The sequence below is a fragment of the Chryseobacterium paludis genome, assembly GCF_025403485.1.
Classification (GTDB): domain Bacteria; phylum Bacteroidota; class Bacteroidia; order Flavobacteriales; family Weeksellaceae; genus Chryseobacterium; species Chryseobacterium paludis.
On record NZ_CP099966.1, the window covers coordinates 2,249,188 to 2,306,858 of the forward strand.

At 34.3% G+C, this 57,671-nt stretch carries 52 protein-coding genes and 5 tRNA genes (2 of these 57 only partly in view); 21 read left to right on the forward strand and 36 right to left on the reverse strand.

The window, feature by feature from the left end; all coding sequences use genetic code 11:
* The 11 genes from NG806_RS10015 to NG806_RS10065 form a co-directional block, all read right to left on the reverse strand.
* Positions 1-596: the 5' portion of a decaprenyl-phosphate phosphoribosyltransferase gene (locus tag NG806_RS10015; protein ID WP_261512921.1), read on the reverse strand. Its footprint begins 292 nt before the window's first position; 596 of the gene's 888 nt are visible here — the first part of the coding sequence; the start codon lies at positions 594-596; its stop codon lies off the left edge, out of view.
* A gap of 107 nt (positions 597-703) precedes the next feature.
* Positions 704-1,393, reverse strand: coding sequence for an OmpA family protein (locus NG806_RS10020; RefSeq protein WP_214827142.1), 690 nt, complete (start codon positions 1,391-1,393; stop codon positions 704-706).
* A 26-nt stretch (positions 1,394-1,419) separates the two neighbouring features.
* Complete coding sequence (locus tag NG806_RS10025) at positions 1,420-1,911, reverse strand: lipocalin-like domain-containing protein (RefSeq protein WP_214827144.1); 492 nt, start codon at positions 1,909-1,911, stop codon at positions 1,420-1,422.
* A 123-nt stretch (positions 1,912-2,034) separates the two neighbouring features.
* Positions 2,035-3,717 (reverse strand): S8 family serine peptidase, encoded by a 1,683-nt coding sequence (locus NG806_RS10030; protein WP_261512922.1) that lies wholly within the window; start codon positions 3,715-3,717, stop codon positions 2,035-2,037.
* Between the two features lies 1 nt (position 3,718).
* A complete protein-coding gene (locus NG806_RS10035; RefSeq protein ID WP_390882587.1) occupies positions 3,719-4,342 on the reverse strand; it encodes a WbqC family protein in 624 nt (207 codons plus the stop codon).
* A 56-nt stretch (positions 4,343-4,398) separates the two neighbouring features.
* Entirely contained in the window at positions 4,399-6,054 is a 1,656-nt protein-coding gene (gene lepB, locus NG806_RS10040; RefSeq protein WP_261512925.1) for a signal peptidase I, read from the reverse strand.
* 76 nt (positions 6,055-6,130) lie between these two features.
* Entirely contained in the window at positions 6,131-6,832 is a 702-nt protein-coding gene (dapB, locus tag NG806_RS10045; protein WP_214827153.1) for a 4-hydroxy-tetrahydrodipicolinate reductase, read from the reverse strand.
* A gap of 35 nt (positions 6,833-6,867) precedes the next feature.
* On the reverse strand, positions 6,868-7,506 hold the full coding sequence (locus NG806_RS10050) for a DUF5683 domain-containing protein (RefSeq protein ID WP_214827156.1): 639 nt from the start codon (positions 7,504-7,506) through the stop codon (positions 6,868-6,870).
* Positions 7,507-8,397, reverse strand: a complete 891-nt coding sequence (locus tag NG806_RS10055) for a ParB/RepB/Spo0J family partition protein (protein ID WP_214827159.1) — start codon at positions 8,395-8,397, stop codon at positions 7,507-7,509. It abuts the gene before it with no gap.
* 87 nt (positions 8,398-8,484) lie between these two features.
* A complete protein-coding gene (locus NG806_RS10060) occupies positions 8,485-9,258 on the reverse strand; it encodes a ParA family protein (protein ID WP_214827162.1) in 774 nt (257 codons plus the stop codon).
* A gap of 165 nt (positions 9,259-9,423) precedes the next feature.
* Entirely contained in the window at positions 9,424-10,257 is an 834-nt protein-coding gene (locus NG806_RS10065) for an energy transducer TonB (RefSeq protein ID WP_214827164.1), read from the reverse strand.
* 387 nt (positions 10,258-10,644) lie between these two features.
* Between NG806_RS10065 and NG806_RS10070 the strand changes: the two genes are divergently transcribed.
* From NG806_RS10070 to NG806_RS10080, 3 genes are all read left to right on the forward strand, one after another.
* Positions 10,645-12,255: a hypothetical protein gene (locus NG806_RS10070; protein WP_214827166.1), complete on the forward strand. Its 1,611-nt coding sequence runs from the start codon at positions 10,645-10,647 to the stop codon at positions 12,253-12,255.
* Positions 12,256-12,329: 74 nt separating this feature from the next.
* The gene (locus tag NG806_RS10075) at positions 12,330-14,162 is read left to right on the forward strand and encodes a hypothetical protein (protein ID WP_261512927.1); all 1,833 of its coding nucleotides are present in this window, start codon (positions 12,330-12,332) and stop codon (positions 14,160-14,162) included.
* Between the two features lie 51 nt (positions 14,163-14,213).
* Positions 14,214-15,041 (forward strand): N-acetylmuramidase family protein, encoded by an 828-nt coding sequence (locus NG806_RS10080; protein WP_261512929.1) that lies wholly within the window; start codon positions 14,214-14,216, stop codon positions 15,039-15,041.
* A gap of 250 nt (positions 15,042-15,291) precedes the next feature.
* Here NG806_RS10080 and NG806_RS10085 read toward each other — a convergent pair whose 3' ends face one another.
* The gene (locus NG806_RS10085; RefSeq protein ID WP_261512931.1) at positions 15,292-16,578 is read right to left on the reverse strand and encodes an adenylosuccinate synthase; all 1,287 of its coding nucleotides are present in this window, start codon (positions 16,576-16,578) and stop codon (positions 15,292-15,294) included.
* 211 nt (positions 16,579-16,789) lie between these two features.
* Between NG806_RS10085 and NG806_RS10090 the strand changes: the two genes are divergently transcribed.
* The gene (locus NG806_RS10090) at positions 16,790-17,725 is read left to right on the forward strand and encodes a lysophospholipase (protein WP_261512932.1); all 936 of its coding nucleotides are present in this window, start codon (positions 16,790-16,792) and stop codon (positions 17,723-17,725) included.
* 224 nt (positions 17,726-17,949) lie between these two features.
* Here the strand turns inward: NG806_RS10090 and NG806_RS10095 are convergent, their stop codons facing one another.
* A complete protein-coding gene (locus NG806_RS10095; RefSeq protein WP_261512933.1) occupies positions 17,950-19,539 on the reverse strand; it encodes an ABC-F family ATP-binding cassette domain-containing protein in 1,590 nt (529 codons plus the stop codon).
* A 194-nt stretch (positions 19,540-19,733) separates the two neighbouring features.
* On the opposite strand from NG806_RS10095, the gene NG806_RS10100 reads away from it, so the two are divergent.
* The 5 genes from NG806_RS10100 to NG806_RS10120 all read left to right on the forward strand — a co-directional run bounded on the left by NG806_RS10100 (position 19,734) and on the right by NG806_RS10120 (position 23,993).
* A complete protein-coding gene (locus NG806_RS10100; protein ID WP_034682317.1) occupies positions 19,734-20,288 on the forward strand; it encodes a phosphoribosyltransferase in 555 nt (184 codons plus the stop codon).
* A gap of 43 nt (positions 20,289-20,331) precedes the next feature.
* Positions 20,332-20,910 (forward strand): adenylate kinase, encoded by a 579-nt coding sequence (locus tag NG806_RS10105; protein WP_214827176.1) that lies wholly within the window; start codon positions 20,332-20,334, stop codon positions 20,908-20,910.
* Positions 20,911-20,975: 65 nt separating this feature from the next.
* Complete coding sequence (gene obgE / locus NG806_RS10110; protein ID WP_214827178.1) at positions 20,976-21,959, forward strand: GTPase ObgE; 984 nt, start codon at positions 20,976-20,978, stop codon at positions 21,957-21,959.
* A 70-nt stretch (positions 21,960-22,029) separates the two neighbouring features.
* Positions 22,030-22,515, forward strand: coding sequence for a porin family protein (locus NG806_RS10115; protein WP_261512934.1), 486 nt, complete (start codon positions 22,030-22,032; stop codon positions 22,513-22,515).
* A gap of 215 nt (positions 22,516-22,730) precedes the next feature.
* Positions 22,731-23,993, forward strand: coding sequence for a DEAD/DEAH box helicase (locus NG806_RS10120; RefSeq protein ID WP_214827182.1), 1,263 nt, complete (start codon positions 22,731-22,733; stop codon positions 23,991-23,993).
* 55 nt (positions 23,994-24,048) lie between these two features.
* On the opposite strand, the gene NG806_RS10125 is transcribed toward NG806_RS10120, so the two are convergent.
* The 7 genes from NG806_RS10125 to NG806_RS10155 all read right to left on the reverse strand — a co-directional run bounded on the left by NG806_RS10125 (position 24,049) and on the right by NG806_RS10155 (position 31,130).
* Positions 24,049-24,810 carry a TatD family hydrolase gene (locus NG806_RS10125; protein ID WP_261512936.1) on the reverse strand — a complete coding sequence of 254 codons (762 nt, stop codon included), beginning with the start codon at positions 24,808-24,810 and terminating at the stop codon, positions 24,049-24,051.
* A gap of 3 nt (positions 24,811-24,813) precedes the next feature.
* Positions 24,814-25,341 (reverse strand): DUF4269 domain-containing protein, encoded by a 528-nt coding sequence (locus tag NG806_RS10130; RefSeq protein ID WP_261512938.1) that lies wholly within the window; start codon positions 25,339-25,341, stop codon positions 24,814-24,816.
* Positions 25,342-25,344: 3 nt separating this feature from the next.
* Positions 25,345-26,295: a GSCFA domain-containing protein gene (locus tag NG806_RS10135; RefSeq protein WP_214827187.1), complete on the reverse strand. Its 951-nt coding sequence runs from the start codon at positions 26,293-26,295 to the stop codon at positions 25,345-25,347.
* Between the two features lie 108 nt (positions 26,296-26,403).
* Positions 26,404-27,375 (reverse strand): polyprenyl synthetase family protein, encoded by a 972-nt coding sequence (locus tag NG806_RS10140; protein ID WP_214827189.1) that lies wholly within the window; start codon positions 27,373-27,375, stop codon positions 26,404-26,406.
* 102 nt (positions 27,376-27,477) lie between these two features.
* Complete coding sequence (locus tag NG806_RS10145) at positions 27,478-28,620, reverse strand: inorganic phosphate transporter (protein ID WP_214827190.1); 1,143 nt, start codon at positions 28,618-28,620, stop codon at positions 27,478-27,480.
* A gap of 15 nt (positions 28,621-28,635) precedes the next feature.
* Positions 28,636-29,274 (reverse strand): DUF47 domain-containing protein, encoded by a 639-nt coding sequence (locus NG806_RS10150; RefSeq protein WP_214827191.1) that lies wholly within the window; start codon positions 29,272-29,274, stop codon positions 28,636-28,638.
* Between the two features lie 152 nt (positions 29,275-29,426).
* Complete coding sequence (locus NG806_RS10155) at positions 29,427-31,130, reverse strand: DEAD/DEAH box helicase (protein ID WP_261512940.1); 1,704 nt, start codon at positions 31,128-31,130, stop codon at positions 29,427-29,429.
* A 551-nt stretch (positions 31,131-31,681) separates the two neighbouring features.
* On the opposite strand from NG806_RS10155, the gene NG806_RS10160 reads away from it, so the two are divergent.
* The 3 genes from NG806_RS10160 to NG806_RS10170 all read left to right on the forward strand — a co-directional run bounded on the left by NG806_RS10160 (position 31,682) and on the right by NG806_RS10170 (position 34,837).
* Positions 31,682-32,347 carry a DUF2461 domain-containing protein gene (locus NG806_RS10160; RefSeq protein ID WP_214827193.1) on the forward strand — a complete coding sequence of 222 codons (666 nt, stop codon included), beginning with the start codon at positions 31,682-31,684 and terminating at the stop codon, positions 32,345-32,347.
* 207 nt (positions 32,348-32,554) lie between these two features.
* Positions 32,555-33,349, forward strand: coding sequence for an FkbM family methyltransferase (locus tag NG806_RS10165; protein ID WP_214827194.1), 795 nt, complete (start codon positions 32,555-32,557; stop codon positions 33,347-33,349).
* 9 nt (positions 33,350-33,358) lie between these two features.
* The gene (locus NG806_RS10170; RefSeq protein WP_214827202.1) at positions 33,359-34,837 is read left to right on the forward strand and encodes a lipopolysaccharide biosynthesis protein; all 1,479 of its coding nucleotides are present in this window, start codon (positions 33,359-33,361) and stop codon (positions 34,835-34,837) included.
* Here NG806_RS10170 and NG806_RS10175 read toward each other — a convergent pair.
* From NG806_RS10175 to NG806_RS10190, 4 genes are all read right to left on the reverse strand, one after another.
* Positions 34,830-35,870: a hypothetical protein gene (locus tag NG806_RS10175; RefSeq protein WP_261512942.1), complete on the reverse strand. Its 1,041-nt coding sequence runs from the start codon at positions 35,868-35,870 to the stop codon at positions 34,830-34,832. The genes NG806_RS10170 and NG806_RS10175 overlap by 8 nt on opposite strands.
* A 66-nt stretch (positions 35,871-35,936) precedes the next feature.
* Complete coding sequence (locus NG806_RS10180) at positions 35,937-36,791, reverse strand: glycosyltransferase (RefSeq protein ID WP_261512944.1); 855 nt, start codon at positions 36,789-36,791, stop codon at positions 35,937-35,939.
* Between the two features lie 96 nt (positions 36,792-36,887).
* A complete protein-coding gene (aspA, locus tag NG806_RS10185) occupies positions 36,888-38,288 on the reverse strand; it encodes an aspartate ammonia-lyase (protein WP_261512946.1) in 1,401 nt (466 codons plus the stop codon).
* A gap of 69 nt (positions 38,289-38,357) precedes the next feature.
* Positions 38,358-39,383, reverse strand: coding sequence for an N-acetylmuramoyl-L-alanine amidase (locus NG806_RS10190; RefSeq protein WP_261512947.1), 1,026 nt, complete (start codon positions 39,381-39,383; stop codon positions 38,358-38,360).
* 137 nt (positions 39,384-39,520) lie between these two features.
* Between NG806_RS10190 and NG806_RS10195 the strand changes: the two genes are divergently transcribed.
* The 3 genes from NG806_RS10195 to NG806_RS10205 all read left to right on the forward strand — a co-directional run bounded on the left by NG806_RS10195 (position 39,521) and on the right by NG806_RS10205 (position 39,815).
* Positions 39,521-39,607: transfer RNA gene (locus NG806_RS10195), tRNA-Ser, on the forward strand.
* 13 nt (positions 39,608-39,620) lie between these two features.
* Positions 39,621-39,695 (forward strand) — tRNA-Pro (locus NG806_RS10200).
* Between the two features lie 46 nt (positions 39,696-39,741).
* Positions 39,742-39,815: transfer RNA gene (locus NG806_RS10205), tRNA-Arg, on the forward strand.
* 691 nt (positions 39,816-40,506) lie between these two features.
* Here the strand turns inward: NG806_RS10205 and NG806_RS10210 are convergent.
* The gene (locus tag NG806_RS10210; protein WP_214833527.1) at positions 40,507-41,070 is read right to left on the reverse strand and encodes a hypothetical protein; all 564 of its coding nucleotides are present in this window, start codon (positions 41,068-41,070) and stop codon (positions 40,507-40,509) included.
* Positions 41,071-41,213: 143 nt separating this feature from the next.
* Here NG806_RS10210 and NG806_RS10215 point away from each other — a divergent pair, with 143 nt between their 5' ends.
* The gene (locus tag NG806_RS10215; RefSeq protein ID WP_261512948.1) at positions 41,214-41,705 is read left to right on the forward strand and encodes a DUF6985 domain-containing protein; all 492 of its coding nucleotides are present in this window, start codon (positions 41,214-41,216) and stop codon (positions 41,703-41,705) included.
* A 119-nt stretch (positions 41,706-41,824) separates the two neighbouring features.
* Here NG806_RS10215 and NG806_RS10220 read toward each other — a convergent pair whose 3' ends face one another.
* Positions 41,825-42,148 carry a hypothetical protein gene (locus NG806_RS10220; RefSeq protein WP_214833531.1) on the reverse strand — a complete coding sequence of 108 codons (324 nt, stop codon included), beginning with the start codon at positions 42,146-42,148 and terminating at the stop codon, positions 41,825-41,827.
* Positions 42,148-42,363 carry a hypothetical protein gene (locus NG806_RS10225; RefSeq protein ID WP_261512950.1) on the reverse strand — a complete coding sequence of 72 codons (216 nt, stop codon included), beginning with the start codon at positions 42,361-42,363 and terminating at the stop codon, positions 42,148-42,150. The genes NG806_RS10220 and NG806_RS10225 overlap by 1 nt, the downstream gene beginning before the upstream one ends.
* 307 nt (positions 42,364-42,670) lie before the next feature.
* Between NG806_RS10225 and NG806_RS10230 the strand changes: the two genes are divergently transcribed.
* The 3 genes from NG806_RS10230 to NG806_RS10240 all read left to right on the forward strand — a co-directional run bounded on the left by NG806_RS10230 (position 42,671) and on the right by NG806_RS10240 (position 43,289).
* Positions 42,671-42,745 (forward strand) — tRNA-Pro (locus tag NG806_RS10230).
* Between the two features lie 25 nt (positions 42,746-42,770).
* Positions 42,771-42,844 (forward strand) — tRNA-Arg (locus NG806_RS10235).
* A 172-nt stretch (positions 42,845-43,016) separates the two neighbouring features.
* Positions 43,017-43,289, forward strand: coding sequence for a GIY-YIG nuclease family protein (locus tag NG806_RS10240; protein WP_261512951.1), 273 nt, complete (start codon positions 43,017-43,019; stop codon positions 43,287-43,289).
* Positions 43,290-43,349: 60 nt separating this feature from the next.
* Here the strand turns inward: NG806_RS10240 and NG806_RS10245 are convergent, their stop codons facing one another.
* Positions 43,350-44,438 carry a fatty acid desaturase family protein gene (locus NG806_RS10245; protein ID WP_261512952.1) on the reverse strand — a complete coding sequence of 363 codons (1,089 nt, stop codon included), beginning with the start codon at positions 44,436-44,438 and terminating at the stop codon, positions 43,350-43,352.
* 390 nt (positions 44,439-44,828) lie between these two features.
* Here NG806_RS10245 and NG806_RS10250 point away from each other — a divergent pair, with 390 nt between their 5' ends.
* Positions 44,829-45,443, forward strand: coding sequence for a Crp/Fnr family transcriptional regulator (locus tag NG806_RS10250; protein WP_214833540.1), 615 nt, complete (start codon positions 44,829-44,831; stop codon positions 45,441-45,443).
* Positions 45,444-45,475: 32 nt separating this feature from the next.
* Positions 45,476-46,375: a cyclase family protein gene (locus NG806_RS10255; RefSeq protein ID WP_261512953.1), complete on the forward strand. Its 900-nt coding sequence runs from the start codon at positions 45,476-45,478 to the stop codon at positions 46,373-46,375.
* A gap of 62 nt (positions 46,376-46,437) precedes the next feature.
* Here NG806_RS10255 and NG806_RS10260 read toward each other — a convergent pair whose 3' ends face one another.
* From NG806_RS10260 to NG806_RS10295, 8 genes are all read right to left on the reverse strand, one after another.
* Positions 46,438-47,274: an SH3 domain-containing protein gene (locus NG806_RS10260; protein WP_261512955.1), complete on the reverse strand. Its 837-nt coding sequence runs from the start codon at positions 47,272-47,274 to the stop codon at positions 46,438-46,440.
* A 17-nt stretch (positions 47,275-47,291) separates the two neighbouring features.
* Positions 47,292-48,119 carry a 50S ribosomal protein L11 methyltransferase gene (prmA, locus tag NG806_RS10265; protein WP_214833549.1) on the reverse strand — a complete coding sequence of 276 codons (828 nt, stop codon included), beginning with the start codon at positions 48,117-48,119 and terminating at the stop codon, positions 47,292-47,294.
* Between the two features lie 100 nt (positions 48,120-48,219).
* Positions 48,220-48,933 (reverse strand): 3-ketoacyl-ACP reductase, encoded by a 714-nt coding sequence (locus NG806_RS10270; protein ID WP_261512956.1) that lies wholly within the window; start codon positions 48,931-48,933, stop codon positions 48,220-48,222.
* 209 nt (positions 48,934-49,142) lie between these two features.
* Entirely contained in the window at positions 49,143-50,726 is a 1,584-nt protein-coding gene (locus NG806_RS10275; protein WP_261512958.1) for a calcineurin-like phosphoesterase C-terminal domain-containing protein, read from the reverse strand.
* Between the two features lie 31 nt (positions 50,727-50,757).
* Positions 50,758-52,209 carry a SusD/RagB family nutrient-binding outer membrane lipoprotein gene (locus tag NG806_RS10280; RefSeq protein WP_261512959.1) on the reverse strand — a complete coding sequence of 484 codons (1,452 nt, stop codon included), beginning with the start codon at positions 52,207-52,209 and terminating at the stop codon, positions 50,758-50,760.
* Positions 52,210-52,220: 11 nt separating this feature from the next.
* A complete protein-coding gene (locus NG806_RS10285; protein WP_214833558.1) occupies positions 52,221-55,193 on the reverse strand; it encodes a SusC/RagA family TonB-linked outer membrane protein in 2,973 nt (990 codons plus the stop codon).
* Positions 55,194-55,523: 330 nt separating this feature from the next.
* The gene (locus tag NG806_RS10290; protein ID WP_214833561.1) at positions 55,524-56,270 is read right to left on the reverse strand and encodes a glycerophosphodiester phosphodiesterase family protein; all 747 of its coding nucleotides are present in this window, start codon (positions 56,268-56,270) and stop codon (positions 55,524-55,526) included.
* A 64-nt stretch (positions 56,271-56,334) separates the two neighbouring features.
* On the reverse strand, positions 56,335-57,671 hold the final stretch of the coding sequence (locus tag NG806_RS10295) for a TonB-dependent receptor (protein WP_261512960.1). It continues 1,768 nt past the right edge of the window; the window shows 1,337 of its 3,105 coding nt (coding positions 1,769-3,105); its start codon lies off the right edge, out of view — the gene reads right to left on this strand; its stop codon occupies positions 56,335-56,337.

Genomic DNA, 57,671 nt, shown 5'->3' on the forward strand with positions numbered 1-57,671 from the left:
AAGGCTCGTCTTGTTTTACCGGAAACCTGAGCGTTGATCAGCTCACCTCTTCTTTTTCCTATAGCCAATACCAAAGCAAGAACGAATGTAAGCAATACGGCCCATTGAGAAATACTGATACCCGTGATATAACCACCTGCCAATACTCTTAAGACAAACCCTGTAGCAATAATAAAAATATCAATAATAGGAACATGTTTAAGCTTGAAGGTATATGCCAGATTCATGACAAAATAAAACCCTATAATCGTAGCAAATTTCCAGAGAACTTCTTCAAAATAAAATTGGGCAAAAAGAACAAGGAAAATATCTACAACGATTAAACCTATCAGGACCCCTATCGCCTTTGACTTCGAAATAGCTCCACTTGCCAGAGGTCTTCTTCTTTTTTCTGGATGTTGCCGATCTGCTTCGATATCATTATAATCGTTCAGGATATAAACCATACTGGCAGCGAGGGAAAAAATAATAAAAGCAAAAATACTTTTTGAAAGTAAATCAAGGTTTTTGATATTACCAGAGAAAAATAATGGTACAAAAACAAACAGGTTTTTTACCCATTGCTCTACACGCAGTAGTTTAAGATATTTCTTCATTTATGTTATTTCAATTGCAAAAATAGTAATTTCAGAATGAGCAGCATAAAAATACAAAAAAAACCGCCGTGGCGGTCTTTTAAGAAAATATTTATAAATTAAATTAATTATTGCCCTTGTTTGGCTTCATTAATCATTTTTTGGTTTGCTGTAATAGCGAATTCCACTCTTCTGTTTTGAGCTCTTCCAGCATCTGTATCATTTGTTGCAACCGGTTGACTTTCTCCTTCTCCTTTAGCCGCCATTCTATTGGAAGCAATTCCTTTAGATGACAAATAAGCTTTCACAGCGTTAGCTCTTCTTTCAGAAAGTTTCATATTATAATCATCAGCACCTTTACTGTCTGTATGACCATAGATATTAATATTGGTATCAGGATTATTAGTAAGAACCTGAGCTAATTTATCTAAGTTAGTCTGAGCAACGGAAGTAAGGTTTGAAGAATCAAATGCAAAGTTTACAATACTTTCATTCATTGTAATTTTAATACCATCTCCTACTCTTTCTACTTCAGCTCCAGGTAAAGTTTCTTTAATTTCTTTAGCCTGCTTGTCCATTTTATTACCAATAACGTTACCGGCAACACCTCCTATTATTCCTCCAAGTACAGCTCCTAATGCAGAGTTTTTACCACTTCCTACATTATTTCCTAAAATACCTCCGATAACGGCTCCTGAAGCTACCCCTACAGCAGTACCTCTTTGTTGGTGATTTGAGTTTTGAACTGCTTCACAGCTTGTTAATAACAATGCTGATGATAAAAATAGGGCTCCGATATATGTTTTATTAAATTTCATCTTTTTAATTTTTTCTTATTATTAAATTATTTCATTCCAGTTCTTTGGAAATTATATACAACTCTTACTGTACTTCCATCAAATGGAACATTTTGTTCTAGTGAAAACTGATCAGCAGATAGATTGATTACGTTTAAAGAATAACCTACTGTATTTTGCTTAGCTTTTGTGCCTGTAGCGATTTTTTTAAACATGAAAGCACTTCCGCTTGTCACTTCAAATTTGATAGGCTGAGTAATACTAGGGCAATCTCCACCTCCATTTAAGCTGTAAGATCCTGTGTAGTTATTGGGAATTAATTTCCAATGACTTCCTACAAAACATTGTGCATCTGCTCCTTCATCAAATGGCTTGATCTTAAACCCTTTATCATAGTCTATGCTTACAATCTCCCAATCTCCTTTTAGTTTTAAAAATTCAGATCTTTGGGTTTGTGCTGTTTGTGCATTTTTCACTTGGGAACAAGACACTGCAAAAAGTGAGGTTCCCAACATTCCTGCAAGTAGTAACTTTTTCATTTTGTCGTTTATTTTTTGTTACAATAAAGTTACAAAAAACCGTGCCAAAATTGAAAAATAAAAACAAAAAAGTCCGAAAAATTCGGACTTTTTATTATATATACTGTAAGACAGTGAAATAAATTATTTTTTAACAGTCTTTTTTACGGATTTCGTAGCTTTTTTTACTGCTGAAGTTTTCCCGTTATAAAAGTTAGAATATGCATATTCTGCTGCTCTTTTAAGATCTATTACTCCTCCAGCTTGTGAAAAGTCTCCAAATTGGTTCTCTGTACTTGGGTTACTGGATTTCACCAAAGCTTCGATGATCTGATTCGGCTTTAAATTTGGCATATAAGCTAATAAAACAGCTGCTGCTCCTGCTACAACAGGAGATGCCATTGAAGTCCCCTGAAGATATTCATATGTACTTGTTGGAACAGTAGAATAAATTTCTTCACCCGGAGCAAAAACATTTACCATTTTCTTGTTAAAGTTAGAGAAACTTGCTCTTAGTTCACTGTTTCTATTCGTGCTTGCACCTACAACGATTACATTGTTTACAAATGGTTTATCATCAGTAATATTTTTAAAGTTGGTTGGATAAGCAAGATGCTCAGCTACATCTTCATTTTCATTCCCTGCCGCTTTTACCAAAAGAACGCCTTTATCTTCAGCATACTTAAATGCATCCCAAACAACGTTTTTACCTGGAGATACTGGTTTTCCAAAGCTCATATTTAAAACTTTAGCCCCATTATCTACTGCATATTTGATTGCATTAGCAACATCCTTATCTCTTTCATCTCCATTAGGAACTGTTCTTACAGACATGATCTTAGCCACTTTTGAAGCTACACCATATTGAATCTCCTTTCCTTGAGGTAAACCAGCAATAATACCTGCTACGTGAGTACCATGCTCTGCATCTGGTCCCTGGTAATCATTATTTCCATAATTCTTTTGATTATAGTCATCATAATTATCACCAACGATTTCTGCTCTTGTATCATAGCTCAGATCATATTGTTTTGCTGCAGGGGCAAAATGATCGATTGCTCCTTTCATTTCCTTCTTCATTGCTGTTTCAAAATCCGCCGCTGACTTTCCTTTAAATTCAGGGCTTTGTGCAACCTGAGTTAAAATATTAAGTGCGATTGCATCTTTCTGCTCTGTTGGAGCCTTTATAGCCGAAATATTTTCAGCAGTTACTGATTTCCCACCTAAAAGTTTAATCATATTAGGAATCAAATCATTGATCATTGTGTATTGCTGAAGGCTTTGTTTTGCTTCTACACTTTTCTTAGTGAAAAGTTCTTTTGACTTCATATACATCGCAAATTCCTCTGGCATTTTAGCTTGATTTGCTTTGTTTTTAGTTGAATCATCTCCTTCAAATACCGGCTTATATTTAGCAACCATTCTCGTTACCTCCATATTGTCGATATCTACATCACCATTCTTTCCGCCGATAAAATTCCATCCGTGTACATCATCTATATAACCATTCCCGTCATCATCTTTTCCATTGTTTGGCACTTCGTTAGGATTGGACCATATATTTTTGATCAATCCCGGATGGTCAACCTGTACTCCACTATCCAGAACACCAACGACAACAGTTTTAGGCTTAAGTCCTTTAGATTCTAAATATTTATATGCATTTTCTGTATTGATACCATATACTTTTGTTGTTCCAAAATCTTTGTGATACCACGTCATTAAATCTTTATCTTCTTTCGGGTCAACGCTCTTTGCCTGTGCTTCCTGTGCAAAAGCAGAATGAAAGCCTGCTAAAAAGACAGCAGCTAATAATACCTTTTTCATGCTAGTATGATTGTTTAATATTTTTTATATAAGTCACAGATTCAGGCCCTTTGTTACAAATCAGGTCCAGAATCGATAAGTCATTCAAAAATCCTAATTTATCAGAGAATGTCTGATAGTACAAATCCATTTCATAGTCTGAAGGTAATTTTGCGGAAAATTTTTCTCTAAAATTAACTTGTTCAGGATTTTTGATATATTCTTCATTCAAAGAGTATGCCTTTTCTGTTTTTAAGATTTGCTGCAAAATCTCTAATCCTTTAAGATTAAAATCTAAAAGGTAATTTTCCTTTGATTCAAATAACCTGATCAACTTATCTTCATAAAATTCAAAATAAGGAGAACTCTGATAGGCAGTCTTGATAGATTTCCAGTGAAGCTTTCTCCAATCTTCCCTATTTGATACTTCTATTTCTTTAAATTCTCTTTTTCCAGTATGGCTGATAGGAATTATTAAAGAAAGTTTTCCATTTGCTCCATAAATATTAGTCCTGTTTCTATACGTTTGCTTCGGAAAACTTTCAAATTGTTCAAAAGTAACGTCATTCTCAGCGCCCATAAAAACTGAAAACCATGAAATTGGTGGTAAATAAAACACCGGTAATAATACATTCTTCATATTCATAATACAAAAATGAAGTATTTTTTCAAATACTTCATTTTATTTTAAATTTATTTTATTTATAAATCTTCTTCTGTTTTTTTCTTTCTGAACAGTTTAACAAAGTATTCCCATCCAAAGAATAAGACAAGGATCATTGCTGCAATCCACCAGTAAGATGTTTTATTTGCCTCTCCGGTATTGGTCGCTTTAAACATTCTTTCCCAACGGATCTTAAACGGAGCCTGGTAAGTAGAACTTGCATCTTTAAAAACTCCCTGTAAACTCATCCAGGTAAATATTGGTTTTCCTACAATGTTTTCTTCAGGAACGAAACCAAAGAATCTTGCATCCAAAGAAGCATCTCTGTTATCCCCTATCATCATATAGTAGTCTTGCTTTATTGTATAATTTGTAGCCTGCTGACCATTAATAAAAATCAGTCCATCTCTTTCTACCAAATTATTATGTTCATATTCAGAAATAATCCAACGGTATGTAGGAAGTGTTTCTTTATTAATAGCAACTACATCTCCTTTTTTAGGTATTCTAAGTGGTCCATACCAATCCTGATTCCAAGGTTTGTTGATTGGAAATATAGACTGTGTAGTATCAATACTTTTCGAATACGCCGTCCTATCAGCATTTAGTTTATGCTGAATAGTAGCAGAATCCTTTGGAAAGATACTTTCTTCCATATTTATTACACTTGGTAATGCTTTAATATCTGCTGCTGTTTTATTAGTTAATCCCTGAAACATATAAACAAACCCTTTATCTGTCTGCATTTCTCTTACAGGTAAGAAACCATAAGTATTGTATAATCCCGGAATATCTAACTGAGCTCCTGTATTTACAGTATATGCATGCTGTACTTCCTGATCTCCTAAAACAGTTTCAGGTTTACCATTTACAAAAAGCCTTCCCTGTCTCATTTCAAAAGTATCTCCTGCCGCAGCAACACATCTTTTCACATAAGGGTCTTTTCTGTCAATGGCAGTATGTACTGAATCCTGAGGATAGTTGAAAACAAGAACATCATTTCTCTGAGGCTTGTTGAATTGCATTATTCTTGCATAAGGCAATTTTACACCATCTACGTAAGATTTCGGATCATCTTTAGGATTTCCTTTTTCCCCGGTATCCATAATAGTTCCCTGTAAGAAAGGTATAGCTAATGGACGCATTGGTAATCTGTAGCCATAGCTCCATTTATTTACAAAAAGGAAGTCACCCACCAACAAGGTTCTTTCCATAGATCCTGTTGGAATCCCGAAAGGCTGAGTTACAAAAACATGGATGATCGTTGCGAAAACAACTGCAAAAGTAACAGAACCTAAGAAAGAATCTTTCTTTTTAGCTGCCTTTTCTTCATCCGTTAAGAACAACTCATTTTCATCTTCCAACTCTATTTCTTTACCATAATTCACTATTGCCATATAAATGAATGGAAGAATCACTGTAAGTAACTGGTCTTTGAAAAGAGTTTTTCCAAACTTTTTCATTAAATACAAATGAAAAACAGATATCATAATCGGACCAACAATTGGTAAATATGATAAAATAGCCCACCACTTCGGATGTTTGGTTTCTTTTAGAATAATAAAATAATTGTAAAAAGGTATAAAAGCAAATAATGGACTATACCCCAATTTCTTGAACAGTTTCCATGTTGAAATCCCCATTAATACGGATAAAATGAGAACGTATACTGTATAAGTTAAAAAATAATTCATAAATTTCGTGCCTATTCTATTAGTTTGTGTTGAGCAACTGCTTTATTAGTTTGTGATTTGGGGTATTTGTTACAGATTAGAGCCCCAAAACATCTTTCATTGTGAAATTTCCTTTCTTGTCCTTAATCCATTCTGCAGCAACTACTGCGCCTAATGCAAAACCATTTCTATTGAATGCAGTGTGTTTGATTTCAATTTCATCCACCTCACTTCTGTAGAATACGCTATGCGTTCCCGGAACTTCATCTTCACGAATAGCAAAAATCCCCAATTGATTTCCTTGAGTTTCTTCCAATTTCCATGCATCAAATTTAGGATTGTTTTTAAAAATACCCTCAGCTAAGGAAATAGCTGTTCCGCTTGGAGCATCTAATTTGTGAATGTGGTGAATTTCTTCTAATTGACAGGAGTATTCATTAACATTCTTCATTAGATCGGCCAACTTTTCATTTAAAGCAAAAAATAAATTGACCCCTAAACTAAAGTTGGAGCCATATAAAAATGCAGTTTGATTTTCTACTGCAATTTTTTCTACTTCTTCTTTTTTATCCAGCCATCCTGTGGTCCCGCAAATAACAGGAATATTATTTTCAAGACATGCTTGTATGTTGTTAAACGCTACTTCAGGTAACGAAAACTCAATCACTACATCAGGATTATTAAGATTTTCAGCAGTTGGAGTTTCTTTCAGACGGGCAACCACTTCATGTCCTCTCTTCGTAGCAATCTCATCAATGATCTTACCCATTTTTCCATATCCAACTAATGCTATTCTCATGTGACTTTTATTATTTATATAACCTTAATTATTTATTAGAACCTATAACTTAAACTCAACCCTGTTTTGGGAGGTTGTATACTGTACTGATCCTGAATAACAGTTGGTTTAAAAGTTAAATCAGGGTCATGGCGACTTTCATAAAGATGTGCATCAACTACAGCATCTACAATACTTAAAATATAGATCAATCCTGTAATTGCTATTGCATAATCTCTTTGTCTTTTTGCTCTATCCTGCACGTTCGCTAATGCTACTTTATCCAACCATGGTCGGCTATCAATAAATTCATTAGGAGTTCCGTTTAATTTGGCTATGTAATATTCTCTGTATTTTTTGTATTGCTTGTCGTTCCACATGGCAATACCTACTCCAGTTCCCACAGCACCCCAAACAATAGGAATTTTCCAATACTTTTTGTTGTAGTACTGTCCTAAACCTGGAAAGACCGCAGAATATAAACCTGCTTTTGTAGGATTTAATTTTAGTGTTTTTGCCGTAGGACCATTTGCACTTTCAAGGTCGGCAATCACTTTCGACTCTGATTTTGGTGGCTTTGCGGCAGAGATACTGTCCTTCGGATGGTGTTCTACCCGAATTGTATCATTAGGATTTACTTGTGAATAAGCCAGTGCAGATAGACACAAGAAAAAAGTGAACAATAATTTCTTCATTTATTTAATGTGAGACAGAATATATTCCAACTCATCTTCATTCTTAAAGTCGAGAACAATTTTACCTTTTTTACCGTTTCCGATTGTTTTAATCTCTACTTTTACTTCTAATATATCGGAGATTGTCTTTTGAGCTCTTTTATAATTATTTGAAAGTTCAGCTTTTACTTTTTTGGCAGCCGGTGATTTTGGATTTTTCAGTGCAGTAGCAGCCTGTTCAGCCTGACGAACATTCAGCTGTTCTTTAATAATAAGATCAAATAAAATTTGCTGCAGCTCATCATTTTCCATGCTGATAATTGCTCTACCATGTCCTGCAGAGATTTCACCACTACGAATAGCATTCTGAATATCCGGACTTAATCTCAATAATCTGATAGAGTTGGTAATGGTACTTCTATCTTTTCCTACTCTTTGGCTAAGGTTTTCCTGAGTCATTCCTATTTCATCTAAAAGCCTCTGATAGGTAAGTGCGATCTCAATAGAATCGAGATCTTCTCTCTGAATGTTCTCAACAAGAGCCATTTCTAAAAGCTCCTGATCGTTTACCAAACGGATATAGGCAGGAATAGAAGTTAAGCCAGCAATTTTACTTGCTCTAAAACGTCTTTCCCCAGATATAATTTCAAATCTTTCGCCTTCTTTCCTTAAGGTAATTGGTTGGATTACACCCAGGTTTTTAATAGACTGCGCTAATTCATTTAATGCTTTTTCGTCAAAATAAGTTCTTGGCTGAGTTGGGTTGGGATAAATATCTTCAATCGCTACTTCTACGATATTTCCAACAAACTTATCTGCCCCTTCATCAGTAGCAGAATTAACAGTTGCTTTGGATTCAGCACTTAAAATAGCTCCCAAACCACGTCCCATAGCTCTTTTTTTGTCCTTCATAGATATAATTGATAAATGATGATAACATAAATGATAAGTGATAAATCAATTATTACATTTAAGTGCTATCTATTATTTATTTAAATTTTAATTCTTTACTAAATTTTCATTTTTCAACAGAACCTCTTCTGCCAACTGAATATATTGAATTGCCCCTTTACTTTCAGCATCATAATTCAAGATACTTTCTCCGAAACTTGGTGCTTCACTTAATCTAACGTTTCTGCTGATGATCGTTTCAAAAACCATCTCAGGGAAATGTGCATTTACTTCTTCAACCACCTGATTAGACAACCTTAATCTGCTGTCATACATCGTTAGAAGTAAACCTTCAATATCAAGATCTTTGTTGTGGATCTTCTGAACATTTTTAATCGTATTTAAAAGCTTCCCTAAACCTTCCAAAGCGAAATATTCACACTGGATCGGGATGATAACAGAGTCTGCTGCAGTTAATGCATTTACAGTGATCAAACCTAAACTTGGTGCACAGTCGATGATAATATAATCATAATCATTCTTTACACTTTGTAAAGCTTTTTTAAGCATATACTCACGGTCTTCCTTGTCTACCAGTTCAATTTCCGCAGCTACTAAGTCTATATGAGACGGAACGATATCAAGATTTGGCGTTGCTGTTTTCTTGATACAATTAATGGTTTCGACACTGTGTTCTAAGAGATTGTATGTAGAATACTGAACATCTTCAACCCCTAATCCTGAAGTGGCATTAGCCTGAGGATCAGCATCGATGATTAATATTTTTTTTTCCAATACCCCTAATGCTGCCGCAAGATTTACAGCTGTTGTCGTTTTTCCAACTCCCCCTTTTTGATTAGCGATACCTATGATTTTTCCCATTATTAGAACTTTAAGCCTCAAAAATACACATTTTTCTTTGCTCTTAATCGATGATGAAAACTAAAAATGAGTTAAAATATTGTTAATAAGAGCTTTAAGCATAAAAAAAATTATCCACAAAAAATAGTATTTTGTGGATAACTGTCAAGATTTGTTTAATATCGATTATTCAAACTTCATAGATATTGGAAATTTGAAATAACTTCTTACGGCTTCGCCTTTTTTATTTTTTCCTGGAACCCATTTTCCTCTGATCGATTTTATGGTTCTCATAGCCTCACTATTGAAATCTGCATTTACACCATTAGCTTTGATACCTGAGATTGTTCCATCAATCTCTACGATAAAAGTAATGGTCGTTTTTACTACCCCTTCTGTATCAAACCCGGAACCGTCAAAGTTATTCATAACTTTATTTCTGAATGAATCTATTCCGCCAACGAAATTAGCTTCAATACTAAGTTCTGTCTCAATCTTTTTAGGATCAGTTTTTTCAACGGGAGGTTCGGTCTTTACATAAGGTACATTTCCAGTTCCAATATTTTGAGGAACAACCGGGATGTATTTTGTATTCTCAACTTCTTTACCTGGTGAAGTTTGAGTACTTGCTACGGCATTTTCTTTGTCTACTACTTCCTTTTTCTCATTGGTTACAATTGCTTTTGGCTCTGGTAATCTTTCATCATAAGTTTTAACTTTCTCAGCTCGAATTGGTTCTGGTTTAATTTGTGCTGGTGGGTCTTTCACTGGTGGGTCCTCAGGAATATCCATTGGATGATATACGGGCGCAACCGGAACTTTTGGTTCAGCAGTTTTAAACGCTGAAATAGCTAATGGTGTAATTGAAATAGCAGCCAACAAACTTACACCTACGAATAGTGCTTTTGTTAGAATTCTGTCTGATTCATTTCTTAAAACATAAGCACCATATTCCTTATTACGATGCTCGAAAAGAACTTCATTGAAGCGAAATTCCTGATTAGTGTGTAGGTGTTTCATCACTTTAAATATTTAAAACGGTTAATAAAAATGTGATTATTAGTTTTTATAGCACTTATCGATAAGTACGTTTATAATATCAAAACATTTGCCAAATTTTTGTTAAAACATTAATATTTTAAAATTTTTTATGACAATTAACAAAATTAATTATGTATAAGATAATAATACACTAAAAACAAAGAATATACGATTTATATTATTCAACAATAATCATATTTTAATTCAAAAAATTTAATAAAAATTAAAAAACAGTAAAAACCACACCAATAAACAGGAAAAATACTGAGACTTTCCATTTGAACCCGAAATACATTTGTACCATACAAAACCGGGGATGCTGAAAACCGAAAAGAGTAAGCAATAAAAAAACAAAAACTTATAATTATGCCAACTTTAACTCAAGAAGCAAAATCGAACTCATTAATGAGCATGCTTTTAAAACAAGTGTATGACACCGTAACTAATGGTGGAGATCCAGACTCTCTGGGACCAAATGACTTCATTGCATTTGACCCGGTAGGGATTACTCTTTCTGAAGATACTTTTGATTATGCTCTTAACGGGCTATTCGGAGATGCTCCTTCTCCCAAACCAATGCTTGATGGAAAAGGAAATCCAATTCTTGACGCCAATGGAAATCCAAAAATCGACATGGAAGCGTACCAAAATGCTTTATCAAACAGTAAATTCAGAAAGTATCTTCAAATGGAACAGTTCGCTGCAATGGTGGATGTTATTCCTTCACAATTACCTCCTCTTACAAGTACAGGAAATGGAAGATCAATGTCTATTATGAGTATTATGAATGATTCTCAAAAGAGAGTTTCTAAAGTATACGAGGATCTTTTACAATGGTCTGTAGTAGTAGACACAGAATTTGATGAAAAAGTAGAGAAGAAACTAAACACTTTAAGGGATAAGCTTTTCAAAATCAAAAAAGTAAAAAATACAGATTTCGATCCGAATTCACCTATCGACGATATGAATAAACCGGAGATCTTCCACACTTTCGTTTCTCCCACCTATTCTAAATATGTAGAATATCAAATGAAGTATTATGATATTGTGGATGCGAACAACGAAATAAGAACGGCCGCAGACAATGGAGATGCAGAAGCTATGGCTAAACTTTCTATTGATGGTAAAAACATGAAAAAACGTGAAGATGCTTCACTTAAAGCGTGGCAGTCTTTGGGATATAAGGAAGCGGTAGAAAAAATCCAAAATTATCTAAGTGAGGTAGAGCAAAAAAACATGCTCGTAATCAAAAAAAGAATGGAATCTGAGTTTAGAAACAGCCAGAGAACAAGAGTTTTGGATTACACCAATTATTCACCTTCTATTCCGGTTGCAGCTAATGCATTAAAAGAATCTAAAGGGTGGCCAACAGTAACTATTGTTGAGGGTGAATCTAACTACGACTACTCAAAATCAGTTCACAACTGGGGAGCTGCTGCAGGATTTAGTTTAGGAATTTTCTCAATAGGAGCAAAAGGTGGGGGAAAACATGAAAAGACTAAAATCAATACTGATTATACAAATATGAAAGTCTCTTTCAAACTTGGAAAAGTAAGAGTCGAAAGAGGATGGCTTAACCAGAATTTCATAGAGTCTAAATATTGGAAGTTACATGAACAATCTCCACAAACTTTAAGTGGTGATGTAATCAGTGATGGAAAAGGTAAAGGATTAATGCCTTCTATGATCACAGAATTGATCATTGCAAAAGATGTATGTCTGGATTTCGCAAACAACAGCACTGCATTCACTGATGTTAAAAATTCTGTAACCTCAGGAGCAGCCGTAGGTATCGGACCTTTTGTTTTCGGAGGTACTTATAGCTATGACAACCAGGATGTACAGTCTAATGCTAAATGGAACGGTAAGAAGTTAACATCTGATGGAATCTACATCATTGGTTACAAATGTCATGTTGTTCCAAAATCTCCAAATCCAAATCCTGAGATCAAGAAATGGACTGACGGAAAATCATAATATCCTTCTCAATAAAGAATAGCCGGCAGAATTTTTTTCTGTCGGTTATTTAAAAATCAATAAAAACTAATGCCATGAAATATTTTATTGCCGTCTATCAAAAGCTTAAAAACACTTACCTGTCTCAAAGCTCCATGGAGAATGACCTACCTATGATTTGTCCTTCTCTCAGGGTTTATGAGAATGAAGAGCTGGAACTTCTAAAGCCCCAAAGTTTGTTTAATGATGATCAGAAAAAAGCTCTTTCGATTATTAAAAAGCAAAATATGGCTTATGAACTGAATTCGGTTCCTATTTCTTCTCAATTCTGGGATCTGAATCCCAATAATTCTCTGTTTGATATCTATCGTGATATTCTGGATAAAAATAATTTAAAGAATCTTGAGGAAAATCTGGATAAGGTAATTGCCATCCAAAGCACTATACTTTTTGATGCTAAAAAGAGTGATACTAAGGAATTCAAAGCTTATAAAAAATACAGAACGATCCATGAGCAGGCCGTTGATAAAATTACGGCTCATCTAGAATTATTTGACAGTCTGGATACTGATGAAGAAAAGAGCAATTGGAATGATCAGTTAGTTAATTTAAACACAATGAAAGAACTGGCTTTTTCTGACTGGAAAATAAAAGGCAATAAGGATATTATTGAACAAGAGCTGGCAAGAATTAATAAAGCTTCGGATGCCGATTTATATTTAGCTATGGCTCAAAGTGCTAAAAACACTTTTGAAGCGGCAGAAAAAACGGATGTGATCAGCAATGCTTCGATTCATGATATTAATTTTATCCCTTATGATTTCATGGAAAACGAATCCGGATGGAACAGTATGAGAATCGAGAAATCTGAACTTGACAGTTTATATACTGAGGCAAAGAACACAAACGAAAATATTCCGTCAGAAATTCTATCAATAGATTATGATGAAAGTGTAATTCAAGCCGTGGAGCTGGATTATTCATTTGTTCATCTAAAAAGAAGCTGGTTTAATAAAAACTTTATGATGTCTGATCTTTTTGAATGGAATGAACCAAAAAAAATATCAGATGGCCAGACGATCTCCAATGACTTCAAACTACCCGCTTTTCCTAAAACGATGATTTTAATTAAAAATCTAAAAATAGTCTTAGACCCTTCTATCACTAATGATGCAGTTAATAACCCGAATCAATTGATCTATTTTGGTCCGCTGATCATGAAACAGCAGCTTTTTGTGAATAAAAACAATAATCAGAAATTTCTGAAAGCAATAACAAATGTTAGAACTATAAAATCTGATCAATTAAACAATTTAACCCGAAAAACAGTCAATGTTGAAAATGCCAAAATATCAGCTACAGAATTCACAGCAAAACCAATAGCCGAACCGACTGCTGAAACGATAAAAGTAAACCCTAATCTTGCCTTTAACAACAAGGTGAATATGAACATTCTCAATAGTGTCAGAAACTTAAGGCCGGTTACTACAGTTACCACACCGCAACCAATAACTCCAGTCCAACCCATAAAACCTGTGATTCCAATCAGAAATACGGGAATCTTTGTTCCAATAAAATATCCTATTCCGATTCCCTCAACAGGAGCGAATGTACAATTCAGGGTTTTCGATAAAATAAACAATGATCCTATTTATAAATGCTCTATCTCTATTAAAGGGACAAACAATAGCAGAATTTATGAAATAGAAACCAACGAAATAGGAATGATCAATCAGATCATCCCAATTGGCGAATACAGCATTGAATTAAGAATAGATGACTATGCAGTTATTAACCAAAACTTTAGTGTTGTAAATGATAATCCATTGAATCTGGAATACAGGCTTCAAAGAGAAGAAGTTAAATTCAAGTCTTTCTTTCTGATCGGAATGATCTGTGAAAGAATGCCTAAAATACCAATGAACTGATTTTTGAGATCTACTCAATAATCTTTTAACTCTATATAAAAACAACCAACCATGAAACTTTTAAAATATAATACCAAAGCACCAGAAGTTCTCACACTTTGTGAACTTCTTTATAAACAAGGATACAACGTCAAAATTTCGGATTCATTTACTCTTGAAGTGGATGCGGCCGTTAAAGATTTTCAAAGTAAAAATTCATTAGTCGTTGACGGAATTGTCGGCGTTAAAACATGGACCGTTTTGCTTGCTAAAAATTCTGCACCGATCAATTCAACAGATAAGTTTTTAAAGGAAAGTGATCTTATTAATTTCGCCAATCAATATGGGCTTGAGCTGGCCGCCGTAAAAGCAGTCAATGAGATCGAAAGCAGCGGAAAAGGATTTTTAATTAATAATAAACCTAAAATACTGTTCGAAGGTCATATCTTCTGGAATGAGCTCCGAAAAAGAGGAATAGATCCCAATTCTTATTATAACTCTTCAAGCAAAGATGTTCTTTATCCAAAATGGACTAAAATCTATTACCAGGGAGGCGTCAAAGAGTATGACAGATTAAATGAAGCCATTGGATTAGGAAATGATGCTAAATTTAAAGAAGCGGCTCTTTCTTCAGCATCTTGGGGAAGTTTTCAGATCATGGGATTCCATGCAAAAAACCTGGATTATGTTGATGTGAATGATTTCGTTTCCAAAATGGAGATCAATGAAGGAGAACATTTGAAAGCATTTGGAAAATTCTTAGAAAAAAATGGACTTTTGGTTCATTTAAGAAATAAAAGCTGGGCTAATTTTGCAAAAAGATATAATGGTGGAGGCTATAAGCAAAATAAATATGATGAAAAGCTAGCTAAGGCGTATGCAAAATATTCGAGTAATTAAATAATTAGATACGTAGTGCAATGATTTAAAAAGTTCTCTTTGCGCTATGCTTTAAGCTCCCGCGATTGAGCAGATGATGCAGATTTTTTCTTGTGATCCGTGAAATCTGTGGGAGTTTTTTTTCATAATTATTTATAGATTGCTTCGTCGCTTCGCTCCTCGCAATGACAAGGACGAAAGCATTAGACAATACAAAAAAAGAGACTATCAGATTGACAGTCTCTTTTTATATATTTAAAGTTATTCTATGTTAGAACAATTCTTTTCTGATAATGTTCTGACTTCTTTCAGGACCTACAGAAACTAAATAAACATTAATTCCTAAATACTTTTCGATAAACTCAATATACTTCTGAGCTGTATCAGGAAGTTCATCATAGCTTCTTACTTTTGTAAGATCTTCATTCCACCCTGGTAAATCCTGGTAGATCGGCTCATAGTTGTATAATTTCTCTGTTGATGAAGTGAAGTAATCAATTACTTTTCCATCTTCAGTTTTATAATGAGTTACGATTTTCAGGTTTTCAATTCCTGTAAGAACGTCAAGTTTAGTAATCACTAAGTTATTAATACCATTGATCATACAAGCATGCTTTAAAGAAACAAGATCTAGCCAACCGGTTCTTCTTGGCCTACCTGTAGTCGCCCCGAATTCACCTCCGATCTGTCTGATCTTTTCTCCTAACTCATTATCTAATTCAGAAGGGAAAGGTCCGTTTCCTACTCTTGTACAATATGCTTTAGCAACACCAATTAAATTTTGAAGTGAAGTTGGAGGAACACCAGCTCCTGTACAAACTCCTCCTGTAGATGGAGAAGATGAAGTAACATAAGGATACGTTCCGAAATCAATATCCAACATTAAAGCCTGAGCTCCTTCAAACAAAACGTTTTTACCATCTCTGATCGCTTCGTTCAATTCAACTTCTGTATCTACAATTCGGTCTTGAAGTTGCTTTCCAATCTCTAAAAACTCGTTGTAAATTTCTTCTACGTCTAAAGTCGGTTTTCCGTAGTATTTTTCAAAAAGAGAATTTTTAATTTTCAGGTTTTTCTCAATTTTTTCTCTTAAGATCTCAGGATTCAAAAGGTCGATCATTCTGATCCCAACTCTTGCAATTTTATCTTCATAACAAGGGCCGATTCCTTTTTTAGTCGTTCCAATTTGAGTTCCTCCATGTTCTTCTTCACGGTAAGTATCCAAAAGAATGTGGTAAGGCATGATCACATGCGCTCTTCTGCTGATAAAGATATGATCTGTTCTTAAGCCTTTGCTTTCGATCTGACCAACCTCTCTGATGAAAGATTTAGGATTTACTACTACCCCGTTTGCAATAATACACTTGCCTTTGCACTGAAGAACTCCAGAAGGAAGAAGGTGTAAAACAAATTTTTCTTCACCCACATAAACCGTATGACCAGCGTTGTCTCCCCCTTGGAAACGTACTACATAATCCGATTTAGCAGATAAAACATCCGTGATTTTCCCTTTACCCTCATCTCCGTACTGAAGACCTACAACTACGTAAGTTGACATATTTTACTTTTGTTTTTAGATTCATGCAAAATTACTTTTAAAAAAAATGGTGGGCAAATTATGGGGAAAATTTATTTTCATTCTTGTTTAAAATCATGGAATTAAGATGGATTTTAAGTTGTAAAATTCCAAGTTCTCAAAAGTATGTGATATCAGTTTCTTTTATTTATTATGTATATTTGAGTATACTCTGAAATAATCAAGGTAGCCTATGAGAACATTACACCAATCAGGATATTTATCTAAAAATACGAACAACCGGCCTCAACTTTTTTACAATACGTTTATTCCTGAGACGAATCAGGTAAAAGCAACTTTACAGATCATTCATGGAATGCAGGAGCATAGTGGAAGATACTCTGAAATAGCTGAATATTTTGCAAGTCAAGGATTAGCTGTATTAACTTATGATCACCTGGGACACGGAAAGTCAGTAAATGATAAAAAAGATATTGGATTTTTCCAATTGGATCAACCAGACAGAAAACTGATTGATGACGCAGAAATGATGAGCAATCATTTGATCAGCCAATATCCCGAGGTTCCTCATTTTATCCTTGGCCATTCGATGGGTTCGTTTGTTACCCGTTGCCTTCTTCAAAAAATAGGGAATCAGTTTACCGGAGCCATTATTGTAGGAACAGGAGGTTCTTTAGCAGGCCTTGGATTATTGAACACTTATTTCTCACTGGCCAATACAATAGCTCCACGTCAAAAAACATTTTTTAATTCGCTTTTTAATTTTGTTAATAACAGTCATTTTAAAAAGGATAAAAACTTCAGTGATACAAGTTGGCTGAGTTTGAACCAAGCTAATAGAGATTCTTTTACTAAGGATGAGCTTTCCGGAATCCCTTTCACTAACAATGCTTTTTATACTTTATTTAAAATGTATAAAAAAGCAACAAAAAGAAACTGGGCAGATAACATTTCTAAATCTTTACCTTTTCTATTCGTCAGTGGGCAGGATGATCCTATTGGAAATTTCAGTAAAGGAGTTATGCAGACTGTAGATAATCTTAAACACGATGGATTTACTCATGTAGACTATAAAATCTATCCTAAGATGCGCCATGAAATTATGAATGAAGAAATTAGAGAGGAGGTATTGAGTAATATTTATACGTGGATTAGAGAGCATTTATAATAACTCGTGTGGCTTCGAGAGCCTCAGCCACACGAGTTAAGTTAAGAAAATTTTTTGCATTTGTCATTCTGTAAGAATCTAAGCAGCTCATGTTTAGAATGATGATTTAGATTCCTACGGAATGACAGGATTAAAGTATAGATAATTATCGCAGATAAAATCCTTGCGCCTTAAAAACACATCTATCTTAAAAAATTGCGTCTTTGCCTTTAACCAATATTTAATTAATCCAACACAATCTCATTTTCTACACCAATCTCCTCCAGAAAAAACTCATCATGAGAAATCACCAACAATGTTCCTTGATAGTCTTTGATGGAATTGGTAAGGATCTCTACATTTTGAAGATCTACATTATTCGTCGGTTCGTCCAGAACAATAACATCCGGTGCTTTATTACTGATAGACAATCCGCACAGCAAAAGTCTTAAACGCTCTCCCCCACTCAATACTTCTCCTTTCTTATCCCAGGTTTCTTTACCAAATAAAAACCTCGACAATATGGTTTTAACCTCAGACTCCTGTAATCCATTATCATTAAACTTCTGAGCAAATTCATAAATTGTTGCTTCTTTATCAATTAAAGAGTATTCCTGATCAATATAGATCGTATTAAAATCTGTTCTGTTTACAGTTCCAATAGTAGGTTCTATATTTCCAAGCAAAAGTTTTATCAATGTTGTTTTTCCCGAACCGTTAGAACCTTTGAAAGAAATACGATCCCCGCTTCTGATCTCGAGATTAAGATCTTCCGGCCACAGGAAATTTTCGTTGTATTTAAAATTAACATCCACTGCATTAATAAGAATTTTTCCGGAATGCAGATTAGGATCATCAAAATTAACTTTCATCTGTTCTGTATTTTTTATAGAAGAACGCAATCCCCGTAGATCACCAGAAATATCATTGATCTTTTCAGCATGGATATTCTTTAATCTGGAAGTATTTTTTTCAGCATTATTACGAAGTGTATTCATCATAATTCTTGCAACACCGGATTTCTCCTGTTTTTTCTTTCCTCTGGCATCCAATTTCTGCTTCCTTTCCAATGTTTCGCGTTCTTTTTCTTTTGCCTTTTTTAAAGCCCGTTCTTTTGAATGAATGTCATTGTTCAATGCTTCTTCTTCAATTTCTTTTTGTTCAGTGTAAAAATCAAAGTTTCCGCCGTATGTGGAAATACCCTTATTACTCAATTCATAGATGGTATCAACAAGATTTAATAAAGCTCGGTCATGGCTTACAATAACAAGTGTTGAACTTGTTTTATCGATATAATCATACAATAAATTTCTTCCTTCCCGATCTAAATGATTGGTAGGTTCGTCTAATAATACAATATCCGGTTCATTAATTTGCATTCCTGCCAGAAAGACTTTGGTTTTTTGTCCACCACTTAAGCCATTCAGCTTTTGATTTAAATCCAGATTGTTCAGTTTCCAGTATTCTAATATATGTTGACACCGTTCTTCAATGTCCCAATCATCATTTAAAATTTCAAAGTAAATTTCATCAACATCTCCGCCGCTGATTTTCTCTAAAGCATCTAGCTTTTTGTCTATTTTTAAGCATTCAGCGATTGTAAGATCATTAAAATTCCCAAACATTTGTGGAACATAATATAGATCACCCTGGATATTTACCGCTCCATCCAAAGGTTGAATTTCGTTTGCAATGAGTTTAAGCAGGGTAGATTTCCCCATGCCGTTGCTTCCGGCTAATGCCGATTTTGAGTGTGATGGTACCGTTAAATTGATATGACTAAAGAGCAGGTCTCTGTTAGGAAACCTATAGGATATATTTTGTAGAAAAATCATGATTTCTTTCTAATTAAAGTTAAACATCAATAATCCTGTGATTATTACTGATCAAATATGAAAGAAATTATATCCTACATGAGCCTGTTTTTAGGTTTTGTGTATGCAAATATAATGCAAATAGTGGATTAAACAGAAAAACATTTTAATCAAAAATCAAAAATCCGTAACTTTGCCAACTACTAAAAATTTTTATGGAAAGCATTAAAGTTCACGACAAAACTTTTGTTCCTTATTTAAAGGACGCCGAAATTCAGGAAATAGTAAAAGCAACAGCGCTAAAAATTTATGAAGATTACAAAGATGAAGTTCCTGTCTTCATAGGGGTTTTGAACGGAGTTATCATGTTCTTCTCAGACCTTTTAAAGCATTACCCGGGAAACTGTGAGATTGCTTTTATTCAAATGAGTTCTTATGCAGGAACAGAATCTACAGGAATCGTTTATCAGAAAATGGAATTAACGAAAGACGTTAAAGACCGTCACATCATTCTTGTAGAAGACATCGTAGATACAGGAAACACAGTTGAAAGTCTTTTCAAATATTTCAAAGAAACACAACGTCCAAAATCTGTAAAACTGGCGTCTTTCTTATTAAAACCTGAGGTTTATAAAAAAGATTTCAAGCTGGATTATATTGGAAAAGAAATTCCAAACAAATTTGTTCTTGGTTATGGATTAGATTACGATGAATTGGGAAGAAATCTTTCGAATTTGTATCAATTAGAAGAGGGAAAAATCAACCATTAATTTCAAATCTGAAATTTAAATTTAAATATCTAATTAAATAAAAATGATAAACATTGTTCTGTTCGGGCCTCCAGGAAGTGGAAAAGGAACACAAGCTCAAAATCTCATCGAAAAATTTAATCTAAAGCAAATCTCAACAGGTGATCTTTTCAGATTCAATATGAAAAATGACACTGAATTAGGAAAATTAGCTAAATCTTACATCGATAAGGGAGAATTGGTTCCAGATCAGGTAACAATTGATATGCTGATAGACGAATTAAGAAAACCGACAGATGCGGCAGGATTTATTTTCGATGGATACCCAAGAACTGCTGTACAAACAGAGGCTTTGGAAAAAATCGTTAAAGAAGAGCTGAATGATGACATCGATGTTTGTCTTTCATTGATCGTAGAAGATACAATTTTGGTTGAGAGATTACTGAAAAGAGGAGAAACAAGTGGTAGAACCGACGACAGTAATGAAGAGATCATCCAAAACAGAATTAAAGAATACTATACGAAAACAGCTGAAGTAGCTGAATTGTACAAGCAACAAGGTAAATATGTAGAGGTAAATGGAGTTGGCGAAATCAACGAAATTTCTGAAAAGTTGTTCGCTGAAGTAGAAAAAATAAAATAATCGGGATTCGGGGGACGGGATGAGAGTTTCCTATCCCGTAACTCGCAACTCGTAACAAATAATATATGTCTAATTTTGTAGATTACGTAAAGATTCATTGTAAAAGCGGCCATGGTGGTGCAGGTTCTGCCCATCTTCGTCGTGAAAAATACATTCCTAAAGGTGGACCTGATGGTGGAGACGGAGGTCGAGGCGGTCATGTTATCATGAAAGGGAATGCTCAGGAATGGACTTTACTTCCACTTCGTTATACCCGTCATGTAAAAGCAGAACGTGGTGAAAACGGAGGAAAAAACCAGCTTACAGGAGGTTATGGAGCTGATGTTTATATTGAGGTTCCTATTGGAACCATTGCCAAGAATGAAGAAGGTGAGATCATTGGTGAAATTTTAGAAGACGGACAGGAAATCATTCTGATGGAAGGAGGAAAAGGAGGTATGGGAAATGAATTCTTTAAATCTTCTACCAACCAGACTCCAAGATTTGCACAACCGGGAATGGATGGTCAGGAAGGCTTTGTTGTTTTTGAACTTAAGATTTTAGCCGATGTGGGTCTTGTAGGTTTCCCTAACGCTGGAAAGTCTACTCTTTTGGCTTCTGTTTCTGCAGCGAAACCTAAAATTGCAAATTATGCATTTACTACTTTAACTCCTAACTTAGGGATCGTTGATTACAGAAATTACAAATCTTTTGTAATGGCTGATATTCCGGGAATTATTGAAGGTGCTGCTGAAGGAAAAGGTCTTGGTCATCGATTTTTAAGACATATTGAAAGAAATTCAATCTTATTATTCATTATTCCGGCTGACTCTGAGGATCATTTCCAAGAGTTTAAAATTCTGGAAAATGAACTGAAAGAATATAATCCTGAATTGCTGGATAAAGATTTCATTGTTTCCGTTTCAAAATCAGATCTACTTGATGATGAACTTAAAAAAGAGATCTCCGCCGAATTTCCAGAAAACAGACAACCCATATTTTTCTCTGGGGTAACCGGAGAGAATCTTATGGAATTGAAGGATGCGATCTGGAAGAAATTGCATGGATAAAACTATTTAAGTCTTTATAAAAAATTATTAATAGAGTGCATTTTGTGTACTCTATTATTATATCTATCATTTGCTAAAGAGAAATTTAGACCCAAAATCTTTCTTCTATGCAGGAGGACTTGTAGAATATCCTTTATCTCCAAAAGTTGCTTTGCAAGGGGAGTTACTTTATACCCAGATTGGAGGAAAAATGAGTAAAGAGGCCGTTCCCATTCCTGATAGCCGAGTAATTAATTTTGAAAACACTCGTTATAACCTTCGATTTTCTCAAATTCAGGTTCCTGTTTCCATAAAATACAGTATCATTCCCCAGTTTTCTGCATCTGTTGGAATGAACATCGCATTTAATTTGTCTTCAAAAGTAAAAACAACATTCCTGGGTACAGATCTGTACGATTATGAAGGAATTAAAACACTGAACCTTTACCCCTTTTTAGGTGCGGAATACAAGTTCAATAAAAAATTCTTTGTAGATGCCCAATATAATTTCAATTTTACCAAAATAAATACAGCTAACGGACTTCCCGTTAAAGCAGGTTTTCTACAGACGGTGTAGGTTATCGTTTTAAATAAATCTCAGGATAAATCAGCAATAATAGGTAAAATAATGTACTTAAATTATTTTACCTACCTTTGCATTATATTTCGCGGCATTCTCAGCCCTTTCAGTAATTAATTTTACTTAAAAATTCTGTTAATCTTTTTAGCAGATTCGCTAAAAATGATGAAGTATACTACTTCGACCGCATTATTTTTAATACGCAATATATTTTGTTATTTACAGACTTAAAAATTATCAAGCCCATTTTAGATGCGCTTCAACAGGAAGGTTATGAAAAACCAACTCCTATACAACAAAAAGCTATTCCTTCTATTTTAGAGAAAAAAGATCTGCTAGGAACAGCACAAACAGGAACAGGTAAAACAGCAGCTTTTGCTATTCCTATTTTACAAAATCTTTCAGAACGTCCAAAAAGCAATCAGATCAAAGCCCTAATTTTAACACCTACGAGAGAATTGGCAATACAGATCGAAGAAAGTTTTAGCGCTTATGGAAGAAATCTTCCTTTAAGAAAATTAGTAATTTTCGGAGGGGTTAAACAAGGTTCACAAGAAGCTGCATTAAGAAAAGGAGTTGATATCCTGGTTGCAACACCCGGAAGATTACTTGACTTTATTGCTCAGGGAATTATCAGTCTTAAAAATCTTGAGATCTTCGTTCTTGACGAAGCTGACAGAATGCTGGATATGGGTTTCGTACATGATGTAAAAAGAATTATAAAGCTTTTACCTCAAAGAAGACAAACTTTATTTTTCTCTGCTACAATGCCACCTGAAATACAGAAATTGGCAAGTTCTATCCTGAATAATCCTGTACAAGTTGAAGTAACGCCAGTTTCTTCAACAGCAGAGACCATTAAACAATCTGTTTATTTTGTTCAGAAAGACGATAAATTAGGATTACTCACACATATCTTAAATGACCATATCTCCGAATCTGTTTTGGTTTTCTCAAGAACAAAACATGGTGCGGATAAAATTGCCAGAACTCTTCAGAAAAGTAATATCTCTGCAGAGGCTATCCACGGAAATAAATCTCAAAATGCACGTCAAAATGCTTTGAGCAATTTTAAATCCGGAAAAACCAGAGTTTTAGTTGCTACAGATATTGCAGCAAGAGGAATTGATATAGACGAATTAAAATATGTTATCAACTACGAACTTTCTGATGTTGCCGAAACCTATGTTCATAGAATCGGAAGAACGGGAAGAGCAGGTGCTGAGGGAACTTCAATCTCTTTCGTAGATGGTTTAGATTTGTTGAACTTAAGAGATACCGAAAAATTAATCGGAATAAAGATCCCGGTGATTAAAGATCATCCGTTTCATACAGAGAATCTGGTAGCACAAAAAAGGGATTCCAATAACAAGCCAATGAATGGCAATGCTGGTTCCGGAAGACCAAAACCTGCTCAAAGAAAAGATGCCGGCACGAAAAAGCCAAAGAATAAGAGTTTCTTTAGAAAAAAATAATAAAAAAATCCTTCTCAGTACTGAGAAGGATTTTTTTTACTATAAAACAGGTCAGCTATTTAAACATTTTTTTTCCATTCTCCGTTGTAATTCTACTTATTTCAGGGAAGTCTTTGTTATAGATATTAACCAATTTACCAACCACAAGATCAAGATATGAACTTTCATTTCTTTTTCCCCGATGAGGAACGGGAGCTAAATACGGAGAATCTGTTTCTAAAACGATTTTATCCAATGGGATCTCATGCAAAAATTGATCAATCTTTCCATTTTTAAAGGTTACTACTCCACCGATCCCTAAAATAAAATTGAGGTCTATCGCACGTTTTGCCTGCTCTAGATTACCGGAAAAGCAATGAAAGATCCCCCGAAGTTTCGGATGTCTTTTTCTTTCCAGAACTTCAAAAGTTTCATCAAAGCTTTCTCTTGTATGAATTACGATTGGTAAATCCATTTCAATAGCCCAATCGATCTGTTGTTCGAAAGTCTTAATCTGAATATCTAAAGTCGTTTTATCCCAATATAAATCTATTCCGATTTCTCCGATAGCAGGAAAATGTCTTTGATCAAGATAATTTTTTACGATCTTCAATTCATTTTCCCAAGATTCTGGTTTTACATAACAAGGATGCAAACCCATCATTGAAAAGATCTGGCCGGGATATTCGCTTTCCAAATGGAGCATCTTTTCATGAGATTCAGAATCGATGGCTGGAAGATAAAATTCAGTTATCCCTTTATCAAAAGCTCTTTGGATTGCCTCTTTTCTATCTTCATCAAATTCTTCAGCGTATAAGTGTGTATGTGTATCAATCATTTTCTAAAATTTTAATAGATCTTCATAAGGGTTTTCCAGATTCATCAGTAAACCAAAAGCTGGTTCTGTCTTGATCCCTTTCTTTTTTAATTCTATTATCTGCTGTTTAAATGTTTCTCCTTTCTCACATAGTATGTTGTATTCAGCAATCATATGTCTGTAAGCATTTTGTTTTATTGTCGGCTTATTTTGTCCAAAAATCTCTATGGGAAATTCATCAAGCATAAAGTTTAAAACAATACTTTTTTCTCCATTTACAGTTACTTTTTCAACCTTAACATCTACTTCCAAAGGAATTAGCTTACTAAGCATTATTTCGTTCAAAAAATCTTCTTCAAATCTAAGATCTACCTCACAGATAATATCTAAATCACTGCCCTCAACATCAATTTCAATTGGAACTGTTCCCGCTAAAATCGGAGAATAATTTTTAAGCTTTTCAAAAACTTTATATTTCGTAAGAACTTCAAAAGCTCTTTGCTGTTTCTGATTCCCACTTTCCAAATAATCTATTTTTGTAAAGTCTATCATCAGCTAGAATATTTTATGTTTTACTTTCTTTTGTTGATTGTCGATCTTTTGTTTTAATTTCTCTTTAAAATCAAGATATTTAGGATCTTTCTCATCTTCTGTTTTATGTTGTAAAGCTTTATTAATTTTAAAATTCTCTTTAATAAATTCTTTAGTATTTTCTGAGAAATAAGCAGATCCAAACCTGTCAAAAATATACTGGATAGCCTGAGCATTAGGATGGATCATATCCTCTTTATAGAAACGATAATCCCGTAAATCATCCATCACAATCTCATAAATTGGCAGATAATGGCAATTTTCAATCACCGAAATAGCTTCATGAACAGCGGTGATCAATTTTGATTTGCTAAGTTGGTTTTCCACCATTCCATCTTTGGTATGCCGAACAGGAGATACCGTAAACAGGATCTGTACATTTTCTTTACAGATATCTTTGAGACTTAGAATCGTATTATAAATTGAATCTGTAATTTCCTGGTGGGTCAGCAATCTTTTCTCAAAGAATTTCTGCGGTATCTTATGACAGTTGGCTACAAGCTTTTTCTTTGGCTGAAATTCATAGATAAATGAGGTTCCATAGGTTATAATAACCCAATTCGCATCTTGTAGAAAAAGATTTCCTTCTTCTATTTTGCTATTAATTTTATCCAGTGTCTGATGAATATACCGTGTATCAAAACTGCTATGGTGATCAAGAGAAATATATTCTTCGTTAAAGGTGATTAAATCCTCCTCAATATAAAAGTCTGAGTCATGAAGCCTTTGTATGGCATTGTTAATAGAAAACGGGTTAAAAACAGTCCCAAACGGATTATTAGCTGTCTGAATCTGTCCTTGCTGAAGCAGATCTGACATCTCTGAAGCAAAACAAGAACCTATTGAAAATATTTTATCTTCAACTTCGATCTTATTCTCTGACTCATTGATGTTAACTTCAGTTCTGAATTTCATATATGGGTATAAGGTAGCAGCAATAAGGTTTTAGATAATTTGTAGCAGGAAATAGGTAATATATTCTTGAATTTTTTGCCACCTTCTATCAATAACCTATTATCTGTTCTAACTTTCTCTTCTCAACAAATAATTCGCTAGCTCTATAAAAGGTTTTTTCTTTTCTTCCGGAATATTAATCTTCTGAAGATAGCTCTGACCTATCTCATTATGTTTTTGAATTAAACGCAATGCCTTTTCATCAACTTTGGTTCTTCTGAAAATTTTCTCCACTCCATAAACCTTATCAATATTATCGGTCTTTTTAGAATACCAATGATCAAGTTCTCTTCTTTCTTCATCAGTGGCATGTTCTCTCGCCATTAAATAAAGAACCGTTTTTTTGTTTTCATAAATATCACCGGCATGTTTTTTCCCAAACTGTGCCTGATCTCCAAATACATCTAAATAATCATCCATGATCTGGAATGCAATTCCGATATGTTTCCCAAAATTGAAAATAGATTTTGCATCTTTAAAATTAGCCTTGGCAATCAGAGCTCCTATCTCAAAAGAAGAGGCACTTAAAACACCTGTTTTATAAGTAATCATTCTGATATAATCATCAAAAGTCACATCTTCCTGAGTCTCAAAGTTGATATCATATTGCTGACCTTCACATAGCAAAAGTCCGGTATGCGTAAATATTCTGATACAAGCTTTAAAAATTTCCGGCTCCAGATCTTCAAAGAACTTGTATGCTTTTAACATCAGTCCATCTCCGGAAAGAATTCCCACATTAATTCCGTGTAAAGTATGAATGGTAGGTTTATTTCTTCGCAATGGAGCTTCATCCATAATATCATCATGGATCAAAGTAAAATTATGGAAAAACTCGATCGCTAATGCGGGCTTAATCGCCTGCTTAAGATCACCTCCGAACAAATCACAAGCCATTAAAACCATAATAGGACGTAAACGCTTTCCACCATGGGAGATGATGTAGTTCATCGGATCGTATAATTCCGTAGGCTTATCTTTAAAAGTGTATTTGGTAATGGCATCAGCAACAAGCTGTTGGTAGGTGTCTAAAAATTCCATAAAATCCTATAATTTCAACAAAAATACAATTTTTCAAGTCTTTATAAAACAAAAAACTTTGCCCATTTGGACAAAGTTTAATATTATTATTTAAAATTCTATTTAAGAAAGAAAAGCAACCAAAAGGTAGGTAATTCCTGCTACAATAGCTGAAATAGGAATTGTTAATACCCAAGCCCAAAGTAAGCTTACGGTAATTCCCCATCTTACGGCAGAGATTCTTTTCGTTAGTCCAACACCGATAATAGAACCTGTAATTGTATGCGTTGTAGAAACAGGAATACTCAACTGGTCTGTAATAAATAAAGTAATAGCTCCTGCTGTTTCAGCACTTACACCTTCTAATGGGGTTACTTTAGTAATTTTAGTTCCCATTGTTTTGATGATCTTCCAACCACCGCTCATAGTTCCCAGACCAATAGCCAGGAAGGATACCAAAGGAACCCAAAGATAATGCTGAGCAAAATAATCAAAACGTCCAGCAGATGGTATGTTTAGATAAACAGGATCATGTAACATTTCCACATGATAATAAATCAAGGCCGCTCCAATAATTCCCATTACTTTTTGTGCATCATTCAAACCGTGCCCAACACTAAAAAGTGCAGAAGAAACAAGCTGTAATCTTTTAAAAGATTTGTCTGCTTTGTATGGGTTTGATCTTTTATATAAATGAACAATAATTAATGTAATAATAATTGAGATTACCATCCCTATAATTGGTGCCATGAAAATAAACAGGAAAATAGGAATTACTTTATCAAATTTCACCACACTTTGTGTAGTTAATTGATGAAAAGCCTGTTTTAATGTTTCAAATGTTCCTAGGCTAGGTTGTGTTGCTACCACATCGTGATAATCCAACATAAAAGCATGCATCAAAGCTGCTCCTAAAAACCCGCCAATTAAAGTATGAGATGAAGATGATGGAATACCAAACCACCAAGTTAAAAGATTCCAGGCAATTGCCGCAACAAGACCTGAGAATATAACCTCAAGGGTAATAAAATTTTCATTAACCGTTTTGGCAATGGTATTTCCTATTCTAAATTCACCTATTACATAGGCTGCTAAAAAGAATGCTGCAAAATTCCAAAGTGCTGCCCAAAGTACCGCCTGAAATGGAGTTAAAACTTTCGTAGAAACAATTGTAGCAATTGAATTGGCCGCATCATGAAAACCATTAATATAATCGAAGATTAAAGCTAAAGCAATAATAACCGTAAGTAAAATCGGAAATTCCATTTTTTGTTATATTGTTTATGCGTATTTAATCATGATGTTCTCAATAGTATTGGCAACATCTTCTGCTTTATCAGTTACTATTTCAAGATAATTAAGTACAGATGATACTTTAATAATATTGATAGCATCATTAGTTTCAAACAACTCTACCATTGAATTGGAAAGCAGATCATCTGCAATATTTTCAATAGAGTTTACTTTAATACAAGCTTCTTTTACCTGATCCATATTTTTGAACCCTTTCAGGTTTTTCATGGCGTTCTGAATTTCAAGACATGCTTTATGAATTAACAGAGAAAAATCTGCATAAGCCTTCATTAAAGGCGATTTGTATAAGAAGATGTATTTTGTAGAAGCGTAGATATAATCAGCGATATCATCTAAACCTGTTGCCAGTGTATGGATATCTTCACGATCAAAAGGAGTGATAAAGTTTTTTCCAAGCTCTATGAAGATTTCGTGAGTAAGTTCATCATTTTTATGTTCATAGTCGCTCATTTTCTTCAACATAGAGTCGTCATTAACGTCAAAATCCTTGATTCCGTTGTTGAATTCCTCAGACATTGCAACCAGGTTTTCAGTTACTTTTTCAAAAAGTACGAAGAAGATTTTATCTTTTGGCTGAAAAGCGTGGAAAATATTTCCAATTCCCATTTTTAAGTATTTATAATTTCGTCTGCAAATTTCCTAAAAAAGGACCTTAACAAAAAGCATCTAACGTTAAGTTTTGTTAACATTGGTTTAAGTACTGATTATCAAACAAAAAAACCGGCTTTACAGCCGGTTTCTATTATCTGAAATGAGTTTTAATTAGCTTCTTCAGCTCTCATATCTTTTCCTTTGAATTTCATGGTAGAAATATTGCTCAAAAGATCTCCCTTAAATGATTTTTCTATTTCAAAGAATGAAAATTTCTCTAAAATTTCAATATCTCCAATTTCAACTCTTTTTTTGCTTTTTCCTTCAGTTGCTTTATTGATGATATCTAAAACATCTAATTTTTTCAACTGATCTTTTTTCCCTAGGTTGAAGAAGAATCTTACCATATTCTCATCTTTTTTTCTAGGTTTACCACGATCTCTTCCTCTATCTCCACTTCTGCTATCGCGATCTCTTCCTCTATCTCTATCTCTGTCTCTATCACGACCTCTGTCTCTTCTAGAGAAGTCATCATCTCTACCACTATTAAACTTCTGTTCAACAAGATCATGTTTGTCTTTGTAGTATAATGCAAGATCCTTCAATTGGAACTGTAATAACTGATGCACTAATTCCTCTTTAGTAAACATACTAAGATCCGGAATCAAGCTATCATCAAATTCAAATAAATCTTCATGCTCCGTTAATAGCTTTTCGAAAACTCCGCCAACCTGAGCTTTGATAATATCCTGTCCTGTTGGAATTGTTTTCTCAACGATATCAATTTTCGTTGTTGCTTTTATTTGTTTCAGCTTTCTGCTTTCTTCAGGCTTGATCAAAGACATTGAGATCCCGTCTTTTCCTGCTCTACCTGTTCTTCCACTTCTGTGAACGAATACTTCAGGATCATCAGGTAAAGAATAATGAATAACGTGAGTCAGAGAGTCAACATCTAAACCTCTTGCTGCAACATCAGTTGCAACTAAAATGTCGATATTCTTCAATCTGAATTTCTTCATTACCGTATCTCTCTGCGCTTGAGAAAGATCACCATGAAGGGCATCAGCCGCAAATCCATTCTGCATTAAGAAATCTGCAACTTCCTGAGTTTCCATTCTTGTTCTACAGAAAATAATGGAATACTGATTAGGGTTCGCGTCAATTAATCTCTTAAGAGCTTCTTTTTTGTTACGGTATCCTACAACATAGTATTCATGTTTAATGTTCTTTTTAACTTCGTTAATAGAACCTATCGAAATACGATGTGGATTTGTAAGATAGTTTTTAGAAATTCTTTCTACTTCTTTACTCATCGTAGCCGAGAATAAGAAAGTTTGTTTTGTTTCAGGAGTTTCACGTAAAATTGTTTCCAATTCGTCTTTGAAACCCATTGAAAGCATTTCATCAGCCTCGTCTAAAACCAACCAGTGAATAGCAGAAAAGTCAAGAGCTTTTCTGTTGATCAAGTCAATTACTCTACCAGGAGTACCTACAATAATCTGCGGCTTCTCCTTTAAAGAGCGGATCTGGTCCATAATACTGCTACCACCATACACTGCTGTAGTTTTGATGTCTCGCATGTACTTAGAGTAATTTTTTATGTCTTTAGAAATCTGAAGACATAATTCGCGTGTCGGACAAAGCACCAATAGCTGGATTTTGCGACTCGTATCGTCAATCATATCCAAAATCGGAAGCGAAAACGCTGCAGTTTTGCCTGTCCCAGTCTGCGCAAGTGCGATCAAGTCGCGTATATCTGAAAGAATAAAAGGGATAGTCTGTTTTTGGATTTCTGTCGGGCTTTCATAACCCATTTCGCCAATAGCCTTAAGGATGTCAGGACTTAAATTGGACTCCGTAAATAAATTCATTAAATATTTTAAAATTTTTGCAAAGATACAACAAATATTTTAACTTTTTTGAATAAAGCATTAAATAACGAATCTTAATTTCAGAATCCTTTAATGTTTTGTTAATTTTTAAAAAATTAACCGCAATAAATCAAGCCAAAAGTTAAAAAACTATTAAACAATATTTTTTTTTATTAAATTGGATTGATTATTTCTTTGCTATTAATGAATTTTCAAAAATAAAATCATGAAACGCAAGTTTTTCTTTTTGATATTCTCTTTCAAAATGATTATTTTTTTGCTCAAAACACCTATCTATCCAGAAAAATTAGTCTTAGAAAACCATATTAATTGCGCAAAAGAAAATAACACTTCCATTAATTCTTTACGGCTTTCAAAAACTTCTGCATAGCAGGATCTTTAAACTGGTCACACCATTTTTATCCTGGCTACTTTTACTTTCATTACAGAATCTTCTATTGATATTACCCTGCTTTAAAAGCTTCCAAACCTGATCCAATTGAAGCATTGAGATATGAATAATTTAATTAAATTTGACTAAATAAAAAAATATGTCAGCCACCATTTCTACAAAAACTTTTGATTTTCTAAAAAAACTATCCAAAAACAACAACCGGGAATGGTTTAATGAAAACAAGAACCTTTATACGGAATCTCAGGAAAATGTAATTGCTTTTCTTGAAGATCTAATCAAAGAAATGTCTGGATTTGATGAGGAGCTTGCTAAGCTTGATGCAAAAAAAGCCCTGTTCAGAATTTATAGAGATACAAGATTTTCAAAAGATAAAATCCCTTATAAAACTAATTTTGGAGCTTCTTTAGGAATGGGTAAAGGATCTCAAAAGGGAGGTTATTACCTTCATATGGAACCAGGAAAAACCTTTCTAGCAGGTGGAATCTATATGCCCGAATCTTCAGTTTTAAAAGAAGTCCGAAAAGAAATATCGCTGTATGGAGATGATTTTATTAAAATTCTAAATAATAAAGATTTCAAAAAATATTTTCCTGAAATGGATCAGGATGATAAATTGAAAAAAGTTCCACAAGGTTTTGAAAAGGAAGATCCGATGGGTGAATATTTAAAACTGAAGAGTTTTATAGTGGTCTATAAGCTAAAGGATGAAGAGGTATTGGATAAAAATGCAGCCAAAAATATTGCTGAAATTTTTAAAATCATGAAACCTTTTAATGATTTCTTAAATACGCCTTTCCAATAAATTACAGGTAGCCACAAATACAAACTTAATACAAAATCAATTAGCTGATTCCCCTTAAAGAATGCTAATTTTTAAGAATATTCAACCTATATTCCATTCGAAAATAAAATTTAGAATATCTATTGAAAATCAATGTATTACGATTTTAATATTTTAACACATATTTAACATTTTTGACTATCTTTGCTCACTGTCAAATAATCAAGGATGTCTTTATACCAAAGAATTGCAGAAAACTTACAATATATAAGTCCAAGTTTTTATAAAAGTAGATATTTTAAAAGCTTACACAATCTTTCAAAAGATAACTTTTCGGCACGAAATGTAGAGCCGGAATTGGTGTGGATCAAAGAATATTTATCTGAAAATGCAGTGATCCTGGATATTGGCGCTAATGTTGGAACTTTTTTGTATCAATTGCAAAATAAGCTGAACCATCAGCATATTTATGCTTTTGAACCTAATAAAAAATTATTTACCCGTTTAAAGAGACTTTTTCCTTCTATGAAGGTTCTTTCTTTAGCCCTTTCTGATGAAAATACAACTGCGGAATTTAAAGTTCCCATCATCAATGGCAAAATGGTTGCTTCACGAGGAACACTTAACACTTCATATAAAGAAAAAGGTGAGGAAAGAAGCTATACTGAAAAAGTAACAGTAACAAAACTGGATGATTGGGCTACGAAAGAAAACCTCCAAAAACTGGATTTCATTAAAATAGATGTTGAAGGAAATGAAATGAAAACGCTTTTAGGCGGTAAAAAAACCATCCAGCAATTTCTACCCACTCTTATGGTAGAAATGGAACAGAGGCATCATGAAAAACCTATTTGGGAAGAGATCTCTGAAGTTGAAAGCTGGGGATATGAGGCGCGTTATTTAAACCGTACTCATTTTAAGCTTGAAAAACTGACTGAAGAAATTTTAGTAAGCAACACCAGCGACGAAAAAAACAAAACAGCGTATATCAACAATATTATTTTTATACCAAAAACCTATTAAAATATCTTTATGAGTGTAGTAGCAAGACAGGGATTCAAATATTCCATTATTGGTTATATTGGTTTCTTGTTGGGTACCGTTTCAGCTATCTTTATCTTTCCGAGTAATTTTGAATTTTACGGAAAGCTACGCTACATTCTGTCTACAGCAGAAATGCTTGTCCCTTTTGTTGTACTGGGGATCTCATATTCAAATGTTAAGTTTTTTCACAGACTGGAAAAAGATGGTAAAAAGCAAAATATGCTTTCCTTATCATTACTTACCATACTGATCAGTTTTATCATATTTTGTATTGTTTTCTTTTTAATACCTTTCTTATATCCAAAATTTATTAAACTGGAAGCCTGGAAGAGTAAGCAAATTATTTTACCACTTGTTTTAATACTGTCACTTTGTGCCATTTTCAATAAATATATTTCAAATTATAAGAGAATTGTTGTTTCTAATGTTTTTGATAACCTTCTTCCTAAAATAGCTAATTTAGGGGCTTTCTGCATTTTTTCCTATCTCCTTTTATCACAAAAAATAGCTTTCGCATTTTTCTTTGGAATATTTGCATTAATGCTTTTTGGATATATTTATTACACGAATAGATTAGAAAAAATCAGGTTAGATTTTAGCACAGATTATTTCAAAAAAAACAACTTCTGGAAAGAGTTTTCAAACTACAGTTTTTTCGGTTTTTTAGGGACTTTTGGGAACTATCTTGCGATCAACAGCTTTATGATCGGTGAATTTATGGGAATGGAAGAAAATGGTGTTTATGCAGTTATCTACGCCCTTATCTCATTGATCTCTATTCCGCAATTAGGACTGTTCAATATTTCAGCACCGATTATCAGCAAAACGCTTGCAGAGGGAGATATGGAAGAATTAGACCGATTCCATAAAAAGACATCTTTATCTTTATATTTTTTGGGTGCCGTACTGTTTTCATGTATCATGGTTGGCTTTCCTTTTCTTACTCAGTTTATGCCTAAAAATGGGATTATGCTGAGAGAATATGAGCCTGTGGTATGGATCTGGGGATCGGCTGTTTTAGTGGACCTGGCAACAGGATTTAATGGAAATATTATTTCTCTTTCAAAATATTACCGTTTCAATATTCTGGTAATGCTTCTACTAGCAGGATTAACAATAGGTTTGAACTATTATTTTATTAAAAACACAGACTTAAAGTTAATTGGAATTGCTTTGTCGACGGCCATTTCATTAACTACCTACAACGTGATTAAAATTGCTTTCAACTACTTTATGTTTAAAGTTTCACCACTAAGTATTGAGATGATCTTTGTTTCCATCATTTGTACGCTAGCGATCACCGTAGCTATTGTTTTACCTACATTCAACAATAACCTCATCAATTTATTCTATAAGCCGGCAGTTGTTTTGATATTGATTTATATTGGGAATTACTTCACGAAAATATTTCCTCTTGAAGATTATCTGAATAAGACTTTTATTAAAGGTATTTTTAAATTTAAATAAGACTATTTAATACTTTCTCCAGAGTTGCCTGAACATTCTTTTTGCCATAGTTTTTTTGAAAATCAAAACTTTGGCTTTTAAGCTGTTGGAACTGCTCAATGACATTTTCTTTTTCGGGAATTATAAAATCTAATTGTGATGGATAATCTTTGGGGAAAACTGCCAGCTTACCATATTTAATAGCATCGCCTATATTTCCTGTCATTTTAGTTTTTCCATAAAATTCTTTCTGACTGAAAAACGCTGTCTCCTGTTGGATCGGACACCATAATACATCCGCTTTCCGCATCCAGTTTTCATAATCATCCCCTGACACCCTCTCTTTAAAATAGTGTATTGTACTATTTTCGGATAGGTTTTGAGATAAATCGTCAAGAATCTCCAATTCTTCACCCTCAGATTTTCCAAGAAATATAAAGGAACATTTCTGAGCAGCATTAAGACCTTGAATCGTTTTAAAAACATGCTGATAATCTCTCCTTCTCTGTGAAACTCCCCCTGGAATAACAATTATCAGATCATTACTTTGAGTTTTATCAAAATCGACCGTATAAAAAAGAGGTAGAAATTTATATGCTTCTGAAGACAATTCCTGATCAAGAACCAATAGATGTTTTGCCCGCTTATAAACTTTTGAAGAATAAACCAAACTTTCTTTCCACCATAATTTAAGCCTATACATAACATCTTCTTTGAAAATACTTTTTATTAAACCAAATTTTGAAGACTGAGCAAAGTTGAGATTATGGGTAATAACAGCGGCATTGTATTTCTGAACAATCGTCAGAAAAGTATTAAAATAACGGTGTACAGTTCCGATAATAATAAGGTCATATTTTTTTTCTTTCAATTGATCACCTATCATCGAACTGTCTGATAAAAAAACAGCCTCACCATCTTCTCTGATCTGATCTTTGATTTTTTTTGAAAAATAATAATCGACTGAAAACTGCTCTGAGTCTTTCATAATATCCATGAAAGCCTGTGCAATTTCAGTGTGAGTGTCTATTTCTATGTAGGCTATATTTTTCAAAGTATTTTATTTCAACTAAAATCCGTTGCTATTGATATAAATGAATTTATACTGATGATTTGAATTTTAAATCCCCAACCATTTCTTTTTTAAAGCTTTCCAGCGTTGGCTGTTGATAACTCGCTGTTCATCTTTACTGATCTTCAGTTCCAATTTCTTCGACCTGCAGTCTTCATATGTTTTAATGATCTTAAAGAAAAAAGGAATTGATTTACTTTTCATCGCTTCCTTCGAAGATGCGATATAAGCAAGAAACCTGTTCAGCCCTAAAAAATAAAAATACCTTCCATAATAATCAAATTCCTTTACCGTGTAATCAGCGCCCTTAACTTTGATTAATTTCACTTTTAATTCTGGTAAAACGATCTCTTTCCAACCTAGATTTTCCAGTAATATGGAATCAATATTATCCCAGCCTAATGTTTCCCTTAATCCTCCCATCGCTTGAAAACATTCTTTTCTATAGGCTTTCATAGGTCCTCTCACATGATTTTTATTTGAATTCCCTTCATACACCCATTCACCATCTTTTTCCACATATAACAAACCTCCTATCAAACCATATTTCGGATTATTTCTGAAGGCTTCTTCTATTGTTTCAAGATAGTTTTCGGACAAAATAATATCAGCATCAAACTTACAAATGATGTCAAAGGCATCAGGACTCTGTGTTTCCAGACCTTTCTTAAAAGCATTCACTACTTTAGAACCTGGCTGATGTGCCGACTTCTGGAGGTTTACAGTTTCAAACCTGGAATCATTATCAGTATATTTTTTTATGATTTCAGAAGTCCGGTCTGTAGAACCATCATTACTGACCACAACCTTAAAATCTTTATAACGCTGCTGTTGTAAAGAATCTAAAGTAAATGGAAGATTATCCTCTTCGTTGTGTGCCGGAATTACAATTAAAAACCTCAATTTTTTATCATGTATTATAGAGACCTTCACTTAAAAAACACTGTGATTCAAGTGAAGACCTTTTGTATTATTATCTGTTACAGATTTGCAAAAATATTATTTATTATGAGGCATCAGCATATTTTTAGGATCAAGAATCTCATCCAGTTTTTCCTGAGTAAGAACTCCTTTTTCCAACACTAAATTATATACACTTTTTCCTGTTTCTAATGCTTCTTTGGCAATTTCCGTTGATTTCTTATATCCAATATAAGGATTAAGAGCGGTTACAATACCGATACTGTGTTTCACCATATTTAAACACACTTCCTTATTGGCTGTAATACCAACGATACATTTATCACGAAGGGTATCTAACGCATTGGAGAGGAAATTAATATTTTCCATGATCGCATGAGAAAGTACAGGTTCCATTACATTCAGCTGTAATTGTCCTGCTTCTGCAGCAAAGGTCACTGTAAGATCGTTCCCGATTACTTTAAAACAGACTTGATTAACCACCTCAGGAATTACCGGATTTACTTTCCCAGGCATAATAGATGATCCTGGTTGCATTGGCGGCAGATTGATCTCAAAAAGCCCAGCTCTTGGCCCTGAAGAAAGCAATCTCAAATCATTACAGATCTTTGATAATTTTAAAGCAAGACGTTTCATCGCTGACGAGTAGATCACGTAAGAACCTGTATCAGGAGTAGCTTCTACTAAATTTGGAGCAGAAACAATTGGAAAACCTGTAATCTGAGCTAGGTTTTTAGCACAAAGACTAGCATATCCAATCGGAGCATTGATTCCTGTACCGATTGCTGTAGCTCCCATATTAACCTCAACAAAAAGGTCAGCGTTGTTATTCAATTTAGAAATATCTTCTTCAAGATTGGCAGCAAAAGCTTCAAACTCCTGTCCCAAAGTCATAGGAACAGCGTCTTGAAGCTGCGTTCTTCCCATTTTTATAACATCCTGAAATTCCTGTCCTTTTACACGAAAAGCATTTACAATTTTCTCAAGTCTTTCAACTAATCCTACGTTCATACGCAGAAGTCCCATTTTTATAGCAGTAGGATATGCATCGTTTGTCGACTGAGAAAGATTGATATGGTCGTTGGGTGAACAGAACTGATATTCCCCTTTATTTTTACCTAATTTCTCTAAAACTCTGTTAGCAATTACTTCATTGGCATTCATGTTTATTGAAGTTCCTGCGCCACCCTGAATCATATCTACAGGAAACTGTTCATGAAGTTTTCCATCAATAAGTTCATCGCAGGTTTCTGCGATTTTGAAATACAACTCTTCATCCAATAAGCCTAACTCGTAATTCGTTTTAGCAGCCGCCTTTTTCACAAAAGCCAATCCTTTAATAAAGTCCGGATATGAAGAAAGAAGCTGTCCCGAAATTTTGAAGTTATTGATCGCTCTTTGGGTTTGCACTCCATAATAAGCATCTACCGGTACATTAAGTTCTCCCAGCAAATCGCTTTCTTTTCTGAAATTTTCCATTACAGATTTTTTATTTTTTTATCGTTTAAATATAGCAAAAACGCATCGTTATCGGATGCGCTTTAAATTTTATTTTACAGGATATTTCTGATTCAAAGCTTGCAATATGGCCCATGTTTCGGCATCCATAATTCCATCATAGTTTTGTGGACGGAAATGATACTGAAAGGCTTCAATTGTTTTTTTTGTCGCATCATCCCATGCTCCACTCAACTCTATTCCATATCCAAATTTCTGAAATGCTGTCTGAATTAAAAAGATAAATGAAGCTTCATTGTATCGGGTCTGGAAATCAAGTTGCGCTAATTCAAAGATACTTTGTTTTGCTGCCTCATCATACCACATTCCTATCTGATATTCGTCATATAGTTTTTTCCATGGAAACATTGGTCCCGGATCCTGCTTTCTTGTGGGCGCAATATCGGAATGCGCCAATACATTGGTTGCAGGAATCTGATATCTAACCACAATATCTTTTGCTAAAGCAGCAACCTTTCTTACCTGCTCATCACTAAATGGCGCAAAAGTTCTTTTCCCTGCAGCATCAGTTGTATATCCCATGTTGACGATTTCAACTCCAATTGAGTTATCATTCAGATTTTTGTCACTTCTCCAAGAGCTTATTCCGGCATGATAAGCACGTTTATTTTCATCTACCAATTGATAGATCTCATTATCTCCGGTATTATTAACCAAATAGTGAGCACTTACAGTCTGCTGTGTTAGAACCATGATCGATTTATCGTCCGGTAAAGCCGTATAATGCAGTATTAAATATTTTTGTCTGAAATTTTGAGCAACAGCCGGAAAGTATGTTTTTACAACCTTATATCCTCCAGGTTTTGCAGAGACAATTGAACCGTAGCTAGCCGTATTATCATTCTTCGTTGGATCGGCGATATTGGTGGTGAAAAATTCTACTCCGCGGTCATTGGTAATTTGTGGTTTTGGCTTTTCAGTAGCAGGTGTTTTTACTACCGTTTTTGGTTGTGTCACTGGATTTTTTGGTTTGTATGTACTTTTCTTAACATTCTTTTGAGGGGTACAAGAAAAAACAAAAGCACTTAATCCGATGATATATAATGTTTTACGCATTAGTCGAAATTTTTAATCATTTATTACCCTCAAAAATACGTAAAATTTTCTTGAAATTTATTTGGTAAATAAAGAAATCTATTCTATATTTGCACTCGCAATAACGGAACAACGATCATTCAAAAAACGTTATAACAGGAGAGTTGCCTGAGAGGCCGAAAGGACATGTTTGCTAAACATGCGTACTGGAAACGGTACCAAGGGTTCGAATCCCTTACTCTCCGCGACTATCATTTTCGGGGCGTAGCGTAGTCCGGTCATCGCGCCTGGTTTGGGACCAGGAGGTCGCAGGTTCGAATCCTGCCGCCCCGACTTTTTTTTAACGCGCTTATAGACTAAGCGAGAATCAACTTTTTATGGGTGCGTAGCTCAGCTGGATAGAGCATCTGCCTTCTAAGCAGACGGTCAAAGGTTCGAATCCTTTCGCGCTCACTTCTAAACTCACAATCTCTATTGTGAGTTTTTTTGTTTTTATATACTTCAGCAAAGAAATAATATAGGATAGAGCATCCCGATTGTAATCGGGACGGTCAAAGGTTCGAATCCTTTCGCGCTCACTTCTAAACTCACAATTCATATTGTGAGTTTTTTTGTTTTCAGCCATCTTTTAAAAATATTCTAAGATCATCTTTTACCTCCTTAATTATGCATTTCAACCTCTGGTCATTAATTTGAGTAAACTGCATTTCTACTACTTTCCTATTGGATAATTTGCCATACATTCTTGCTATGTCACTAATTCCGTATATTGCAGCCCTTGCTATCCCAAAATCTTCATTAAGAATATACCTTATGCATAATCCTTCCAACCATTCGGGATCATTTATTCCATTGATTGCTCCAATAATTACCTCTATAATATTTGTATTGCTATCAAGAATTTTTATTACTTAGGATTTGCTTGTATAATTATAATTTTGGTAGTGCATATTGATCAATTCTGACAAGTTTTATTCAATTAAAGAATCATTCTTTAGTACCTGTTCTAATGCTGGTAGGTACATTTTATAAAAATCTGTTTCTTTCAATTTTATAATATCTGTTTTTATATTAGTATTCGTAGAGTTACTTTTATTACTTACCCACAATTATACCTATACAATTGTGAGAATGCCTTGATTGATTAATCTTGAAAATACTGTTCAAACCATTGATCAAAAATCTCTTTGTACTTTTCCTGAGCAACTTTAATCAGCAAATTAGGATCTTCAATTTGATCAAAGTTGTAGTCTCCTTTCATCCACTTTAAATATTCCCTCAAATCTTCACTCTCTCCATAACTCTCTTCGTCTCTGTAAAAATAAGCTTCATCAAAATCCACTCCAATTTCAGTATCATAGGTGAGCAAGTAAAAAAGTTGCAAGATATTGACTGCAACAATATGAACACCACCTTCATCTCCAAAAACCACAATAGGCATTTGATTTAAGGGCTGATTGGATCCATCATTCCAAACTGCATAAATTGAACCTGAACCATTTGCCTGAGCAAAAGGAAATAAACGATTCAAAAAACTCTCATCCTCGCTCCAACTCATCAATCCAGATTTATCATCTATTAAAACTCCAAAACCATCTACATAATTTTCGAAAGAAGAAATATTGTTCTGAAAATAGATCAATTTTTCCAGCTCCGTTGGGATTTCGCTTAGCCCCAAATTCTCTTTAAATTCTATGATATCTATCATTTCTTTTATTATTTAAAATAGGTCCACCTTATAATTTTCCGACAAGGTAAATGTAAGAAAATGTAAAAATTTTTTACGCAAAAGAATCATCTATCTAACGATATTTATTTCTATTTTCACATTATGTTTATAATTAAAAAAATATGACAACACATCCATATTGGGGCTCCGTAGATCAAGATTGGGCAGGTTTTTCATCTCATATCTCATTCTCTCATCCGTTTTTCACAGAACAGAATATTACTATATTTCTTGGAGAAGAGTTTGATGATGATGGAGAAGAAATTGAAGAACCACCCACTGAAAATCAGCTGGATGCTTTTGCAAATACGTATCAGGATTTCTTGGCAAATATTGAAACTAATCTAAGTAGCATTCAGAATAAAGCCTTTGACTATTATCAAAAACATTATGCTCATTATTTTGAAAACCCAGAAAAATCCGGCGAAGCAGCATTGGGTATTGACACTGTAGAAAAACACAATGAGTATATTAAAGAACTAATGTATTTAAGGGTTTTAGAAAACCACACTATTAAAATCAGTATTCGTTATCAGGTGGATACCGAACATGGAATTGAATTTAAACTTGTTGGTGGGCAGATAGAAAAAGTTGGTGGAATTGCAGAGACATAATTGCTTGTTAAGCATTCTAAAATACAAAAGACCGGAAAATATATTTTCCGGTCTTTTGTATAATTTTTTTATGTCGGATACGAGCAAGACGCTAGCATTAGTACAGGAGGATATGACTTTTAGATCCACAAATCATTGAAATATTTTGCAAAAACATCTAATCCTTTTTGTATTTTTTCCTCCCTTTCATCTATTGAAATATTCTCAAATTTTTTTGGATAACAATAATATTCAAATGGGAAAATCATTTCCCCGAGCCTATCACTCCAAAACCTAAACATTAAATCAACAGTCATCTTTTTATCTTCAAAAAAGATTTCATTTTTGAAATCAGGTAAAGTTGGCATCTCCTTTTTATCTACTTTATCTTTAAAAGCTTTTAGCATTGGATAAATACTTTCGGATAAAGTATATTTTAAATCGTATAGTTCCTCTTTTCTCATTATCTAACTTTTTTAAATGACCCTTTTTTATAATGTAGATTTGTAATATAAGTACTACCATCACTACCAGTTACTATTCTTGCTTTATCTCTGGTTGCACCATTTTCTCTCTGCTCCGATGTAGGTGACTCATTTAAATCATAAGTTCTATAATCAATATTACCATTTTTTACCTTTTTTAGGTAATATTTCAAAATTTTCCAATTCTTTTGCATTAAACTTCTATGGATTATTATATACTCCAGTCTGCTGCTCTATCATCGTTTCTCCGAATGGTAAATCTAAGAAAAATTGATCATTCCCATTACTCTATTATTTCTGCCATATTATTATTAAGTTTATTTTACGCTTAATTAACAGACCATCTCTACATAGATTTAACATAATGATTAATAACCTTATAGCGACAATCATTTTTAATTCAGTAATATTTTATCAATTTTTATTTTTTTAATTCAAAAAACTATCATATATTTGCACCCACAAAAAAAGAGGTAAAACTCGTTTTAGATGACCTTTAATCGGGGCGTAGCGTAGTCCGGTCATCGCGCCTGGTTTGGGACCAGGAGGTCGCAGGTTCGAATCCTGCCGCCCCGACTTTTTTAAAATAAAAACCTATTTAGGGTGCGTAGCTCAGCTGGATAGAGCATCTGCCTTCTAAGCAGACGGTCAAAGGTTCGAATCCTTTCGCGCTCACTTAAAACTCACAATCTTTATTGTGAGTTTTTTTGTTTACATAATTCATGTATTAATTCACACAAAATAGAGCATCCCGATTGTAATCGGGACAGTCAAAGGTTCGAATCCTTTCGCGCTCACTTTAGAACTCACAATCTTTATTGTGAGTTTTTTTGTTTACATTAGTTTCATGTGTTATTTCTACATACTTTTTTCTAAATCTTTAGACAAATATTATATTGGTCATTCTTGTGAAAGTCTACAAGAAAGGTTAAGAAAACATCTTTCAAACCATAAAGGTTTTACAGCAAAAACCAAAGACTGGACTATTATTTATTTTGAACCTTTCAATACCAAATCCGAAGCATACAAAAGAGAAAGAGAAGTAAAAGCTTGGAAAAGTAAGTATAAAATACAAAACCTTATTAAACCATCAGATAAGATACAGCATCCCGATTTTTAATCGGGACGGTCAAAGGTTCGAATCCTTTCGCGCTCACTTAAGGAGATAGGTATACTTTAGCTAATTGGTACTCGCCTCTTTACCAAATTTTTTCAGCGTTATAAAATGCGAACGCAGCGCGGATAAAAAGCTCTTATTTTCATTGTAAGGCAAATTGAACTCCATCGCTGTCTTTTTTACAATGACGGAGATCTCTCCATAGTGTATGTGGCATACTTTAGGAAACAGGTGATGTTCGATCTGCCTGTTCAGTCCACCAAGGAAAAATGCTGCGAGCTTATTGTGTGTTGCAAAATTCGCAGTTGTACGCATCTGATGCTCTGCCCATGCTTCTTCCATCTGCCCAGCTTCGTTAGGCACAGGGAAATTAGTGCCTTCAACAACATGAGCCAGCTGAAACACCAGTCCCATCGTTAAGCCTTCGGCAATATGCAGAAACAAAAAGCCAATCAGAAACTGCCACCAGCTTATATCCATCACCAATAGGGGCAATACAATAAAAAGGAAGTAATAAAGCGCTTTATAGAAAAATAAATTGAAATACTCCAGCTTCGGATGCTTGCTTTGATGTGCACCAATTTTTTTCTGGAAAAACTTCACAAAATCCTTACGGAATACCCATGACAGGGAGGCCAGACTGTAAAGCGGAAAGGCGTACCAATGCTGGTATCGCTGAATGCGATTCACTTCATCTTCTTCAGCAATCCGGATCAATCCTGGTGCTACCTCAATATCCTCGTCGTGGCCAGGTATATTTGTATAGGTGTGATGAACCACATTGTGGGTGATACTCCAAACATATGGATTGGCGCCGATCAGGTTAAAAATAATCCCAAATAGTTTATTCACTTTTTTATTACCAGAGAGGGCACCATGTATAGCGTCGTGACACACATTGAAGCCTACAAAGGCACTAAACATACCCAGAACTGCAGCAAGTGGTAAGAACATCCAGATAGGTAATGGAGCCAAAATGATTAAAAGGTAAACTCCTGTGAACCCAGCAAGGAAAAACGCAGTTTTACCCCACATGTGGACATTAGCATGTTGACTTAATTGATGCTGACTAAAAAATTGATCTACTCTACTCCTTAGGGTTGCATAAAAAAGAGAGCCAGAAGCTGATGAGAATTTTACTTTTTGTGACATAAGATATCTTGTTTGATCTACCTGACGCGAACAAACAGATGTGCTAAAATCGGGTGTTTGAATAAGGAGGGTATTGAGTTTTCCGGTACATTACCAGATTGTATATATGTATAACGTATTAATTGTTAATTTATTATAGTTTCATAAAACGCACATCTATAAGGTTGTGTCGTTACTCGAATTAATTGTATCCCTTTGTAATAAATATTACCTAAAAAGACGGACAGAACATTAAAAAACACCTCGCCTTCATTTACTAAAAAGCTCAATGACAACCCCTTATGTTCACTTTAAAACTCACAATTCTATTTATTCATTTATAATAATGTGCCCTAATATTTTGTACATTAGCTTTATCTAATTTCTTTCTCTTATTAACCCAACCGAACTGTGACCGAATATAATGTAGCCCAATTTGTTGATATTTTACAATCACTATTTCCTTTATCAGATAGTGAAAAACAAACATTAATATCCGGCATTAAAGCTTTAAATCTGAAAAGTGGAGATTCTATCATAAAAGAAAATACAACAGCAAATGATTTGTTTTTCCTTCAGAAAGGATTGGTAAGAAGCTTTTACTTTAAAGATTACAAAGAAATAAACACCGAGTTTTTCTTTGAAAATAATTTTCTCACAGCATTGACAAGCTTTCTGACTGGCGAAAAAACAAAACTGAATTTTCATTGCATTGAAGATTGCGAAATCATTGTAATACCAAAAAATTTAATCGATCAACTTTTAAGTGAGGATAACAAATGGTATAGATTAACCCATACAATATTAGAAAACGAATTTATTAAAAAGTGCAGAAGGGAAAGTTCATTTTTACTTCACGACTCCGCTGAGCGTTACTTTTACTTTCTATCCCTCTTTCCAAAATCAGAAACAAGAATCCCTCTTTTTCACATCGCCTCCTATCTTGGAATAAGTCCGGAGACATTAAGCAGGATCAGAAGTAGAAAAGTAGACTCAATTGATATAAGTCAAGTAGATAACATTTAAGTTTTTTCACCTTTGTTCAAAACATAACAGTTATGGATAAACGAGTGAAATTTGATTTTGAAATTTATTTTACCAACGGAGGAAACATAAAAGGGGAAGACTTCAGGCTTGATATTGCAGGAGTTGATATTACAGACAAAGAACTTGCAGATTATATTGTTAAAGATTTAAGACTTCTAATGGTCGGAAAAACAAATATTATCAATAAGCAAATCTTTAATGAACCACATAAACGAAAACCCGTTAACCCCGCAAAATCATTGGATCTACTCATTGACCTAAGCCATATCATAGAGGACGGACTTATCACCTACAAGGACTTACCAGCACCTATTATCTGTGATTATTTAAGCAGGGAAGACTCTAAGCAGTATTACGAAGAGGGAACAGAGTTTCAAATTGGCAAAATTGAAATGGTGACCAATACCGGAACCTACATCGACTGTCCTTTCCATAGATTTGAGAATGGAAAAGATCTGTCAGGAATGAAATTAGAAAAATTCGCTGAACTGGATGCTGTAGTCATCAGGATTCCATTTTCCGAAACCTTAGAAATTACTGAAGATCATTTAAAAAATTATGAAATCAGAAACAAGGCAGTTTTAATACACACGGGTTGGGACATTTACTGGAGAACTGATACCTATTTTGAAAAACATCCTTATTTAACCCAAAAGGCAGCTGAATATCTGAGAGACTGTGATGTCAAATTAGTTGGTATTGATTCCGTTAATATCGACAATACATCAGGTAAAGCCAGGCCTGTTCACACCACCCTTCTCAGCGCCGAAATTATAATCGTGGAGCATTTATGCAATTTGCATTTACTTCCTCAAGAAGGTTTTACTTTCAGTGCTGTTCCTCCAAAGTTCAAGGGGATGGGTACATTTCCAGTCAGAGCATTTGCTTCAATACTGAAAAACCCAGACTAATTAACTCTTTCAAAATAAAACCACCAATATTCATGGTGGTTTTTATATTTGTTATTTAAAATTTATTTAAGCTTATAAGAGTTGCCATCCCAAAGATATGTTTTAGAAGAATGTTTTTTCTTTTCCCTGTCCTTTTCATCTTTTTCCATTTCTTCCATTTTAAAAATAAAAGCATTGGGAATTCCACCTTTATCATTTGGAAATACAAAACTTTCACTGTGATAATAAACATCGGCATCACCTACATTCGTTAATTTCGGTAAGGTAATGAGTTTTTTATCTTTAAATAATACATATTGATCATAACTGGCAATTCCACAAGCCTCTCCTGAAACCATTGCTTTTAAAGTCAGTTCTACATTTTGTAATTTATGGTTGCTTTCTATAGTAAATGTTCCATAGCTTAACTCTTCACCTTGTCCGGTTTCAAAAAAAACCTCATCGATCAGGGTATTGCCTTCAAGCACTTTTATACTTGCTATATTTTGTTTAAAATTCTCTCCGGATGCTTTATCTTTTTTGGTTTCAGTTTTTGAAAGTCCAAAGAGAAAATCATACCCGTTTTTATTTCTGTATCCTACACAAAGATTTCCACCCCAGATATAACCTTCTGCAGTTTGCTCTCCTTTCTGATAGGAGATCTTGTACCAATTGGAACGTCTCTCTCCTAATTTCAAAATATTTTCATCTTTTTGAAGAATAAGGATCTGCTGATTCGTCTGTAAAGAATCTACAATTTGAGCATCCACTTTAGGTTCCTGTCTGACTCTTGTCCAGTTCGAAAATATCTTTTGTCCTTTATTTTCTTCAAATCCAAAAACACCATTGGCATAAACATCTTCCTGAGCAGAAAAAAGCTGAAGTACAAACAAAAAGAAAACAGTAAATAAGGATTTCATATAGTTATTTTGTATTCTTATTTTTCAAGCAATAAGCTTACCCATTCCTCTCTTTGTAACTGTTTTTTCAATTCAAGGTTATTTTCCTTGCATACTTCCAGAATATCATCTACATCAAAGAAACACAGTCCTGACAACAATAAATTTCCGCCATCATTTAAAACAGAAACATACGTAGGAATATCTGAAATAAGAATATTACGGTTGATATTGGCTAAAATAATATCGAAATTCTCTTTTCCTAAGTTCTCTGCAGTTCCCTGTTCAATATCAAGAACTACCCCATTTCTTTCAGAATTTTCTTTAGAATTTTCAACTGACCACTCATCAATATCGATTGCTTTCACTTCACCAGCGCCTTGTTGTTTTGCATAAATAGCTAATACGGAAGTTCCACATCCCATGTCTAAAACTTTTTTACCATTAAAATCAATATCCATCATCTGTTGGATCATTAAATGGGTAGTTGGGTGATGTCCTGTTCCGAAAGACATTTTAGGCTGAATGATAATCTCATGCATTCCTGCTACAGAATCATGAAACTCCGCTCTGATCAAAACTTTATCATCAATGTTGATCGGAGAGAAATTCTTTTCCCATTCCTCATTCCAGTTGATGTTCGGCATTTCCTGGAAAGTATATTCTATTTTTACATTTTCATTTTCGAAAAGCGGTAATGCTTTAAGTTCATCTTCATTAAATAAATCTTTCTGGATATATCCTAAAATCCCCTCCAATTCTTCTGTGAAACTGTCGAAACCTATTTCTATAAGCTCTGCCATTAATATTTCATTCCAAGGTTGAAGCGGAGAAATTTTGAAGTTGAATTCTAAATAATTTTGCATGTGATCAATTTGGTACAAAAATAAAGAAAAGCGGGCTAAAACCCGCTTCTATTGATATAAAATAAATCATTTAAAATATATCTGATACCTGTTCCCAGTCTTAAGGATTTGTTGAAAATATAGAACCATTCGCAATTAATGCCCTTCTGTTCATTTTCAAAATATCTCTTACCCATTCTGCAAAATCTTCTGGCTGAAGTACAGTTTCAGGGTTTCCATCTGTTAATCCTCCCTGAATACTCATATCCGAAGCAATGGTACTTGGTGTTAAAGTAATTACACGAATATTTTGTTTTCTCCATTCCGCCATCATCGATTGTGATAAAGAGATCACGGCAGCCTTAGAAGCTGCATAAGCAGACATATTTCCTCCACCTTTTAAACCTGCTGTAGAAGCAACGTTTACAATATCGCCTTCTCCTTTTTCTTTTAAAAATGGATACACCGCTTTTGCAGCATAATACACTCCGAAAAGATTGGTTTTAATAACCTGTTCCCAGGTTTCTGAAGGCATTTCTTCAATCGTTCCAAAGTCTCCGATTCCAGCATTATTGACTAGAATATCTACACCGCCAAGTTCTTTTGCTAAAGATTCAATTCCTTCCTTTACTGCTGATTCGTCATCAACACTAAAAATAGTATAAGCAGCATTTACCCCAATATTTTTAATCTCTTCAACAGTAGCTTTCAGATTTGTTTCATTTCTTCCGGTAATTGCAACATTCACACCTTCATTAGCCAACGCTAAAGCAACTGCTTTACCTAAACCTCTTCCACCACCTGTTACAATGGCATTTTTTCCTTTTATATTCATACTAGTACTTTTTCGTAAAGCAAATTTACGAAAGCAAATTTTGTTTAGACAATGATCAACACAAATGTTTTTTCAGCAATGACACAGTTCTTCTGAAAAATATTGATTCGTAAGCTGTAAAAATCCCTCAATCTCATTTTTGAATTGATTAAAAAGTAAAACCGACTTTGATAAAGCCGGTTTTTTGAAAGTATAGTAAAATGAAAAAACTAAGGAATAAGAGTAGGTTCTGTAACCTCGAATTCTTCTGAAGCGGAAAACTGATTTCCATACATATCTGTTGCTTTCACTTCAACCTTGTGTTTTCCTTGCGTTAATTTATTTGTAAATCCACCAATCCAAATGTGTTTTGCCATTTCAGGGTTTGAAGGTCTTCTTCCAGGGAAAAGTTTATCCGTAGTATCCCATTTGAAAACGGATAGGGCAAAATTAGGGTCAATTGTTTCATCGTACTCCATATCTTTCCAATCACTATTATCAATTCTATATTCTACTTTATCTTTTTTACTTCCCATGAAGAAGTTGGCAAGAATTTTAGCAGAAGTTTTTGATGGATATGGAATTACTTTCGGAACATACAATTTGATTTGGTAATCATCAGGTTTTCCGGCGGTCTTGTATTTAACTTTATATTGATTATCTGTAAAACTGATAAATGAATATCCCTTTGCAGTTCCGTCTCTCATGGTAGAAGTTGGTAATCCTGCTTCATCAGGGGTTCCCGAATACCAGTCACCACAAGTTGTTCCTACATTATATTCATGCAGGTCCTTTTCTCCATTCCAGCCCGCTTTTTTTCCATAAAAAATTTGCTGTTGGATGTGTGTATGTGCCGATAAAAGAAGAGCATTTGGAAAAGGATTTAAAAAATCAAACAATTTCTGACGATCTGCATTTCTGAAGTTATCTTCGTTATTGTGCTCTAAAGGAATATGGAAAGAAATAACAATGAGTTTATTTTTATCAACTACTTTCAGGTCATTTTCAATAAATTGTAACTGATCATTACGAAAACCTCCCCAATAGCCTTTGCCATCTCTGGGATCAGGATATAAAATATCATCTAAAATTATAAAGTGTACATTTCCATAATTGAAAGAATAATTAGCGGGTCCGAAATTGGACTCAAACGTTTCATCTGAAAACTGATCTTCTTTAGCATCATAATTCATATCATGATTCCCCATCACATTGTACCAAGGCAATCCAACTTCTTTCATGACATCAGCGTAAGGTTTTTGAAGGCTCAAATTATCCCCTACCAAATCTCCTAAGCTTATTCCTAGAACAGCATTTTTTTTGGTATTCTTAACCTCATTTACAATTCCTCTTTTAAAATAATCCAGTTCTTTCTCTGTATAAGGCTGAGGATCTCCAAAAACTAAAATGTCAAAATTTTTATTTTCTGACTGTTTGTTCAGTGGGAAATTCAGCTCTTTTGGAAGTTCCCCTGTAGGTGCTGTTCCCTTATATTTAAAATCTGCCGGTGAACCTTTTGGTTTATATTGATAATAATACTGAGGTAAATTATTCCCATTTATTGGCGTCATATACCCTGAAGGTTTGATTACAAATACTGTTTGATTTTCAACAACAGGCAAACTGTATCTTCCATTTTTGTCAGTCAAAACAACCTGAGCACCATTAGAAACAGCAACTCCCTCAATTCCTTTTTCGCGACTTTCTTTTTTCTGGTTTTTATTTCCGTCCTCGTATACATAACCGGATACTGACGTTTGTGAGAACGCCATTGCAGAGATTAGCAGACAAGGCATTAAGAGTTTTATATTCATAGTATGATTTATTTTATATGATAAGTTGTTCTTATTTATTCCACCAGGTTTTAATGTTGATATCATCTCCACCCATCTGCTGAACTGCATTCTGATAGTTGGTTGTATTTAAAACCTTTGGATTTGGTGGATACATCAATCTTTGTGGAAGATTCCCATTGTTTAAGAGTCCACCATTATTTGGAAGTACCGGAAATCCTGTTCTTCTTTTTTCAAACCATTGTTGCTGATCTACAAAGAAAAGAGCTATATATTTCTGAAGCATAATCTGGTCAATATTCCCACTGTATGCTACATTCGGATTTGCAAAATAATTAGCAGGCATTACAGCACCCCATTGTTCTATTGCTGCCTTCACTCCATTTTCATAATAAGCCTGGGCATTCCCTTGAATTATCCCTCTGTTTGCAAGCTCACAAAGCGTAAACTGCAACTCAGCATATGGATAGATAAGAATCTTTAAAGGTGCTTTCGCCAGGTTTTGGTTCATATTCGATGGCTGATAATTAAATGAAGTTCCAAAGGCATATCCTGAAGGAGCTCCTTTATATCCAATATTCTGACTAGTTGCTAGATCTTTAGCCTGAGAAAAAAACAATGCCAAACGAGGATCGTTATTTGCTTTTAAAACTTCAACAAAAAACTCTGAAGCCGCTCTTCCTGTTGTAAAATCCTGAGGTCTTGCAATGGGAGGCAACATGGGTGATACTCCCGTAATATCAAGCTTAGCTGTTTCATTATTATTTTGGAAAAGAGGAAAAGTGGTAGGATCATTAACGATTTCCTGAATTCGCTCATGAACATTTACCTCCCCATTTTTCTTTAAAATTCTCGTCAATAAACGTAAAGAAAGAGAATTACAAAACTTTTTCCAGTTTAGAATTCCATTAGGATCAGTCTCAGCTTTATAGAAAAGGTCGCTTCCTATAAGAACTTTGTTTGTAATAAAAAGTGAATTTGCTTCTTTTAAGTCATTCAGCATCTGAACGTAGATATCTTTTTGTCTGTCAAATTTCGGTTGAGAAATACCGTCGTCCAATCTTGAAGCCTCTGTAAATGGGATATCTCCGTAAGTATCTGTAAGATTAGAATAAATCCATGCGTTCATTACCATGGCAATCGCCTGATAATTTTTATCTCCATCTTTTATAGCAGCGAGTTTCATATCTGAAACCTGTTTCAGCCATTTATAAGAATTATTCCAAAATCCCGCCCCTGTATTTTCTGTTAAATAATACCGACTGAGAGAATTTCCTTCATTAGGAAAATCAAGAGAAACCTGCATGATGTCAAATGTAAAATCGTTTGCTCTCATATAATTGACCGAGGCCATATTATATTGGATTGGAATCAATAGTTTTGAGGCAACGGGATCAGTAATTCTGCTGTCATCAATATTTACCTCATCCAAACTTCTGTCACAAGAAATAGCAGTAAGACCTAAACTTGAGATTAATATGATATTTAATAGTAATTTTTTCATGATTTCAAATTTTAAAATTTAACATTAAGTTGAATTCCAACTGTTCTCGCTGTAGGCAATTGTCCCATTTCCACACCTGAAGTAATCTGATTGTCATTAAGCGTTGCTGCTTCAGGATCAAACAGAGGGAATTTTGTCCACATCCAAAGATTCCTGCCAAATAATGCTAAGGTCAGATCTGTTAATTTTAACTTCTCTGTAACGCTTTTTGGAAAAGAATAGGAGATCCGGGCATCTCTAAGCTTTATAAAGGAGGTATCAAATGAGTTGGTTTCAACATTAGCTCTTCTATAATAATCCGCATAATAAGAGGAAACAGCTACCCCTTTGGTATTAGGGGAATAAGAACCATCTGGATTTTGTACAACACCTTCGCCAACAATTAATCCATTCGGGTTATCTCTTCCTATTAAAGTATGTTCCAATTTTCCTTGCTCTGTCATTTTATGATGAGACTGTGAATAAGCTATACCTTTATACTGTCCGTCAAATGAAAAACTTACGGTGAAATTTTTATATCTGAATTCATTTTGGAGCCCTGCTCTCCATTTAGGATATGCATTACCAATTTTCTTCATCTGAGTTGGTTTTGCAGTTAGGCCATCAGCTCCATAAACCACCTGCCCATCCGGAGAGTACATTAATCCATATCCATACATGTCACCCAAAGAACCGCCTACAACTGCATTATAATACACCACTCCACCTACGCTTCCCATAGTGTAAGGTTCCCCTTGAAATTCAGATGGAAGAGATAGTATTTTATTTCTGTTCATCGACCAGTTGGCATTTACACTCCATGAGAAATTCTTATTCTTAACTGGAAAAGTATTTAAGGTCATTTCAAGACCTCGGTTTCTTATTTCACCTGCATTAATAACTCTGAGGCTATATCCTGTTTCCCATAATGCCGGAATCTTTACGATCTGATCTTTAGAATTGTTTTGATATGCAGTAATAGAATAGCTGATCCTGTTTTTAAGAATACTAAAATCCATTCCGGCCTCAATATTTGTAAGCATTTCAGGTCTTAAATTTGGATTCTGAAAAAGCGATGGTGATTCTACTGATCCGGCAAAAATGCTGTTATTGTAGTATTTCACTAATAAATACGGGTTGGTATCGTTTCCTACTCTGGACCATGATGTTCTGAGCTTCCAATAATTGAATTGATTAGATGTCAGCTTAAAAATATCGGAAAGAATAAATGAGACTCCCGCAGAAGGATAAAAATAAGAACGGTTTTCTTTTGGAAGAGTACTGCTCCAGTCATTTCTTGCGGTAAGATCCAGGAACATTTTATTTTGATATCCTAAAGTAATCAATCCATAGGTACTGTTAACCTGCTTATCACTTGGTGTAGCAAATTTAAATGATGGCGCTATCCCATTTGCAAGAGTATAAATCCCCGGCTTTAGTAAGCCATCAGCCAGATAATCATACATCGTGTATTCTGAATATCTAATGCTTCCCCCTGCCGATGCCGTAATATCAAAATCGTTAAAAGTAGTTTTATAAGTAAATAATAAATCGTTATTTAAATCTGTTTGTTTAATATGCTGCTCTCTGTACATCCCTTGTAAATAGTTGGCAGAGCTCCATGGTCTCTTCTGAGTACGTTCCTCATTGGTTAGTTCAAGACCGGATCTTAACATTACTTCGAAATTCTTGGTAATCTTATAATTCAGATTGACATTTCCGGTGATAAAATTCTTATCAACACCATTTAGCATTTCATAAGCGATCATATAAGGGTTATCGATATATGAACTAAAAGGATGGATCTGATCCACCTGGTATTTATCCTTTTTCCAGATCGGTTGATACCAAGCCAGATCCACATTAGGATTCTGGAAGATCATGAAATAAGAAATAGACTGGTTGCTATATCCTGTGGCGGGTAGATTATCACTTTTTGTTTTATTAAAAGTAAACTTAACCCCAACTTTTAATTTTTCATTTAATTTATGATCAAAGGATAGTGCTGCATTGAACCTGTCAAAACCAGTATTAGGCATCATCCATTCATTTTTCAGATACGTTAATGAAGTTCTGAAAGAAGTATTTTCGTTGGAGGTTTCCAGGGCAATGTTATTTGAAAATGTTGTCCCGGTCTCCCAGAAGCCTTTGATATTATCTTTATAAGGCCTCCACAATTGTCTTGTTAAGCTTTGACCTTCTACAGTGGGATCATATTGAAAATAGGACTGGCCATCGAATTTTGGCCCAAAAGCACTACTTGTACCTCCTGTACTTACTCCGTCCGGTGAAGCTCCATAAGAATAGAAATAATTCCCGTTGGTATCCTTCTGCATGGTACCCTGTCCATATTCGTATTGATAATCCGGCCATTTTAATACACTATCATAGCTGGAATACGAATTTAATGTAATCTGTATTTTTCCTTTTTTAGTTTTCCCGGATTTTGTGGTAATCATAACTGCTCCACCTGCTCCTCTTGAACCATATAAAGCAGCGGCGGTAGAGCCTTTCAGAATTGTTACTGTTTCAATATCATCGGGATTAATACTGTTGACCCCATTTCCATAATCGATTGGTAGATCGGCTTTAGCACCTGCTCCATAAGCAGAAAACCCGGTTCCTGTTGTTGATCCGTTTAAAGGAACACCATCCACTACAATAAGGGCATTGTTCTGATCCATATTCATGGAGATATCTCCTCGTAATTTGATCAATGAACTTCCTAAAGGTCCTGCTCCTGCTGTTTGTATTTTTAAACCCGCTACTTTACCTTCTAAAGACTGAGCCCAGTTATTATTCTGAGTTCTTAAAATCTCCTCAGATTTAATGGTTTCGGCAACATAACCTAAAGATTTATCCTGTCTTTTTATACCTAAAGCAGTTACCACAACTTCATCAATATTTTTTATGGTATCCTTTTTAGCTTTCTGCTGAGCTGTTAGGTTGACGCTAACTAATCCCAACAACGATAAAACCAATAGTTTCTGTGTCTCTTTACGCATATCCTTTTTTGTTTGCGCAAAATTAAAGCGACATTACCAGCAAGACCTTAACAAGGTTTTAACATTTATTAAAAAAATATTAAACCAAATATGAACTAATTATCAACAGAAAGTCACACAACGTTGGTTACCAACACAATAACTTAATTACGTATTTTTAATATGGATAGCATAACTCATATCCCTATCTTTATTGTCTTTTTCTGATAAAATAAAATTACACCATTAAAATATTGAATTTCAGATAATTAATACGGGTATATAAAAAAGGCTTACCCTTTAAAAGAGGCAAGCCTAAGATTTTTAAGTTTAAAATAAACCTTTAGATCATTATTTATTTTTCAGTTGATCAGGAATGTTTGTTGTAATAAACCCAATTCCCTGGCCTTTTAATTTGTCATATACAGCAACATCATTTACTGTCCAGGAGTTCGTAATTAATCCCAATGCTTTTGCTTCAGATATCCAGGTTGGATTTTTATCAAAAACACTGTAATGATAATCTATCCCGTCTAATCCTTCATTTTTGATCTGCTCAGGTGATAACTCTCCATTCAGATATTGAACTTTGAATTTTGGTTCAGCTTTCTTAATCTCTTTACAGATATTTAAACTGAAAGAAATAAATTCACTCTGAGATTCCAACTTCATGTCCTTGATCATCTTAACAGTCTTTTGAACCAATTCATCTTCTTTTTCCTTGGTCTTATCAGGTTTGATCTCAACGATCAATTTAAGTGATTTATCTTTCTTTCCCTGCTTTAGATAATCTTTCAATGTAGGAAAATTCTCACCATTTGATAGTTTCTCCTTCTCCAATTCCTTGAAATCCGTATCAGAAATTTCCATTTTTGCATGATGTTCATCGTGATTAACCACGAGAATACCATCTTTAGTCATCCTTACATCGAACTCAGCTCCGTAAATTTTTAACTTCTGAGCATTTTCCAATGACTTCAATGAATTTTCCGTTGTTGGCGGTTGTGATTGCCAATAGCCTCTGTGTGCGATAATCTGGGTTTGTGCATTCATTACAACTGTACTTAAAACTGCTAACCCTAAGATAATTTTTTTCATAATATAATCAGATAATTAAAAATGTCAAAGTTTAAGACTTTGACATAAAGGTAATATTAAATTTTTAGAAACTATATTTTGCTCCAATCTGAATTTGGTAAGGATTCCCTGATAAAGGCTCTAAACCACTGGTATTTAAACTATACGTAAGCTGCTTCGTAGCCTGATCGAATCCTGTAATTCTGTAAAGAGACATGTTACCATAGGATTTATTAATTCCCCATTCTTTGTTAAGTAAGTTTGCTACGTTAAAGATATCAACAGAAAGTTCGAAGGCTCCTATTTTTTCAAACTTGATCTTTTTTGCTACACGAACATCCCAAACTCCGTAGAATCCGTTCTTTCCACCATTTCTTTCAGCAATTTTATTATTGTAATCTGTGATATAATCTTTTAGCGCTTTTCCAACTTCAGGACTCTCAATCAACGTCTGTGTAAGATTTGGGAAAATATACGCTAAATCATTGCTATCAACGAAATCCCCATTTACATTTCCTCCAGCAGTTACTGAGAAACGTGTACCTCCCATTCCCACATATCGGATCCCCAAAGTAAAGCCAGCAATCGTAGGTGAGTTACCATAAATTACTACTTTATTTCTAAATTGATTATCAGAATATGACATTCTTAAATTTCTTGGATCACCTGAAACCAAAGTAGATAAAGTCGCAGAGTTTGCTACGTTTCCGTTGTAAGAAGTGTTGTCTTTAATATCTGCCCAAGTATAACTCGCTGTAATTTCTCCATCTTTCCAATAGCGGTAACTTGTATCTGCTACGAAAGAGAACTGATTAACCTTTCCATCACTTACAAGCTCAAGCACTCTTCCAAATTTTTTGTTAATTGTTCCTTCTTTCCAGTTCATTGCGCCGTTTGCGCCGATTGTAGCTGCCGGAACATATACTCCTCTCCCGCCTTCATTATTCAATGTGAAAAAAGGATTAGAAACCATATTTCGGTCATAATAGAAATAATTATTTCTTCCCAAAGCCATATATCCTGCAATTCCAGCTCTAAACCTTTCATTAAAGAAGTGGGTATAAGAGATATTTGCCTTGTAAACGATAGGAATTTTTGCGTCTTCTCCTGTATAGTTAATTGTTGGAAGCTGATTTTGAGGCAATGAAGGAACCGTTCCGTAATCATTTCTGTAACTATTAAAATCAGGAGTCAAACCAATTTGTGAAGGATTAACATCTACTGTTGCTAAGTGTCTTCCATCGAATACCAAATTATTGATAATCATATAATTGTTGATATCTGAAGAGAAAATACCAGCTCCGAATTTCACGAAATCTTTATTTCCTTCATTAATATTCCAATCAAACTGAAATCTTGGTTGAATAATAAATGACTTGATTTGGTTATCGGTTCTGATACCCATCTCATCAAATAATTTTT

Excerpts from the sequence above, each read along its gene's own strand:
- NG806_RS10020 (WP_214827142.1), bottom strand. The coding sequence starts at position 1,393 with ATGAAATTTAATAAAACATATATCGGAGCCCTATTTTTATCATCAGCA.
- NG806_RS10025 (WP_214827144.1), bottom strand. The coding sequence starts at position 1,911 with ATGAAAAAGTTACTACTTGCAGGAATGTTGGGAACCTCACTTTTTGCA.
- NG806_RS10030 (WP_261512922.1), bottom strand. The coding sequence starts at position 3,717 with ATGAAAAAGGTATTATTAGCTGCTGTCTTTTTAGCAGGCTTTCATTCT.
- NG806_RS10035 (WP_390882587.1), bottom strand. The coding sequence starts at position 4,342 with ATGAATATGAAGAATGTATTATTACCGGTGTTTTATTTACCACCAATT.
- lepB (WP_261512925.1), bottom strand. The coding sequence starts at position 6,054 with ATGAATTATTTTTTAACTTATACAGTATACGTTCTCATTTTATCCGTA.
- dapB (WP_214827153.1), bottom strand. The coding sequence starts at position 6,832 with ATGAGAATAGCATTAGTTGGATATGGAAAAATGGGTAAGATCATTGAT.
- NG806_RS10050 (WP_214827156.1), bottom strand. The coding sequence starts at position 7,506 with ATGAAGAAATTATTGTTCACTTTTTTCTTGTGTCTATCTGCACTGGCT.
- NG806_RS10055 (WP_214827159.1), bottom strand. The coding sequence starts at position 8,397 with ATGAAGGACAAAAAAAGAGCTATGGGACGTGGTTTGGGAGCTATTTTA.
- NG806_RS10060 (WP_214827162.1), bottom strand. The coding sequence starts at position 9,258 with ATGGGAAAAATCATAGGTATCGCTAATCAAAAAGGGGGAGTTGGAAAA.
- NG806_RS10065 (WP_214827164.1), bottom strand. The coding sequence starts at position 10,257 with ATGAAACACCTACACACTAATCAGGAATTTCGCTTCAATGAAGTTCTT.
- NG806_RS10070 (WP_214827166.1), top strand. The coding sequence starts at position 10,645 with ATGCCAACTTTAACTCAAGAAGCAAAATCGAACTCATTAATGAGCATG.
- NG806_RS10075 (WP_261512927.1), top strand. The coding sequence starts at position 12,330 with ATGAAATATTTTATTGCCGTCTATCAAAAGCTTAAAAACACTTACCTG.
- NG806_RS10080 (WP_261512929.1), top strand. The coding sequence starts at position 14,214 with ATGAAACTTTTAAAATATAATACCAAAGCACCAGAAGTTCTCACACTT.
- NG806_RS10085 (WP_261512931.1), bottom strand. The coding sequence starts at position 16,578 with ATGTCAACTTACGTAGTTGTAGGTCTTCAGTACGGAGATGAGGGTAAA.
- NG806_RS10090 (WP_261512932.1), top strand. The coding sequence starts at position 16,790 with ATGAGAACATTACACCAATCAGGATATTTATCTAAAAATACGAACAAC.
- NG806_RS10095 (WP_261512933.1), bottom strand. The coding sequence starts at position 19,539 with ATGATTTTTCTACAAAATATATCCTATAGGTTTCCTAACAGAGACCTG.
- NG806_RS10100 (WP_034682317.1), top strand. The coding sequence starts at position 19,734 with ATGGAAAGCATTAAAGTTCACGACAAAACTTTTGTTCCTTATTTAAAG.
- NG806_RS10105 (WP_214827176.1), top strand. The coding sequence starts at position 20,332 with ATGATAAACATTGTTCTGTTCGGGCCTCCAGGAAGTGGAAAAGGAACA.
- obgE (WP_214827178.1), top strand. The coding sequence starts at position 20,976 with ATGTCTAATTTTGTAGATTACGTAAAGATTCATTGTAAAAGCGGCCAT.
- NG806_RS10125 (WP_261512936.1), bottom strand. The coding sequence starts at position 24,810 with ATGATTGATACACATACACACTTATACGCTGAAGAATTTGATGAAGAT.
- NG806_RS10130 (WP_261512938.1), bottom strand. The coding sequence starts at position 25,341 with ATGATAGACTTTACAAAAATAGATTATTTGGAAAGTGGGAATCAGAAA.
- NG806_RS10135 (WP_214827187.1), bottom strand. The coding sequence starts at position 26,295 with ATGAAATTCAGAACTGAAGTTAACATCAATGAGTCAGAGAATAAGATC.
- NG806_RS10140 (WP_214827189.1), bottom strand. The coding sequence starts at position 27,375 with ATGGAATTTTTAGACACCTACCAACAGCTTGTTGCTGATGCCATTACC.
- NG806_RS10145 (WP_214827190.1), bottom strand. The coding sequence starts at position 28,620 with ATGGAATTTCCGATTTTACTTACGGTTATTATTGCTTTAGCTTTAATC.
- NG806_RS10150 (WP_214827191.1), bottom strand. The coding sequence starts at position 29,274 with ATGGGAATTGGAAATATTTTCCACGCTTTTCAGCCAAAAGATAAAATC.
- NG806_RS10155 (WP_261512940.1), bottom strand. The coding sequence starts at position 31,130 with ATGAATTTATTTACGGAGTCCAATTTAAGTCCTGACATCCTTAAGGCT.
- NG806_RS10160 (WP_214827193.1), top strand. The coding sequence starts at position 31,682 with ATGTCAGCCACCATTTCTACAAAAACTTTTGATTTTCTAAAAAAACTA.
- NG806_RS10165 (WP_214827194.1), top strand. The coding sequence starts at position 32,555 with ATGTCTTTATACCAAAGAATTGCAGAAAACTTACAATATATAAGTCCA.
- NG806_RS10170 (WP_214827202.1), top strand. The coding sequence starts at position 33,359 with ATGAGTGTAGTAGCAAGACAGGGATTCAAATATTCCATTATTGGTTAT.
- aspA (WP_261512946.1), bottom strand. The coding sequence starts at position 38,288 with ATGGAAAATTTCAGAAAAGAAAGCGATTTGCTGGGAGAACTTAATGTA.
- NG806_RS10190 (WP_261512947.1), bottom strand. The coding sequence starts at position 39,383 with ATGCGTAAAACATTATATATCATCGGATTAAGTGCTTTTGTTTTTTCT.
- NG806_RS10210 (WP_214833527.1), bottom strand. The coding sequence starts at position 41,070 with ATGATAGATATCATAGAATTTAAAGAGAATTTGGGGCTAAGCGAAATC.
- NG806_RS10215 (WP_261512948.1), top strand. The coding sequence starts at position 41,214 with ATGACAACACATCCATATTGGGGCTCCGTAGATCAAGATTGGGCAGGT.
- NG806_RS10220 (WP_214833531.1), bottom strand. The coding sequence starts at position 42,148 with ATGAGAAAAGAGGAACTATACGATTTAAAATATACTTTATCCGAAAGT.
- NG806_RS10225 (WP_261512950.1), bottom strand. The coding sequence starts at position 42,363 with ATGCAAAAGAATTGGAAAATTTTGAAATATTACCTAAAAAAGGTAAAA.
- NG806_RS10240 (WP_261512951.1), top strand. The coding sequence starts at position 43,017 with ATGTGTTATTTCTACATACTTTTTTCTAAATCTTTAGACAAATATTAT.
- NG806_RS10245 (WP_261512952.1), bottom strand. The coding sequence starts at position 44,438 with ATGTCACAAAAAGTAAAATTCTCATCAGCTTCTGGCTCTCTTTTTTAT.
- NG806_RS10255 (WP_261512953.1), top strand. The coding sequence starts at position 45,476 with ATGGATAAACGAGTGAAATTTGATTTTGAAATTTATTTTACCAACGGA.
- NG806_RS10260 (WP_261512955.1), bottom strand. The coding sequence starts at position 47,274 with ATGAAATCCTTATTTACTGTTTTCTTTTTGTTTGTACTTCAGCTTTTT.
- prmA (WP_214833549.1), bottom strand. The coding sequence starts at position 48,119 with ATGCAAAATTATTTAGAATTCAACTTCAAAATTTCTCCGCTTCAACCT.
- NG806_RS10270 (WP_261512956.1), bottom strand. The coding sequence starts at position 48,933 with ATGAATATAAAAGGAAAAAATGCCATTGTAACAGGTGGTGGAAGAGGT.
- NG806_RS10275 (WP_261512958.1), bottom strand. The coding sequence starts at position 50,726 with ATGAATATAAAACTCTTAATGCCTTGTCTGCTAATCTCTGCAATGGCG.
- NG806_RS10280 (WP_261512959.1), bottom strand. The coding sequence starts at position 52,209 with ATGAAAAAATTACTATTAAATATCATATTAATCTCAAGTTTAGGTCTT.
- NG806_RS10285 (WP_214833558.1), bottom strand. The coding sequence starts at position 55,193 with ATGCGTAAAGAGACACAGAAACTATTGGTTTTATCGTTGTTGGGATTA.
- NG806_RS10290 (WP_214833561.1), bottom strand. The coding sequence starts at position 56,270 with ATGAAAAAAATTATCTTAGGGTTAGCAGTTTTAAGTACAGTTGTAATG.